This is a genomic window from Pseudomonas capeferrum, from assembly GCF_013523055.1.
GTDB lineage: Bacteria > Pseudomonadota > Gammaproteobacteria > Pseudomonadales > Pseudomonadaceae > Aquipseudomonas > Aquipseudomonas capeferrum_A.
This window is the reverse complement of sequence record NZ_JAAMQM010000004.1, coordinates 57,672-115,342: the sequence shown is the minus strand read 5'-3', so window position 1 is coordinate 115,342 and position 57,671 is coordinate 57,672. Positions and strand designations below refer to the sequence as shown.

51 protein-coding genes and 2 pseudogenes (2 of these 53 cut by a window edge) are annotated in these 57,671 nt (G+C 56.3%); 15 read left to right on the top strand and 38 right to left on the bottom strand.

The annotated features are described in order from the left end of the window. The 16 genes from dnaE to rpsB form a co-directional block, all read right to left on the bottom strand. A protein-coding gene (gene dnaE / locus G7009_RS06100; protein WP_181129017.1) for a DNA polymerase III subunit alpha crosses the window boundary here: on the bottom strand, positions 1-125 show its beginning. It extends 3,397 nt beyond the left edge of the window; the window shows 125 of its 3,522 coding nt (coding positions 1-125); its start codon is at positions 123-125; its stop codon lies beyond the left edge, outside the window. A 90-nt stretch (positions 126-215) separates the two neighbouring features. After that, positions 216-845 carry a ribonuclease HII gene (gene rnhB / locus G7009_RS06095; RefSeq protein WP_181129016.1) on the bottom strand — a complete coding sequence of 210 codons (630 nt, stop codon included), beginning with the start codon at positions 843-845 and terminating at the stop codon, positions 216-218. Beyond that, positions 846-1,973: a lipid-A-disaccharide synthase gene (gene lpxB / locus G7009_RS06090; protein WP_181129015.1), complete on the bottom strand. Its 1,128-nt coding sequence runs from the start codon at positions 1,971-1,973 to the stop codon at positions 846-848. A gap of 1 nt (position 1,974) precedes the next feature. Beyond that, positions 1,975-2,751, bottom strand: coding sequence for an acyl-ACP--UDP-N-acetylglucosamine O-acyltransferase (gene lpxA, locus G7009_RS06085; protein ID WP_181129014.1), 777 nt, complete (start codon positions 2,749-2,751; stop codon positions 1,975-1,977). After that, a complete protein-coding gene (gene fabZ / locus G7009_RS06080; protein WP_181129013.1) occupies positions 2,748-3,188 on the bottom strand; it encodes a 3-hydroxyacyl-ACP dehydratase FabZ in 441 nt (146 codons plus the stop codon). The genes lpxA and fabZ overlap by 4 nt, the downstream gene beginning before the upstream one ends. Before the next feature lie 113 nt (positions 3,189-3,301). Continuing rightward, entirely contained in the window at positions 3,302-4,357 is a 1,056-nt protein-coding gene (gene lpxD / locus G7009_RS06075) for a UDP-3-O-(3-hydroxymyristoyl)glucosamine N-acyltransferase (RefSeq protein ID WP_181129012.1), read from the bottom strand. A gap of 1 nt (position 4,358) precedes the next feature. Continuing rightward, the gene (locus G7009_RS06070; RefSeq protein WP_181129011.1) at positions 4,359-4,862 is read right to left on the bottom strand and encodes an OmpH family outer membrane protein; all 504 of its coding nucleotides are present in this window, start codon (positions 4,860-4,862) and stop codon (positions 4,359-4,361) included. A gap of 44 nt (positions 4,863-4,906) precedes the next feature. Continuing rightward, positions 4,907-7,270, bottom strand: coding sequence for an outer membrane protein assembly factor BamA (gene bamA / locus G7009_RS06065; protein WP_181129010.1), 2,364 nt, complete (start codon positions 7,268-7,270; stop codon positions 4,907-4,909). Positions 7,271-7,342: 72 nt separating this feature from the next. After that, the gene (gene rseP, locus G7009_RS06060) at positions 7,343-8,695 is read right to left on the bottom strand and encodes a sigma E protease regulator RseP (protein WP_181129009.1); all 1,353 of its coding nucleotides are present in this window, start codon (positions 8,693-8,695) and stop codon (positions 7,343-7,345) included. A gap of 48 nt (positions 8,696-8,743) precedes the next feature. Further along, positions 8,744-9,934 carry a 1-deoxy-D-xylulose-5-phosphate reductoisomerase gene (gene ispC / locus G7009_RS06055; protein WP_181129008.1) on the bottom strand — a complete coding sequence of 397 codons (1,191 nt, stop codon included), beginning with the start codon at positions 9,932-9,934 and terminating at the stop codon, positions 8,744-8,746. Then, the gene (locus tag G7009_RS06050; RefSeq protein ID WP_181129007.1) at positions 9,931-10,746 is read right to left on the bottom strand and encodes a phosphatidate cytidylyltransferase; all 816 of its coding nucleotides are present in this window, start codon (positions 10,744-10,746) and stop codon (positions 9,931-9,933) included. The genes ispC and G7009_RS06050 overlap by 4 nt, the downstream gene beginning before the upstream one ends. After that, positions 10,746-11,501 carry a polyprenyl diphosphate synthase gene (gene uppS / locus G7009_RS06045; RefSeq protein ID WP_181129006.1) on the bottom strand — a complete coding sequence of 252 codons (756 nt, stop codon included), beginning with the start codon at positions 11,499-11,501 and terminating at the stop codon, positions 10,746-10,748. Before uppS ends, G7009_RS06050 begins: the two co-directional genes overlap by 1 nt. 15 nt (positions 11,502-11,516) lie before the next feature. Then, on the bottom strand, positions 11,517-12,074 hold the full coding sequence (frr, locus tag G7009_RS06040; RefSeq protein WP_181129005.1) for a ribosome recycling factor: 558 nt from the start codon (positions 12,072-12,074) through the stop codon (positions 11,517-11,519). Further along, a complete protein-coding gene (pyrH, locus tag G7009_RS06035) occupies positions 12,071-12,814 on the bottom strand; it encodes a UMP kinase (protein ID WP_181129004.1) in 744 nt (247 codons plus the stop codon). Before pyrH ends, frr begins: the two co-directional genes overlap by 4 nt. Positions 12,815-12,994: 180 nt before the next feature. Beyond that, positions 12,995-13,858, bottom strand: a complete 864-nt coding sequence (gene tsf, locus G7009_RS06030; protein ID WP_181129003.1) for a translation elongation factor Ts — start codon at positions 13,856-13,858, stop codon at positions 12,995-12,997. Positions 13,859-14,042: 184 nt separating this feature from the next. After that, positions 14,043-14,780, bottom strand: coding sequence for a 30S ribosomal protein S2 (rpsB, locus tag G7009_RS06025; RefSeq protein ID WP_181129002.1), 738 nt, complete (start codon positions 14,778-14,780; stop codon positions 14,043-14,045). Between the two features lie 342 nt (positions 14,781-15,122). Between rpsB and map the strand changes: the two genes are divergently transcribed. The 4 genes from map to G7009_RS06005 all read left to right on the top strand — a co-directional run bounded on the left by map (position 15,123) and on the right by G7009_RS06005 (position 20,764). Beyond that, the gene (gene map, locus G7009_RS06020) at positions 15,123-15,905 is read left to right on the top strand and encodes a type I methionyl aminopeptidase (protein WP_181129001.1); all 783 of its coding nucleotides are present in this window, start codon (positions 15,123-15,125) and stop codon (positions 15,903-15,905) included. Between the two features lie 25 nt (positions 15,906-15,930). Further along, entirely contained in the window at positions 15,931-18,630 is a 2,700-nt protein-coding gene (locus tag G7009_RS06015; RefSeq protein WP_181129000.1) for a [protein-PII] uridylyltransferase, read from the top strand. Positions 18,631-18,652: 22 nt separating this feature from the next. Then, positions 18,653-19,846 carry a succinyldiaminopimelate transaminase gene (gene dapC, locus G7009_RS06010; RefSeq protein ID WP_181128999.1) on the top strand — a complete coding sequence of 398 codons (1,194 nt, stop codon included), beginning with the start codon at positions 18,653-18,655 and terminating at the stop codon, positions 19,844-19,846. 195 nt (positions 19,847-20,041) lie between these two features. Continuing rightward, the gene (locus tag G7009_RS06005) at positions 20,042-20,764 is read left to right on the top strand and encodes a peptidase M12 (protein ID WP_181128998.1); all 723 of its coding nucleotides are present in this window, start codon (positions 20,042-20,044) and stop codon (positions 20,762-20,764) included. A gap of 7 nt (positions 20,765-20,771) precedes the next feature. On the opposite strand, the pseudogene G7009_RS06000 reads toward G7009_RS06005, so the two are convergent. Further along, positions 20,772-21,584: pseudogene (locus G7009_RS06000) on the bottom strand (Na+/H+ antiporter); the annotation flags it as partial. 239 nt (positions 21,585-21,823) lie between these two features. Here G7009_RS06000 and G7009_RS05995 point away from each other — a divergent pair. The 5 genes from G7009_RS05995 (at position 21,824) to G7009_RS05975 (ending at position 29,573) form a co-directional block, all read left to right on the top strand. Further along, complete coding sequence (locus G7009_RS05995; protein WP_181128997.1) at positions 21,824-24,187, top strand: hypothetical protein; 2,364 nt, start codon at positions 21,824-21,826, stop codon at positions 24,185-24,187. Next, on the top strand, positions 24,187-26,241 hold the full coding sequence (locus G7009_RS05990; protein WP_181128996.1) for a tyrosine-type recombinase/integrase: 2,055 nt from the start codon (positions 24,187-24,189) through the stop codon (positions 26,239-26,241). Before G7009_RS05995 ends, G7009_RS05990 begins: the two co-directional genes overlap by 1 nt. 93 nt (positions 26,242-26,334) lie before the next feature. Further along, positions 26,335-27,231 (top strand): hypothetical protein, encoded by an 897-nt coding sequence (locus G7009_RS05985; RefSeq protein ID WP_181128995.1) that lies wholly within the window; start codon positions 26,335-26,337, stop codon positions 27,229-27,231. Positions 27,232-27,416: 185 nt separating this feature from the next. Beyond that, a complete protein-coding gene (locus G7009_RS05980; RefSeq protein WP_181128994.1) occupies positions 27,417-28,529 on the top strand; it encodes a tyrosine-type recombinase/integrase in 1,113 nt (370 codons plus the stop codon). Positions 28,530-28,748: 219 nt separating this feature from the next. Then, positions 28,749-29,573, top strand: coding sequence for an inositol monophosphatase family protein (locus G7009_RS05975; RefSeq protein WP_181128993.1), 825 nt, complete (start codon positions 28,749-28,751; stop codon positions 29,571-29,573). 559 nt (positions 29,574-30,132) lie between these two features. Here G7009_RS05975 and G7009_RS05970 read toward each other — a convergent pair. Beyond that, positions 30,133-30,351 (bottom strand): hypothetical protein, encoded by a 219-nt coding sequence (locus G7009_RS05970; RefSeq protein WP_086978699.1) that lies wholly within the window; start codon positions 30,349-30,351, stop codon positions 30,133-30,135. A 555-nt stretch (positions 30,352-30,906) separates the two neighbouring features. On the opposite strand from G7009_RS05970, the gene G7009_RS05965 reads away from it, so the two are divergent. Both G7009_RS05965 and G7009_RS05960 read left to right on the top strand, forming a co-directional pair. Beyond that, positions 30,907-31,188: a type II toxin-antitoxin system Phd/YefM family antitoxin gene (locus tag G7009_RS05965; protein ID WP_086978700.1), complete on the top strand. Its 282-nt coding sequence runs from the start codon at positions 30,907-30,909 to the stop codon at positions 31,186-31,188. After that, complete coding sequence (locus tag G7009_RS05960) at positions 31,185-31,508, top strand: DUF7693 family protein (protein ID WP_086978701.1); 324 nt, start codon at positions 31,185-31,187, stop codon at positions 31,506-31,508. Before G7009_RS05965 ends, G7009_RS05960 begins: the two co-directional genes overlap by 4 nt. Positions 31,509-31,637: 129 nt before the next feature. Here the strand turns inward: G7009_RS05960 and G7009_RS05955 are convergent, their stop codons facing one another. From G7009_RS05955 to G7009_RS05935, 5 genes are all read right to left on the bottom strand, one after another. Next, positions 31,638-31,871, bottom strand: a complete 234-nt coding sequence (locus G7009_RS05955) for a hypothetical protein (RefSeq protein WP_140388180.1) — start codon at positions 31,869-31,871, stop codon at positions 31,638-31,640. A 182-nt stretch (positions 31,872-32,053) separates the two neighbouring features. Further along, a complete protein-coding gene (locus G7009_RS05950) occupies positions 32,054-33,700 on the bottom strand; it encodes a Na+/H+ antiporter (RefSeq protein ID WP_086978703.1) in 1,647 nt (548 codons plus the stop codon). A gap of 190 nt (positions 33,701-33,890) precedes the next feature. Next, a complete protein-coding gene (locus G7009_RS05945) occupies positions 33,891-34,259 on the bottom strand; it encodes a hypothetical protein (RefSeq protein ID WP_086978704.1) in 369 nt (122 codons plus the stop codon). Positions 34,260-34,350: 91 nt separating this feature from the next. Further along, positions 34,351-35,340 (bottom strand): ATPase, encoded by a 990-nt coding sequence (locus G7009_RS05940; protein WP_181128992.1) that lies wholly within the window; start codon positions 35,338-35,340, stop codon positions 34,351-34,353. A 501-nt stretch (positions 35,341-35,841) separates the two neighbouring features. Next, positions 35,842-36,636, bottom strand: a complete 795-nt coding sequence (locus tag G7009_RS05935; protein WP_181128991.1) for a YfbU family protein — start codon at positions 36,634-36,636, stop codon at positions 35,842-35,844. A gap of 354 nt (positions 36,637-36,990) precedes the next feature. Between G7009_RS05935 and G7009_RS05930 the strand changes: the two genes are divergently transcribed. Together G7009_RS05930 and G7009_RS05925 are read left to right on the top strand one after the other, a co-directional pair. Then, on the top strand, positions 36,991-37,140 hold the full coding sequence (locus G7009_RS05930; protein WP_162597400.1) for a hypothetical protein: 150 nt from the start codon (positions 36,991-36,993) through the stop codon (positions 37,138-37,140). 16 nt (positions 37,141-37,156) lie between these two features. Beyond that, complete coding sequence (locus tag G7009_RS05925) at positions 37,157-37,813, top strand: hypothetical protein (protein ID WP_140388182.1); 657 nt, start codon at positions 37,157-37,159, stop codon at positions 37,811-37,813. A 274-nt stretch (positions 37,814-38,087) separates the two neighbouring features. On the opposite strand, the gene G7009_RS05920 is transcribed toward G7009_RS05925, so the two are convergent. The 5 genes and pseudogenes from G7009_RS05920 to G7009_RS05900 form a co-directional block, all read right to left on the bottom strand. Beyond that, entirely contained in the window at positions 38,088-39,119 is a 1,032-nt protein-coding gene (locus G7009_RS05920; RefSeq protein ID WP_086978708.1) for a serine/threonine-protein kinase, read from the bottom strand. Continuing rightward, positions 39,116-39,643, bottom strand: coding sequence for a hypothetical protein (locus G7009_RS05915; RefSeq protein WP_258197878.1), 528 nt, complete (start codon positions 39,641-39,643; stop codon positions 39,116-39,118). Before G7009_RS05915 ends, G7009_RS05920 begins: the two co-directional genes overlap by 4 nt. A 425-nt stretch (positions 39,644-40,068) precedes the next feature. Beyond that, entirely contained in the window at positions 40,069-40,668 is a 600-nt protein-coding gene (locus tag G7009_RS05910; protein ID WP_254912533.1) for a HEPN domain-containing protein, read from the bottom strand. 141 nt (positions 40,669-40,809) lie between these two features. Further along, complete coding sequence (locus G7009_RS05905) at positions 40,810-41,175, bottom strand: histone-like nucleoid-structuring protein, MvaT/MvaU family (RefSeq protein ID WP_086978709.1); 366 nt, start codon at positions 41,173-41,175, stop codon at positions 40,810-40,812. Between the two features lie 672 nt (positions 41,176-41,847). Next, positions 41,848-42,761 (bottom strand): annotated as a pseudogene (locus G7009_RS05900) (LysR substrate-binding domain-containing protein). A 128-nt stretch (positions 42,762-42,889) separates the two neighbouring features. Between G7009_RS05900 and G7009_RS05895 the strand changes: the two are divergent. Next, a complete protein-coding gene (locus G7009_RS05895; RefSeq protein WP_086978710.1) occupies positions 42,890-44,266 on the top strand; it encodes an L-serine ammonia-lyase in 1,377 nt (458 codons plus the stop codon). A gap of 247 nt (positions 44,267-44,513) precedes the next feature. Here G7009_RS05895 and G7009_RS05890 read toward each other — a convergent pair whose 3' ends face one another. The 10 genes from G7009_RS05890 to G7009_RS05845 all read right to left on the bottom strand — a co-directional run bounded on the left by G7009_RS05890 (position 44,514) and on the right by G7009_RS05845 (position 57,321). Next, positions 44,514-45,677 carry an MFS transporter gene (locus G7009_RS05890; protein WP_086978711.1) on the bottom strand — a complete coding sequence of 388 codons (1,164 nt, stop codon included), beginning with the start codon at positions 45,675-45,677 and terminating at the stop codon, positions 44,514-44,516. Positions 45,678-46,050: 373 nt separating this feature from the next. Beyond that, positions 46,051-47,124 (bottom strand): NAD/NADP octopine/nopaline dehydrogenase family protein, encoded by a 1,074-nt coding sequence (locus G7009_RS05885; protein ID WP_258197877.1) that lies wholly within the window; start codon positions 47,122-47,124, stop codon positions 46,051-46,053. Between the two features lie 110 nt (positions 47,125-47,234). After that, positions 47,235-49,085: an ABC transporter ATP-binding protein gene (locus G7009_RS05880; RefSeq protein ID WP_258197876.1), complete on the bottom strand. Its 1,851-nt coding sequence runs from the start codon at positions 49,083-49,085 to the stop codon at positions 47,235-47,237. 47 nt (positions 49,086-49,132) lie between these two features. Then, positions 49,133-50,005 carry an ABC transporter permease gene (locus G7009_RS05875; RefSeq protein WP_086978713.1) on the bottom strand — a complete coding sequence of 291 codons (873 nt, stop codon included), beginning with the start codon at positions 50,003-50,005 and terminating at the stop codon, positions 49,133-49,135. Then, positions 50,002-50,943, bottom strand: a complete 942-nt coding sequence (locus G7009_RS05870; protein ID WP_086978714.1) for an ABC transporter permease — start codon at positions 50,941-50,943, stop codon at positions 50,002-50,004. Before G7009_RS05870 ends, G7009_RS05875 begins: the two co-directional genes overlap by 4 nt. Positions 50,944-51,067: 124 nt before the next feature. Further along, on the bottom strand, positions 51,068-52,462 hold the full coding sequence (locus tag G7009_RS28010; RefSeq protein ID WP_086978715.1) for an NAD(P)/FAD-dependent oxidoreductase: 1,395 nt from the start codon (positions 52,460-52,462) through the stop codon (positions 51,068-51,070). Further along, a complete protein-coding gene (locus tag G7009_RS05860) occupies positions 52,459-52,767 on the bottom strand; it encodes a (2Fe-2S)-binding protein (protein ID WP_197686809.1) in 309 nt (102 codons plus the stop codon). The genes G7009_RS28010 and G7009_RS05860 overlap by 4 nt, the downstream gene beginning before the upstream one ends. Further along, positions 52,736-53,863, bottom strand: coding sequence for an NAD(P)/FAD-dependent oxidoreductase (locus G7009_RS05855; RefSeq protein WP_176393922.1), 1,128 nt, complete (start codon positions 53,861-53,863; stop codon positions 52,736-52,738). The genes G7009_RS05860 and G7009_RS05855 overlap by 32 nt, the downstream gene beginning before the upstream one ends. Next, on the bottom strand, positions 53,864-55,444 hold the full coding sequence (locus G7009_RS05850) for an ABC transporter substrate-binding protein (protein ID WP_181128989.1): 1,581 nt from the start codon (positions 55,442-55,444) through the stop codon (positions 53,864-53,866). It lies immediately after the preceding gene. Positions 55,445-56,301: 857 nt separating this feature from the next. Further along, positions 56,302-57,321 (bottom strand): IS30 family transposase, encoded by a 1,020-nt coding sequence (locus G7009_RS05845; protein WP_181128988.1) that lies wholly within the window; start codon positions 57,319-57,321, stop codon positions 56,302-56,304. A gap of 143 nt (positions 57,322-57,464) precedes the next feature. Between G7009_RS05845 and G7009_RS05840 the strand changes: the two genes are divergently transcribed. Further along, positions 57,465-57,671 carry the 5' end (the start) of a LysR substrate-binding domain-containing protein gene (locus G7009_RS05840; RefSeq protein WP_086978719.1) on the top strand. It continues 720 nt past the right edge of the window, so only the first 207 of its 927 coding nucleotides appear in the window; the start codon lies at positions 57,465-57,467; its stop codon lies beyond the right edge, outside the window.

Sequence of the window (57,671 nt, the reverse complement as noted above, 5' to 3'; positions counted from 1 at the left end):
TCGGTGATCGCCACCGCGGGCATGTTCATTCCCACCAACGCCTTGGCCAGCGGCTTGACACGCACCAGGCCGTCGACCAGGGAGAATTCGGAATGCACACGAAGGTGAACGAAGGAAACCGACATGGATGATCCTATAGCAGCACAAGACAACAAGGCCCGGATTGTACCGGGCCATGCAAAAAACAGCAGCCGCCGCAGGGCGGTATCGATCTATCAGAGTTCGAGCAGCGAACCCACGACGCCTTCGCGGGCTTCCAGCGCCGCGCGTACCGGCGCGAACGAGCGCCGATGGATGGGCGTGGGACCCAGGCGCGCCAAGGCCTCCAGGTGTACAGGCGTCGGGTAGCCCTTGTGGCCGCCCATGCCGTATCCAGGATAGATCAACTCGAACGCACTCATCTCCCGGTCCCGGGAAACCTTGGCGAGGATGGAGGCGGCGGCGATGGCCGGGACCTGACTATCCCCCTTGATCACTGGCGCGGCCGGCACCGAAAGGCGGGGGCAGCGATTGCCATCGATCAGGGCCAGCCTGGGCGTGACACACAGGCCTTCCACTGCTCGCTGCATGGCCAGCATGGTGGCCTGCAGAATGTTCAGGCGGTCGATTTCCTCGACCTCGGCGCGCGCGATGCAGAAGCTCAGGGCTTTCTCGCAGATCTCCTCGAACAGCAGCTCGCGCCTGGCTTCGGTGAGCTTCTTCGAATCGTTCAAGCCAAGGATCGGCCGCGACGGATCGAGGATCACTGCCGCGGTGACCACGGCGCCGCAGAGCGGGCCACGGCCCACTTCGTCGACGCCGGCCACGAGATCCTCGACGAGGTTGAAATCCAGTCCAATCTGCATCTATCGGGCTTCCAGCAAGGTCAGCACCGCTTCGGCAGCCTGGTTCGAGGCGTCGCGGCGCAAGGCGCGGTGGATCTGATCGAAGCTCTCGGTCTGTTGCGCCCCTTGAGTAACGAGGGGAGCCAGGGTACGCGCGAGCGCTTCGCTGGTGGCATCATCCTGCAACAGCTCGGGTACGAGCAAGCGTTGAGCCAACAGGTTGGGCAAGGACACATAGGGGCTCTTGACCATCCGTCGCAGGATCCAGAAGCTCAAGGGCGCCAGCCGATAGGCGACGACCATCGGCCGCTTGTACAGCAAGGCCTCGAGCGTGGCCGTGCCGGAAGCGATCAGCACCGCGTCGCAGGCCGCCAGCGCCTGGTGCGACTGCCCATCGAGCAAGGTCACCGGCAGGTCATGGCCTTCGAGCATCTGTTCCAACTGGCTCCGTCGCGCGGCGTTGGCACAGGGAGTCACGAATCGCACCCCCGGCACCAGCGTACGCAGTTGCTGGGCGGCATCCAGGAACAACGCGCCCAGCCTGCCGACTTCACCGCCCCGACTGCCCGGCATCAGCGCGACCACCGGCCCCTGGCCCAACCCCAAGGCACGGCGCGCAGCCTCGCGGTCCGCCTCCAGGGGAATGGTATCGGCCAGGGGATGCCCGACGAAGCGCACGGGTACGCCCTGCTCCTCGTAGAATCTAGCTTCGAAAGGGAACAGCGTGAGCATCAGGTCGCAACCTTCGCGAATCTTCAGCACACGTTTCTGTCGCCAGGCCCAGACCGAAGGGCTGACGTAATGAACCGTCTTGATCCCTGCCTGGCGCAAGCGCAATTCGATATTGAGGGTGAAGTCGGGCGCGTCGATCCCGATGAAGACGTCCGGCCGTTCGTCGATCAGGGTCTTGATCAGGTCCTTGCGGCGCTTGAGCAGTTCGCGCAGGCGGCCCAGGACTTCGACCAGCCCCATGACCGCCAGGCGCTCCATGGGGAAATAGGACTGCAGGCCTTCGGCCTCCATCAATGGCCCGCCGACCCCGATGAAGCGAATGTCCGGATGCCGTGTTTTCAATGCCCGCATCAGACCCGAGCCGAGAATATCGCCGCTGGCCTCGCCCGCGACCAGTGCCACGCAAAGCTGGGCCATGTCAGCGGGTGATGCCGCGAGCGGAAGTCTGGATCGACTGGCTGAACAGTTCGACTTCCGGGAATTTGCCCGCCAGTTCAGCGAGCTCGGCCAGCGCTTCCTCGACGGTCAGGCTCTGGCGGTAGACGATCTTGTAGGCACGACGCAAGGCATGGATCGCCTCGTCGCTGAAGCCCCGACGTCGCATGCCTTCATAGTTCATGCTGCGTGCTTCGGCAGGATTGCCGAAAACGGTGACGAAGGCCGGAACATCCTTGCCGATCGCGGTGCCCATGCCGGAGAAGCTGTGCGCGCCGATATGGCAGTACTGATGGACCAAAGTAAATCCGGAGAGGATCGCCCAGTCGCCGACATGCACATGGCCCGCCAGCGCCGTATTGTTGACCAGGATGCAATGGTTGCCGATGACGCTGTCGTGCCCGATATGGGCGTAGGCCATGATCAGGTTATGGTCGCCCAGCGTGGTCTCGGAGCGATCCTGGACAGTGCCGCGGTGAATGGTGACACCTTCGCGGATCACGTTATGGTCGCCGATGACCAGGCGTGTCGGTTCGCCCTTGTACTTGAGGTCGGGGGTATCTTCGCCAATCGAGGAAAACTGGTAGATACGATTATGTCGGCCGATCCGGGTCGGTCCCCGGACTACCACGTGCGGGCCGATAACCGTCCCCTCCCCGATCTCTACCCCGGGGCCAATGATCGACCATGGACCCACCTCGACACCTTCGGCCAGCCTGGCCGAAGGATCGATGATCGCCCGAGGGTCAATCGAACTCATAGTGCACGTTCCGCGCAGATGATCTGGGCCGAGCATACCTGCTTGCCGTCGACCGTGGCCTGGCACTCGAACTTCCAGATCTGGCGCTTGCGGCTCAGGAACTTGGCTTCGAGGATCAACTGGTCGCCCGGCAGTACCGGCTGACGAAAGCGCAGGTTGTCGGAACCGACGAAGTAATACAAGGTGCCGTCCGCCGGTTTGGCGTCGAGCATCTTGAAGCCAAGAATACCGGCCGCCTGGGCCATGGCCTCGATGACCAGCACGCCGGGCATGATCGGGTGCGCCGGGAAATGGCCGTTGAAGAATGGCTCGTTGATGCTGACATTCTTGTAGGCACGAATGCTCTGGGCCTCGAAGTCCAGCTCCGTGACCCGGTCCACCAGCAGGAACGGGTAACGGTGAGGCAGGTATTCGCGAATCTCGTTGATGTCCATCATTTCGGGGGGAAGCCTGTAGTAATAATAGGGAGCGCAGGTGCTGACCACACGCTCCTTTTGCAGTCCAAAGAGGAGCCAGCTAGCGACAATTCACTCTTGTCCGGAAAATGTTATCAGCCTTCTGATGGAGGCTGGCCGCCTGAGGTCACGGTCTCGACACGTTTTTCCAGTTGCTGGAGACGCTTGGCCATGTCATCGAGCTGGCGAATCCGCGCAGCGCTCTTGCGCCATTCGCCCAAAGGCTGCATGGCCGTGCCGGAGGAATAGGCACCCGGCTCGGTGATCGAACGCGTCACCATGGTCATTCCTGAGACGAACACGTTGTCGCAGACATCGATATGCCCGACCATGCCCACGCCACCGGCAATGGTGCAATGGCTGCCGATACGCGTGCTGCCGGAAATACCCACGCAAGCCGCCATGGCCGTATGGTCGCCGATCTGAACGTTGTGCGCGATCTGAATCTGGTTGTCGAGCTTGGCGCCATTACCGATGCGCGTATCCGACAGGGCGCCCCGGTCGATGGCGGTGTTGACGCCAATTTCGACATCATCACCGATGGTCACGCCGCCGATCTGCGCGATCTTGCGCCATACGCCCTTCTCGTTGGCAAAGCCGAAGCCCTCGCCACCGATCACCGCGCCGGACTGGATCACCACACGCTTGCCGATGGTGACGTCGTGGTACAGGGTGACACGCGGGGCCAACCAGCCGCCGTCGCCGATCACGCTACGGGCGCCCACCACACAGTGAGCGCCGATCGTCACGTCGGCTCCGATCCGCGCCGCGCTTTCGATCACGGCGAACGGGCCGATGCTGGCCGTCGCGTCCACCTGGGCATCTTCGGCTACCACGGCGCTGGGATGAATACCCGCCACAGCCTTGGGCTTGGGATCGAACAGGTGGGAAATGCGCGCATAAGCCAGGTAAGGGTCCGCAACGATGAGCGCATTCCCGGCGAAACCTTCGGCATCGCCAGCCTTGAGCAGCACGGCCGCGGCCTGGGTGCTGTCGAGGTACTTGCGATACTGCGGATTGGCAAGAAAGCTCAACTGCCCCGGCCCAGCCTCCTGCAAGGTGGCCAGGCCAGTGATCGGCAGCGTCTCGGAACCCTGGAGGGTGGCCCCGAGGGTCTCGGCCAATTGGCCGAGCGTCTTGGTCACGGTCATATCAACGGGCTTGGTTCATGCGCTCGATGACCTGGCGGGTGATGTCGTACTGAGGCTTGACATCGATGACCGCGCCACGCTCGAGAACCAGGTCGTAGCCACCCTTCTTGATCACTTCCTCGACAGCGCCGTCCAGCTTGGGCTTGAGCTGCTTGAGCATGTCGCGGTCAGCGACGGCCTTGGCTTCGTTCAGCTCCTTGGACTGGAACTGGAAGTCGCGGGCCTTCTGCTTGAAGTCGAGTTCCAGGCGCTCGCGCTCTTGCTGGACCATCTTGTCGCCGCCCTTCATGATGCGGTCCTGGATGCTCTTGGCGCTGCTTTCGAGGTTCTTCAGCTTGGTCAGCTGGGGGCCAAACTTCTTCTCGGCATCGACTGCGTAGCGCTTGGCCGCGTCCGACTCGAGCAGCGCCATCTGGTAGTTCAGCACGGCAATCTTCATTTCGGCGAAAGCCGGGGTGGCGGCCAGCGCCGTGGCCACGACGGCCAGTTTGATCAACTTACGCACGATGCACTCCTAGAGAATTCGTTGTCATTAACAAGGGGCAGACCTCAGAAGGTCTGGCCCAGGGAGAATTGGAAGACCTGGGTGTCGGCCTCGTCCGGCTTCTTGATCGGCATCGCCAGGCTGAAGCTCAGCGGGCCCAGGGCGGTGATCCAGGTCACGCCGAGACCGACCGAGCTGGCCATGTTGGAGAAGCCGACCTTCGTGCAATCAGGCTGGTCGCCGCAGTTGGTATCGAACACGTTACCCACGTCCCAGAAGACCGAGGTACGCAGCGAGCGCTGGTCCTTGACGAATGGCAGTGGGAACAGGAGTTCGACGCCACCCTGGACAAGGACGTTGCCGCCGAACGGCAGTGGATCCTGGTCCGGGTCTTCGATGGTGCCGGGCCTGTGATTAGGATTGCCTGGACCAGTACTAGGCGTACTGCGCGGCCCAAGGCTGCTGTCCTTGAAACCACGGACCGAGTTGAAGCCACCGGCGTAATAGTTCTCGTAGAACGGCAGACCCGACGTCGAACCGAAGCCGTCGCCATAACCCAATTCCGTGTGCAGACGCAGGGTGTAGTCGTTGCTGATCGGCTTGAACAGCTGGCCACGGTAGTCGAGCTTGAAGAACGACAGGTCGCTACCCGGAGTGGTCACTTCGGCGGTCAGGCTCTGGGAGTGACCACGGGTCGCCAGCACACCTTTGTTCAGAGTCGACTCGGACCAGCCGGCCGATGCCTTGAAGTTGAGGAAGCTGTCGCCTTCCTGATCGAGGAAGTCGAAGATCTCGTTGACCGTGTAACGACCGGTCTTGATTTCGTCCTGCTGCACGTTCAGGCCGAAGGTAAGGCGCGAAGTCTCGCTGATCGGGTAACCGGCGCTGATGCCGGCACCGAGGCTGTCCACCGCGTAGCTGGCCACGTCGACGTCGAGGTCGTCGTAGTCGGTGCTACGGTAGAAGGCGTTGTAGCCCAGGCTGACACCATCGGCGGTGTAGTAGGGGTCGACGAAGCCGAAGTTGTAGCGGGTCTGGTATTCGCTGCGAGTCAGGCCGATGGAGACCTTGTTACCGGTACCCAGGAAGTTGTTCTGGCTGATCGAACCACCGAGGATCAGACCGGCGCTCTGGGCGAAACCGACGCTGGCGGTGATCGAACCGGAAGCCTGCTCCTCGACGCTGTAGTTCACGTCGACCTGGTCATCGGTACCTGGCACCGGCGGCGTCTCGACGTTGGCTTCCTTGAAGAAGCCCAGACGCTCGAGACGGGTCTTGGACTGGTCGATCAGGTAGGTCGATGCCCAGCCACCTTCCATCTGGCGCATCTCGCGACGCAAGACTTCGTCTTCGGTCTTGGTGTTGCCACGGAAGTTGATACGGTTGACGTAGGCACGCTTGCCCGGATCCACCACGAAGGTGATATCGACGGTGTGATCTTCGTCGTTGGCCTGGGGCACGCCGTTGACGTTGGCGAAGGTGTAGCCTTCGTTGCCCAGGCGACGGGTGATCAGCTCGGAGGTGGTCGTCATCACCTTGCGCGAGAACACCTGGCCCGGCTGCACCAGCAGCAGCGACTTGACCTGGTCTTCCGGCACCTTGAGGTCGCCGGACAGTTTCACGTCGCCAATGGAGTACTTCTCGCCTTCGTTGACGTTGACGGTGATGTAGACGTGCTTCTTGTCCGGAGTGATCGACACCTGGGTAGAGGCGATGTCCATGTTGATGTAGCCGCGGTCCAGGTAATAGGAGCGCAGCCGCTCCAGGTCACCGGAGAGTTTCTCGCGGGCATACTTGTCGTCGTTCTTGAAGAACGAAAGCCAGTTGGTGGTCTTCAGCTCGAACAGGCTGGCCAGCTCGTCGTCGTCGAACACGGTGTTGCCGACCACGTTGATATGCTGGATCGCGGCAACGGTGCCTTCGTTGATGTTGATCTTCAGGCCGACCCGGTTGCGTGGCTGCGGGACGACTTCGGCATCGACCTCGGCGGAGTAGCGGCCCTGGGCCACGTATTGACGCTGCAGCTCGTTACGTACGCCTTCGAGCGTGGCGCGCTGGAAGATCTCGCCTTCGGCCAGACCCGATTGTTTCAGGCCCTTCATCAGGTCTTCGGTGCTGATCGCCTTGTTGCCTTCGATCTCGATGCTCGACACCGAAGGGCGCTCGACCACGTTGATGATCAGGACATTGCCATCGCGGTCCAGCTGGATGTCTTGGAAGAACCCGGTCTTGAACAGGGAACGGGTGGACTCCACCAGGCGCCGGTCATCGGCCTCGTCGCCGACGTTGAGCGGCAAGGCGCCGAACACGCTGCCGGCGGATACCCGCTGCAGGCCGTTGACACGAATATCGGAGATGGTGAAGGACTCGGCGTGAACTTCAGCGATCATCAGTGCGGAGAGGACCGCAGTTAGCAGCAGACGTTTCATGAAGTCCTTTTATTCCAACTGGCATTAAACAACCCACCGCGAAAGGGCGGCGGGTTCGCAATAAGCGAAGCGTTAAAGTCGACCCAGATCGTTGATCAGAGCAAGCAACATCACCCCGACGACCAAACTGATACCGATCTGGACCCCCCAACCTTGTACCCGATCCGAGAGCGGACGACCGCGCGCCCACTCGATCAGGTAAAACAGCAAATGCCCCCCATCCAGTACTGGAATGGGCAGCAGGTTAAGAACCCCCAGGCTTATGCTCAGGTAGGCCAGGAAATTCAGGAAATCCCCAACGCCCGACTGGGCTGAAGCGCCCGCCACTTTAGCAATGGTTATCGGTCCGCTCAAGTTTTTTACCGAGAGCTCGCCGAACAGCATTTTCTTGAGGGACTCGAGCGTGAGCACACTCATGTTCCAGGTTCGCGACAGCCCTTGGCCCACGGCTTCGAGCGGGCCATAGCTGACCTCGCGAAGCATCTCGGCAGGCCATTCGATACCTTGCACGCCCGCGCCCAGGTAGCCACCGGCCGCCTTGCCTTCGCCGCGATGCGCCAAGGTCACCGGGACTTCCATGACCTGACCTTCGCGCTCGATACGCAACTGGACCTTGCTGTCGGCCCGGCTGCGGACGCTATCGACCACCTGCTGCCAATCATTCAGGGCAACGCCGTCCAGGGCCAGCAGGCGATCACCAGAGCGCAAGCCCGCGGCGGCGGCCGGCCCCTTCGGATCGATCTGGGCCAACACTGGCGTGATGGCCGGTCGCCAGGGCCTCAGCCCCAGGGACTGAATCGGATCCGGCTCGTCGGCACCGCGCAACCACTGGTCGAGGACCAATTCATGCTGGCGTTCGACGCTGCCACCCTGATCACGGACATTGACCTGTAGGGTACCGCTCTCGCCAAGGCGACGAACGAGCTGCAGATTGACGGCTGACCAACCGTTGGTCGGCTCACCATCGACAGCGATGATCTCCTGGCCAGCCTGCAGGCCTGCCGTAGCGGCAAGACTGCCCGGCTCCACGGCACCGATCACCGGGCGTACCTGTTGCGTGCCCAACATGGCCAGTGCCCAGAAGAACACGATGGCGAGCAGGAAGTTGGCGATGGGGCCCGCGGCCACGATCGCGATACGCTGACCGACCGGCTTACGGTTGAACGATTGATGCGCCAGCGCCGGCGGGACGTCGCCTTCGCGCTCATCGAGCATTTTCACATAGCCGCCAAGCGGGATGGCCGCGACCACGAACTCGGTGCCCTGGCGGTCGTGCCAGCGAAGCAATGGCGTGCCGAAACCTACCGAGAAGCGCAGCACCTTGACGCCACAACGACGCGCCACCCAGAAGTGGCCGAATTCGTGGAAGGTGACCAGCACGCCCAGTGCCACCAGGGTACCGATAATCATGTAGAGCGCAGTCATGTGTTTCTCCGAATGACGTTCAACGGTGCTCGCCGCGGCCCGCCGACCTCAACGGTCGTGGCGGCTCAGCCATTGCCGTGACAGTTCCCGCGCCCGCTGATCGGCGGCGAACACCGCGTCGAGCGTGGCCACCGCCACCACAGGCTCCCGATCGAGCACCTGTTCGATCATACTCGCGATCTCCGGGAAGCGGATGCGCCGCTGGAGAAATGCCTCTACCGCCACCTCGTTGGCTGCATTGAGCACTGCCGGCGCGCTGTTGCCGGCCTCGGCCGCCTGGCGCGCCAGACGCAGGCAAGGGAAGCGTTGCTCGTCCGGCGCCTGGAAATCCAGGCGCGCAATAGCGAACAGGTCGAGAGGCGCCACGCCCGAATCGATTCGCTCGGGCCACGCCAGGGCGTTGGCGATCGGTGTACGCATGTCCGGGTTACCCAGCTGAGCCAGCACCGAACCGTCGACATAGTCGACCAGTGAGTGGATCACGCTTTGCGGGTGCACCACCACTTCCACCTTCGAGGGAGCGGCATCGAACAACCAGCAGGCCTCGATCAGCTCAAGACCCTTGTTCATCATGCTTGCCGAGTCGACGGAAATCTTGCGTCCCATGGACCAGTTGGGATGGGCGCACGCCTGCTCGGGCGTCACACTGTCCAGTGCCTCATGCGACGTTTCGCGGAAGGGACCACCCGAAGCGGTCAAAAGGATACGCCGCACGCCCACCGTGGCCAGACCCCTGGCGTAGTCGCCGGGCAGGCACTGGAAGATCGCGTTGTGCTCGCTGTCGATCGGCAACAGCACGGCGCCACTGCGCCGCACCGCCTGCATGAACAAGGCGCCGGACATTACCAGCGCCTCCTTGTTGGCCAGCAATACCTTCTTGCCCGCCTCGACGGCCGCCAGGGTCGGGCGCAGGCCCGCCGCGCCGACGATGGCAGCCATCACCGCATCGACTTCGGGCGCGGCCGCGATCTGGCACAGACCCGCCTCCCCTTCCAGGACCTCGGTGGCGCTACCGGCATGGCCGAGGCCTTGGCGCAGTTGCGCGGCAGCCCGGGAGTCGGGAACCACGGCGAATACCGGGCAATGGCGCAGGCACAGGGCCAACAGCTCATCGAGCCGCGAATAACCGCTCAGGGCGAAGACTTGGTAACGCTCGGGGTGACGACCGATCACGTCAAGCGTGCTCAAGCCAATGGAACCCGTTGCGCCCAGCACGGTGATCCGTTGCGGGCGACTCACATCACACCCCATTCGGCGGCCCATAGCAGAACGGCGAACAGCGGAATCGCCGCCGTCAGGCTGTCGATGCGATCGAGAACGCCACCATGGCCGGGCAGCAGATTGCTGCTGTCCTTGATCCCCGAACGACGCTTGAACATGCTTTCGGTGAGGTCACCGATGACCGAAGCCATGACCACTACCGCCGCCCCCATCAGGCCAAGCAAGATCTGGCCAATGCTCCAGTCGCGTGACAAAGCCACACCCAGGGTGATCAGCAGGCTCACCAGCAGCCCCCCATAGACCCCTTCCCAACTCTTGCCGGGACTGACCTGCGGCGCCAGCTTGCGCTTGCCGAAGGCACGACCGGAGAAATAGGCGCCGATGTCGGCGGCCCACACCAGCACCATGACGGCCAGGATCAGCCAGTTGCCCAAGGGCCAGTGCTTGAGCAGGACCAGACCCTGCCAGGCCGGCAGAAGGACCAACAAGCCGATCAGCAGGCGACACGCCGCGCTCGACCAGAGCTCGCTGCTGCGCGGATACGTCAGTACCAGCCAGGTCGCCAGCCCCCACCAGATCACGGAGGCGCCCAACACCCATGGCGCCAGGTCGGGCATGAGGTAGAGCAACATCAGCGCGCCAGCGACCACCGCGGCGTAGGCCATGCGCAGGCCCTGCGCCATCAAGCCGGCCAGGCGCGCCCACTCCCAGGCTCCCAGGGTCACGACGAAGCCGATGAACAGGGCGAAATCCCCCCCATTGAGCAGGAAGAACCCAGCCAGTGCGACCGGCAACAGGATCAGCGCGGTAATGATGCGTTGTTTAAGCATTAAGCACGAGCTCCAGCCTCGACCTGCTCGCTAGTCTTACCAAAGCGGCGCTGGCGCGAAGCGAAATCGGCCAGGGCATTGCGCATGGCCTCGTGTTTGAAATCCGGCCAGAAAAGGTCGGAGAAATACAGCTCGGCGTACGCCAGCTGCCACAGCAGGAAATTGCTGATGCGACGTTCGCCACCGGTGCGGATACACAGGTCCGGCAGCGGCAGATCGCCCGTGGACAGGCAGGTCTGCAGCAGACCCGGAGTGATGTCCTCCGGGCGCAGATGGCCTGCCTGCACCTCGCGCGCCAGGCGCTGGGCAGCCTGGGCGATATCCCACTGGCCACCGTAGTTGGCGGCGACCTGCAGGATGAAGCGATTGCTACCGGCAGTCAGGGCTTCGGCTTCGCGCATCGCAGCCTGGAGCTCGGGATGGAAGCGCGAGCGATCGCCGATGATGCGCAAGGAGATGTTGTTCTCGTTGAGCCGCCTGGCTTCGCGCCGCAGGGCGGAGAAGAACAATTCCATCAGGGCACCCACCTCGTCGGCGGGACGCTGCCAGTTCTCGCTGGAGAATGCGAACAGGGTGAGCACCTCGACCTTGGCCTCGGCGCACACCTCGATCACTGCTCGCACCGCATCCACGCCGGCCTTGTGCCCGGCAACGCCAGGCAGCAGGCGACGCTTGGCCCAGCGATTGTTGCCGTCCATGATGATCGCTACATGACGCGGCACCGAATTGGGTGCCGCCAGCTTGGTCTTTTCCATGAAAAAGCCCTGGCCTCAAACGGCCATGAGGTCTTTTTCCTTGGCTTTGACTGCAACTTCGATGTCGGCCACGAATTTGTCAGTCAGCTTCTGGATCTCGTCAGCGGCACGACGTTCTTCGTCTTCGCTGATTTCCTTTTCCTTGACCAGATCCTTGAGCTGGCTCAGTGCGTCGCGACGGATATTGCGCACGGCAATACGACCGTCTTCGGCAGCATCACGTGCCTGCTTGGTGAAGCCCTTGCGGGTTTCCTCGGTTAGCGCGGGCATGGTGATCAGCAGCATCTCACCCAGGTTGGTCGGGTTCAGGTTCAGGCCCGCGCTACCGATCGCCTTGTCGACGGCCGAAAGCATGTTGCGCTCGAAAGCAACGACCTGCAGGGTGCGCGAATCCTTGACGGTGATATTGGCCACTTGCTTGATAGGCGTGTCAGCGCCGTAGTAAGGCACCATCACACCCTCCAGAATGCTCGGGTGGGCAACACCGGTACGGATACGGCTGAACGCGTGCTGGAGCGACTCCAGCGACTTGGTCATGCGCTCAGCAGCATCTTTCTTGATTTCGTTGATCATGCTACGCCTTCCTCGATCAGGGTTCCTTCGGCGCCACCCACCACGATGTTCAGGAGGGCACCAGGCTTGTTCATGTTGAATACCCGCAATGGCATCTTGTGGTCGCGACACAGGCAGATTGCGGTCAGGTCCATCACGCCAAGTTTGCGATCCAGTACTTCATCGTACGTCAGGTGATCGAATTTCTCGGCATGCGGGTCCTTGAACGGATCGGCAGTGTACACACCATCGACCTTGGTCGCCTTCAACACCACGTCGGCATCGATCTCGATGGCGCGCAGGCAGGCAGCAGAATCGGTGGTGAAGAACGGGTTGCCGGTACCGGCGGAGAAAATTACCACATCCCCGGAGTTGAGGTGGCGAATTGCTTTGCGACGATCGTAATGATCGGTGACACCCACCATGGAGATAGCCGACATGACCAGTGCCGGGATGTTCGAGCGCTCCAGGGCGTCGCGCATGGCCAGGGCGTTCATCACGGTGGCCAGCATGCCCATATGATCGCCCGTGACACGATCCATGCCGGCTGCACTGAGCGCCGCACCACGGAACAGGTTGCCACCACCGATCACCAGGCCGACCTGGACCCCGATGCCTACCAGCTGGCCGACTTCCAAGGCCATGCGGTCCAATACTTTCGGGTCGATCCCGAACTCCTCCGAGCCCATCAGGGCCTCGCCGCTAAGTTTGAGCAAAATGCGTTTATAGCGAGGTTGGCGACCACTCACCTGCTGAGCCATTGCGAGTCTCTCCTGCGGCGTTGTAAAGAAAATTCTGCGCGGGCTGCATGCAGCCTGCTAACTGTAGCGTGGCGCTGCTTCAGCGCCAGCGGAGACTGGCCGGACAAACCAGTTTCCGGTTTGACAAAGAGGCTGCGCGCGTGAGCGGGCAGCCTCTTTGGGGCGACAGACAGGTCTGTCTTATTGCTTGGCAGCAGCCAGCTGTGCGGCAACTTCTTCAGCGAAGTTGTCGACTGGCTTCTCGATGCCTTCGCCTACCTTGAAGTAGGTGAAGGAAACGATTTCGGCGCCGGCTTTCTTGGCCAGGTCACCGACCTTGATTTCAGGGTTCTTGACGAACGCCTGCTCGACCAGGCTGGCTTCGGCCAGGAACTTGGAAATACGGCCCTTGACCATGTTTTCCACGATGTTCTCAGGCTTGCCCTTGATCTTTTCTTCGTTCAGGGACAGGAATACGCCCTTCTCGCGCTCGATAGCTTCGGCCGAAACTTCCGACGGCAGCAGGAACTCAGGGTTGCTGGCAGCCACGTGCATGGCGATATCCTTGGCCAGCTCGACGTCGCCACCTTTCAGAACAACGGCGACACCGATCTTGTTACCGTGCAGGTAGGTACCGACAACGTCACCCTCGACGCGCACCAGGCGACGGATGTTGACGTTCTCGCCAACCTTGGCAACCAGCGCTTCACGCGCGGCTTCACGGGAAGCGATCAGCGGCGCGGCGTCGGTCAGCTTGTCGTTGAAAGCCTGCTCGACGCTCTCGGCGACGAAATTCTTGAAGTCGTCTTGCAGAGCCAGGAAGTCGGTCTGCGAGTTGACTTCCAGCAGGACGGCGACCTTGTCGTCGGCCTTGATGGCGATCGCGCCTTCAGCGGCAACGTTGCCCGCTTTCTTGGCAGCCTTGATGGCGCCGGAAGCACGCATATCGTCGATGGCTTTCTCGATGTCGCCGCCAGCCTTGGTCAGGGCTTTCTTGCAGTCCATCATGCCTTCGCCGGTACGCTCGCGCAGTTCTTTGACCAGCGCTGCAGTAATCTCTGCCATTTCAAAATCCTCTTGGAAAGTTTTTCAACCATTCCACCCGCTCGTCACGGGCGTTCAATTCTGGAAACCTACTGTCTTCACGCCAGCGTAACGATCATGCGGCGCCATGCTGACAGGAGGATTTCAAGGTGGCAAAAAGGGGGCCTAGCCCCCTTTTTGCGTACTGAGTAGACGCAGGCGTCAATTACTCAGCAGCGGGCGCCGCCGCTTCTTCAGCGTAGACTTCGGTGCCGCCAGCAACGTTGTTGCGGCCGCGGATGATAGCGTCAGCCATCGAAGTCATGTACAGCTCGATGGCGCGAATGGCGTCGTCGTTACCTGGAATGACGTAGTCAACGCCTTCAGGGCTGCTGTTGGTATCGACAACACCGATCACTGGAATGCCCAACTTGTTGGCTTCGGTGATCGCGATACGCTCGTGATCGACGTCGATCACGAACAGAGCGTCTGGCAGACCGCCCATGTCCTTGATACCACCCAGGCTGCGATCAAGTTTCTCCAGATCGCGCGAACGCATCAGGGCTTCTTTCTTGGTCAGCTTGGTGAAGGTACCGTCTTCGGCCTGGGTTTCCAGATCGCGCAGACGCTTGATCGAGGCGCGGATGGTCTTGTAGTTGGTCAGCATGCCGCCCAACCAGCGGTGATCGACGTACGGCGAGTTGCAACGAGCAGCTTGCTCGGCAACGATCTTGCCGGCGGAACGCTTGGTGCCGACGAACATGATCTTGTTCTTGCCCTGGGCCAGGCGCTCGACGAACGTCAGAGCGTCGTTGAACATCGGCAGGGTTTTTTCCAGGTTGATAATGTGGATCTTGTTGCGCGCGCCGAAAATGTACTTGCCCATTTTCGGGTTCCAGTAACGGGTCTGGTGGCCGAAGTGCACACCGGCCTTCAGCATATCGCGCATGTTGACTTGGGACATGATAGTTCCTTGATAAGTCGGGTTGGGCCTCCACGCGTCCCAATGACCAACCCGCGAATCCGAGATCCGGGGCACCCAGGCCATCGTGCCGACACGTGTGTGGGTTTGTACTTGCGGGGTAGTCCCCGAAAGCGGCGCATTTTATACCACAGAGCGCCGGTAAACGGAACCCGCCCACGCATCGTCCGTCAGGGTCTTTTGCAGCGACTCGGCAAACGGGCCAGAATGGACCCGTCGGACTCGCCGGACAGGCGGCTTTCTCCCCCTGATGGCCACCCTGCTCTGCTAGAATCCGGCCTTTCCGTTTGTTCGCGCCGTCTGCGGCGCTGTAGAGAGCCTGTAATGACCGTAACCATCAAGACCGCAGAAGACATCGAGAAAATGCGCATCGCCGGCCGCCTGGCCGCTGAAGTTCTCGAAATGATCGAGGAACACGTCAAGCCCGGTGTCACCACCGAGGAACTGGACCGTCTGTGCCATGACCATATCGTCAACGTCCAGCAGGCCATCCCGGCACCGCTCAACTACAAGGGCTTCCCCAAGTCGATCTGCACCTCGATCAACCACGTGGTGTGCCATGGCATCCCGGGCGACAAGCCGCTCAAGGATGGCGACACGCTCAACATAGATATCACCGTGATCAAGGACGGCTACCACGGCGATACCAGCCGCATGTTCCATGTCGGCACCGTGGCGCCGTGGGCCGAGCGCCTGTCCCAGGTCACCCAGGAGTGCCTGTACAAGGCGATCGAACTGGTCAGGCCGGGTTGCCGCCTGGGCGACATCGGCGAAGTGATCCAGAAGCACGCCGAGAAGAACGGTTTCACCGTGGTCCGTGAATTCTGCGGCCATGGCATCGGCAAGGTGTTCCACGAAGAGCCGCAGATCCTCCACTACGGCAAGGCGGGTACCGGCATGGAACTCAAGGAGGGCATGACCTTCACCATCGAGCCGATGATCAACCAGGGCAAGGCCGACACCAAGGTCCTGGGCGACGGCTGGACGGCCATCACCAAGGATCGCAAGCTCTCTGCCCAGTGGGAGCACACCCTGGTGGTGACCGCCGATGGCTACGAGATCTTCACCCTGCGCAAGGACGACACCATCGCGCGCACGTCGGCCTGACGCACACTCTAGTAGGAACGCTTCGATGCCCCAGGTGGATCCCGATCTGTTCGACCGCGGCCAGTTCCAGGCGGAACTGGCGCTCAAGGCAAGCCCCATCGCCGCCTTCAAGAAGGCCATTCGCCAAGCGGGAGACGTGCTCGACCGGCGCTTTCGCGAGGGTCGTGACATCCGTCGGCTGATCGAGGACCGCGCCTGGTTCGTCGACAACATCCTGCAGCAGGCCTGGAACCAGTTCGACTGGCCCGACACGACGGGCATCGCCCTGGTCGCCGTGGGCGGTTATGGCCGCGGCGAGCTGCATCCGCATTCGGACATCGACCTGCTGATCCTCCTGGACAAGGCCGAGCACGAGCGGTATCGCGAGCGGATCGAGCGCCTCCTGACCCTGCTCTGGGACATCGGCCTGGAGGTCGGCCAGAGCGTGCGCAGCGTCGAGGAGTGCGCCGAACAGGCGCGCGCCGATCTGACGATCATCACCAACATGATGGAAAGCCGCACCATCGCAGGCCCGGAAAGCCTGCGCCAGCGCATGCTGGAAGTCACCGGCACGCAGCACATGTGGCCGAGCAAGGAATTCTTCCTGGCCAAGCGCGCCGAACTCAAGGCCCGCCATCACAAGTACAACGACACCGAGTACAACCTGGAACCCAACGTCAAGGGCTCCCCCGGCGGCCTGCGCGATATCCAGACGGTGCTGTGGGTCGCAAGGCGTCAATACGGCACCCTCAACCTGCATGCCCTGGCCGGCGAAGGCTTCCTGCTGGAAAGCGAGAACGAGCTGCTGGCCTCCTCCCAGGCGTTCCTGTGGAAAGTCCGTTATGCCTTGCACATGCTGGCGGGGCGCGCCGAGGATCGTCTGCTGTTCGATCATCAGCGCAGCATCGCCGGGCTGCTCGGCTTCACCGACGAGAACCCCAAGCGCGCCATCGAGCAGTTCATGCAGCAGTACTACCGGGTGGTGATGAGCATCAGCCAGTTGTGCGACCTGATCATCCAGCATTTCGAGGAAGTCATCCTCGCCGACGACAACGGCAGCACGCAGCCACTCAATGCGCGGTTCCGCCTGCATGACGGCTATATCGAGGCGGTCAGCCCGAACGTGTTCAAGCGCACGCCGTTCGCCATGCTGGAGATCTTCGTGCTGATGGCCCAGCACCCCGAGATCAAGGGCGTACGGGCCGATACGGTGCGACTGCTGCGCGAGCATCGCCACCTGATCGACGACAGCTTCCGTAACGATATCCGCAACACCAGCCTGTTCATCGAGCTGTTCAAGTGCGAGATCGGCATTCACCGCAATCTGCGGCGCATGAACCGCTACGGCATCCTCGGGCGCTACCTGCCGGAGTTCGGCCTGATCGTCGGGCAGATGCAGCACGACCTGTTCCATATCTATACGGTCGATGCGCACACCCTCAACCTCATCAAGCACCTGCGCAAGCTGCAATACACGCCGGTCTCGGAGAAATTCCCGCTGGCCAGCAAGCTCATGGGCCGCCTGCCCAAGCCCGAGCTGATATATCTCGCCGGCCTCTATCACGACATCGGCAAAGGTCGCCAGGGCGATCACTCGGAACTCGGCGCGGTGGATGCGCAGGCCTTCTGCAAGCGACACCAGTTGCCGACCTGGGACAGTCGCCTGATCGTCTGGCTGGTACAGAACCACCTGATGATGTCGACCACGGCGCAACGCAAGGACCTCTCCGATCCCCAGGTGATCAACGACTTCGCCCTGCTGGTCGGTGACGAGATCCGCCTGGACTACCTCTATGTGCTGACGGTGGCCGATATCAACGCTACCAACCCCAGCCTCTGGAACTCCTGGCGCGCGAGCCTGCTGCGCCAGCTCTACAGCGAGACCAAGCGGGCCTTGCGCCGCGGCCTGGAGAACCCGCTGGACCGCGAGGAGCAGATCCGCCAGACCCAGGTCGCGGCGCTGGACACCTTGATTCGCGAGGGCACCGACCCTGATGACGTCGAGCAGCTGTGGTCGCAGCTGGGCGATGACTACTTCCTGCGCCATACCGCCGCCGACGTCGCCTGGCACACCGATGCCATCCTCCAGCAGCCGGCCGACGGCGGCCCACTGGTGCTGATCAAGGAAACCACCCAGCGTGAATTCGAGGGCGGCACGCAGATCTTCATCTATGCGCCGGACCAGCACGACTTCTTCGCCGTGACCGTGGCCGCGATGTCGCAGCTCAACCTGAACATCCACGACGCCCGCATCATCACCTCGAGCAGCCAGTTCACCCTCGACACCTATATCGTCCTGGACAACGATGGCGGCTCCATCGGGGATAATCCGCAGCGCGTCAAGCAGATCCGCGACGGCCTGACCGACGCCTTGCGCAACCCCGAAGACTACCCGACCATCATCCAGCGCCGGGTGCCGCGCCAGCTCAAGCACTTCACCTTCGCGCCGCAAGTGACCATCCACAACGACGCCCAACGCCCGGTGACCATTCTCGAGCTGACCGCGCCTGACCGACCAGGCCTGCTGGCGCGGATCGGCAGGATCTTTCTCGAATTCGACCTGTCGCTGCAGAATGCCAAGATCGCCACCCTGGGCGAACGCGTGGAAGACGTGTTCTTCATCACCGACGCCGATAACCAGCCGCTGTCCGATCCGCAGTTGTGCACCCGCCTGCAGGAGACGATCGTCCAGCAGTTGCAGGCCGGCCAGGCCAGCGATGCCAGCCCTACCCGTGTGAACTTCTAATGATTGACGAGACCTCGCGCCGATGAACCATGCCTTGACCCAGCTGCAGCCCTACCCGTTCGAGAAACTCCGCGCCCTGCTGGGCAGCGTGAAGCCGGCGCCCGACAAACGTGCCATCGCCCTGTCGATCGGCGAGCCCAAGCATGAATCGCCCGCGTTCGTTGCCAAGGCCCTGGCCGACAACCTCGACAAGTTGGCCGTCTACCCTAGCACCCTGGGCCTGCCCGCCCTGCGCCAGACGATCGCCCAATGGTGCGAACAGCGCTTCGGCGTGCCGTCCGGGTGGCTGGACGCCGACCGTCATATCCTGCCGGTCAATGGCACCCGCGAGGCCTTGTTCGCGTTCACCCAGGCAGTGGTCAATCGCGCCGATGACGGCCTGGTGGTCAGCCCCAACCCCTTCTATCAGATCTACGAAGGCGCTGCCGTGCTCGCTGGCGCCACGCCGCATTATCTGCCCTGCCTGGAAAGCAACGGTTTCAATCCGGACTTCGAGGCGGTGCCGGTCGAGATCTGGAAACGCTGCCAGATCCTCTTCCTCTGCTCGCCGGGCAACCCGACCGGCGCCTTGGTGCCGCTGGATACCCTGAAGAAGCTGATCGCCCTGGCCGACGAACACGACTTCGTGATCGCCGCCGACGAGTGCTACAGCGAGCTGTACTTCGACGAGGATAACGCGCCGGCCGGGCTGCTCACCGCTTGCGCCGAACTGGACCGCAGCGACTTCAAGCGCTGCGTGGTCTTCCACAGCCTGTCCAAGCGCTCAAACCTGCCCGGCCTGCGCTCGGGGTTCGTGGCCGGCGATGCCGAGATCATCAAGCCGTTCCTGCTATACCGCACCTACCACGGTTGCGCCATGCCGGTGCAGACCCAGCTGGCCAGCATCGCCGCCTGGCAGGACGAGGCTCACGTGCGCGACAATCGCGACCAGTATCGCGCGAAGTTCGATGAAGTCCTGGCTATCCTCCAGCCGGTTCTCGATGTGCAGCGGCCAGATGGCAGCTTCTACCTCTGGGCCAAGGTGCCAGGTGACGACGCGGAGTTCACCCGCGGCCTGTTCGAGAGCGAGCATGTGACGGTGGTGCCCGGCTCGTACCTGTCGCGCGAGGTCGATGGCGTCAACCCGGGAGCCGGACGCGTGCGCATGGCGCTGGTCGCTCCGCTGTCGGAGTGCATCGAAGCAGCGCAGCGGATCCGCAACTACCTCGAAGGCTGATCAAGTCAGCGACGTTGGCCTGGCCAGGGGTCGTGCATGCTTCGAAAGCGGCACGAGGTCCTGGCAGCGGTTTCATGCGTCAGTGCCGATGGCCCGCCTGGGCGGCACGCCCAGGATCCACGTCAGCAATATGTAACGCCGCCCTCTTCACGCGTCGAATCACCCTCCTGGCTCAATCGAACAGGAGTGAAACGCATGCTCGACCTGATGATCTGCCATTGTCCCAGGACCATCGAACCCCGACTCGCCTATGAGATGGCCCTGCAGGAAAACCCGGCCAATGCCCCTCAGACGCCAGGTACTCGGCGCAAGCGTTCGGTGGCGTATTTCGACAAGTTCTGGGCGCCGGGGCGGACCCTGCGCATCTCGTTTACCAACGAACCGGAGCCATCTCTCAAGGACGCCGTCTTCAACGCTGCCTGCCAATGGCTGCCGTACGTCAACCTCGACTTCGTCCTGGTCGATGACGACTTCGACAGCGAGATCAAGATCCATACAGGCGGCAGCCCGCTCGTCAATTACTCGGTATTCGGCACGGATGCGCTGACGAGCGCGGGCGCTTCCATGGTACTGGGGGTGACTCCCGACATGGACGATTTCGAGCGAACGGTCATCCACGAGTTCGGCCATGCGCTCGGGGCAGAGCACGAGCACCAGCACCCCGCCGCCGATATTCCCTGGGACATTCCGAAGGTCTACGCCCACTATGCCGTCAAAGGGCACTCAAAGGAGGTGGTCGATGAGGCCGTGCTGTCCAAGGTCGTCGGTGCAAGCATCAGAAAGACTCCTTACGACCGTCATTCGATCATGCACTACCCCGTCCCGCAGGAATTGACCCTCGGCGACTGGGAAATCGGCGTCAACGACCGGATCAGCGACAAGGACAAGGCTTTCATGCGCCTGGCCTACCCGCGCTGACACCCTCTCATTTGCGCTGACCGAGATTCGCCTCGCTCATGTCCAGTTCCGCCAGCACCTGACGCACGACTTCATCACCGATCAGGTGCTGGCGATGCAGGTTGTACAATTCCAGCCGTTGGGCTCTCAGCGCGTGCAGGCGCAAGCGGCGCTCCAACTGGTCCATCTGCGCCGCCAGCGCTTGCGCTTCGGCGCTGCCGTCGTAGCTTTCCAGCTCGTCACGATACTCGGCCATCAGCCGCGCTTTCAGCTCGGTCGCCATGATCGCCTGAGTGGCGTCCTGCGGTGCCTTGGCATCGACCACCTCTTCGGCTTCCAGCGCATGGATCGCCGCTTCGGCGGTTTGCCGCCATGCATCCTTGATTTCCTGTTGCAGACGATCGTCCTGGCTGTTGTTGACGCCACGCAGAAGGAGCGGCAGCGATATGCACGCACTGATCAGTGAGAGCAGGATGACTCCTGCGGCGATGAAGATCAGCAGATCGCGCTCCGGGAACGCTTCGCCCGCGCCTATCAGCAGCGGTACCGACATGACGCCGGCCAGGGTCACCGCGCCGCGCACGCCACCCAGGGTCAGCAGCCAGCAGGACCGAGCGGTGGGCAGCAGCACCAGCGCCGGGCGACCGCGCCAGCGCCGGACCACACCGATCGCGCGCCAGATGCTTTGCACCCAGATGAAGCGCAGCAGTACCAGCGTCGCGAAGATGGCGACCACTTCCAGGCAACGCCAGGCCAAAGCCGGCCATAGCGTGGGTTCATGGCTGACCACCGCCTTGACGATGTCGGGCAGTTGCAACCCCAGCAGCAGGAAGATCAGCCCTTAGTTTTGTTTTCTAACTCTTGTAAACCCACTGAGATAGTTTAGCATCTGAGAAATGTAAACCTATGGGGAGTGAGCGGTGATGGATGTGATCGGGGGATCTTTGCGGGCTGCTAGCCCAGCGGCGTCTGGTGAAGCGGTAGCCGTCGACGGAACGATGCGTTCACTCCCGGCCAAAGGTGATGTGAAAAATTTGAGTAAGGGCCACCCCAATTGGCTGACCTACAGCGAGGCTCATTGTGATTGAGCCAAAAGGGCTTGCGCCGAAACCAGATGACGACCTGGGCACCTTCCTCGACACCTCCGCACCAACGGAACGCTCCAAATTGCCCCATGACGAGACCAGCGAACCTATTTCTTCCGTCCAAGCGGACGTCCGGGTGAATGAGTCTCCCCAGAACGAAGCAGACGTCGTAGCTCAACTGCCTATCCATGCGGTGAATACATCCACTGGTGTAGCTGTTGTTTGTAGCTATATGGATCATCCGAGCTGGGATCCGACTGCGAATATTTGCTTAAGCTTCCATTACATTATGGTGATGTGCGCCCCGACCCGGGTTTCTGCATGGGCATTCCAATTAAGATTGGCAATTGTCTATTTTCTAGACTTCATGTCCCTATACAACTCTAAACATGCCCCTTCGCTGCACATTCGCCACCTTAAGGATATTACTCCAAGCCTATTCAAGAGCTTCATCAAACATTTGAATAAGATCGGCAAGGGAGCGATTCATGCTTCTAAGCTGAAGTCATGCATTCAAATCGCTTCGAGAGAAACCGGGGTCATCCCAAATGTGGATTTGCCGAAAGTCAGGCTAGATCGTAGATCTGATACTGAACCACTGTCGGAAGACGGCGTGGCCACGCTAACCACGACCACTAAGACAATCGTCGATTCACTTCGAGAAATGATCGCACGAAGAGCTATTATCGACGAGGTCGCCCCGTATACGCTGGAAGAATTGCAGGATCAGTGGATTTGCCGGCTGTCTACACAAGATATATTCACCTGGTACAAATATCGACTACTAAATGATTTGCCTATTCCGAAGGCTCAGCTGATGGTGAGATTAGCCAAATGTTCAGATCCTGAAATAATAGTCATCTCGGAACAGCCAGATTTTCTTGAGCGCTTTACTGAACTCTATAAAACGGCAGGCACAGCAGTTACCATACCGCCGGATTACAATCCCCATCCGTCAAGTACTGCTGGATGGTGGAACACCAACCTTGAGCCCTACCGGGTAGTCAAGACATTTATCACATACGGCTACCCGCTTAACTTCAAACGGGAGAGCCTTGCCATCGAGTACAGCAGCGCCTATCTTTTCAATTATGACGATCTAACTGATCCTGTGAAAATGATAATTCACAAGTTAGCGTACGTTCGAAACAAATTTAACGATAAGTGGAGTAAAACTAAAGGTCAAATGCTGTCAGTGGATGAGCACATGGCGCTCTACTATCCTACCTCAGCGGACATTGCGGGACTTGTTTTATTCATGATGCTTCAGGCTGGCTGGAACAAGGAAACCGTCACTGACATCGACCAAAACAATTATCTGCACGGCCTTACTTCAAGTATCGAAGAGAACATAAAGTTAATCTTTTCAGAGAAGAATAGAGGCCAAGGCGGGGACTTACCATATCTTTCACCAAAACAGATCCTATCGACATCAGACAGCGAAAATCCGTACTCACTATACAATCTGATTTTGTTATCAAAAGACGTATCAGCTCCGCTTGCCGCCTACGTATCACACTTGATAGATCCCACCCGTAATCGGCCGGTCAATAATATGTTTGCATTCCTAAGGCCGCTAAATGCATGGGCACGAGCTGAAGGCCAAGCTGTGGGTGCAATTGATTACGGCGGTGACTTTCCTACCGCTGTGAATCAAATCCTGTCTAAACACATAGTTACCGATAACGGAGAGAGAATAACCAGTGCAAATAATTTAACAGGTCGGTTACGCTCGACATGGCTCTACTACAATGCTGAACATACGCCATACGCGTTTCTTTCTCAAATGATGGGGCACGAATCGCGCGATACTACAGATGAGTCATACGACAACTCTCCAGTCGCACGGGCCAAGCGCGCAAAACGTCTACGGTCAGCGCTTGAGCGAGTAGTTGAGCTACTCCGAGCGAGGAAGTTCCAAGGCTTGCTGTGCAAACAGGCAAGCGCTATAGCCAACGCCGATCTGAGCATTATCCACTTGCCTTACTTCGAGAGGGCTCTATGGGCATGCAGTGATCGCAGTAATCCAGATTGGCCAGGAGCAATAAAGTTGCAGCAGGGCATCAAATGCGAAGCGTTCGAGCATTGCATTTTTTGCAGCAAGCTACGTATTTTAGAGGACTCACTTCCGTTCCTGATCGAGCGGCTCTCTCACATCGATGAACTTCTGCGTGATCGTGCCTATGCCGAATTTGGGTCACAGCTTGAAGCTGAACAACAAGAGATTGAGCTCATCCTAGATAATTGGAATGATGAGGATGCAATTCAGGACGCTATACGGTACCGCGCCGCGAACTCTCCACTGTTGCCTCGCGAAATGCGCGACCTCAAACTTATTTTCAGGACTGGTGAGCTGTAATGACTAACGAAGAATACGCGCATTCACTTCTCGATGAGTTTGAGGCAGACGTGCGTGACTCAGCGGAGCAAGAGCTAGAAAGTCTGTTGTTGGACACTGCAGAAGATTTCAAGACGCACGGGAGTGAACTCCTCGAAAAGCTACATGCATCTGGTGGGGACTTTCCTGTTTCCCCTTCGTCATGCTACCTGGATAGGTTGTGGAAACTAGACACCCCTCGATTCGCGGACGTCGTCTCCATCCATTTCAATCATTCAGTTCCTGGCGCCAACGACCTAAAGCGAGCTCTTTCATTCTATTTGCTTCCTGAAAACTCTCTTTTGCAAGGAATCACCAGCAATAAATCCACACTCACCTACTGTAATGACTTTAGCTCCCTCGAGAAGCACTTGCTCTTGGACAATCACCTGGAGATCAACGCCCAAACACTTGATCTCATAAGTTCAAGGTTAATCACTGAAGCACTTGATAGAGCTAAAAGCACCAATATTCCATTTCAGTATTTTGGACTATACCGAATTGTAAAGCTATGGATAATTCTATCCGATAAAGAGCTTATCCCTGAAGGGCTTCGCATCAAAGTCCCCCTTGATAAAATTGATAGCCCTGAACGTAAGACAGACCTCATGAATACCATGAGGGGCACATACCAGACTTGGGTATCTTTCTCCGAGAGTGACTTGGCGCACCTTATGGAGTATGCGTTATTCTGGATTGAAAAAGCTGCGCCGAAACTCTCGCTTCTGGAACCACATATCAACGCAGTTCTAAAAGCAAACCAAAATGGCAAGATTACACGCTCAAAAATCGATGAAGATCTTGAGAATTCTTTTCGTGTTGTAGTAGACGGCCGCACCGTAATGGAGTTGAACAGGACAAAAACCAGTCATCAACGAGCTGGTAACAATTGGTCGTATACATGGAAAACAAACTGGTATACAGCACTGGATCACGTTAGGAATGCTATCTTTATAATGATTGCGCTGATTAGTGGCGCCCGGGCGTCCGAGCTAGCGCCTCTAAGTATTAATGACATTACCAACGACAACTCCGAAGGCACCGGTAACTTTTGGCTTCGTATCGTACGATATAAAACTGCGAATGACCCAAACTACAACGGGGAGATCGAATATTTGCCGCTACCCGGCTTTATTGCGCAGAGTGCTATCGCGTACAGTAATCTTCGCAACATAGGTCGTAAAAGCGAACGGCACTGGCTATTTCGCAGCAATGCGAGCACGAAGATGCCAAATGAGATTCAGCAGTTTACACCTCAAATCCTGAACCATATTGTCAAACAGCTCAGAGAGTTTCTACCCATAGAGCGATTGCATGTCCATCGCTTTCGCAAAACCATTGCAGAGATTTTGATCAACCAAGATGAGCGAAATATCGACCTCATCCGAGCCCTTTTTGGCCACAAAACCTTCAAAATGACGATGCAATATATCGCACGTAATCCCGCGATGGTAAGGACTGTGGCGTTGACCATCGAGACTTCTTTCACAGAAGAACTCAAGGAAATTATCGCTGCCATCCGTGAAGGCTCTTACTCAGGTCAAGCTGCAATTCGAATATCAGAACAAATGGCGGCGAAGCCCGATGACTTCGAAGGCCGGCGCATCCCCATTTCAATCTTTGATTACGTGTCAAATCTATTGGCGGGTGGAAAACCATTGTTCATCAAACGGACGGCCGTTGGAACGTACTGCGTAACTGCTGAGCAGTTTCGCTCTGACAACCTTCCACCATGCATCCAAGGGCGTGACTTCGGCGACGCTGCCCCCAAGCCAGACCCCTCCAATTGCCACTACGACTGCAGGAAAATTGTGGTAGTAGGCAAAGCGCGAACCGCCCTAACTGACAATATCAAGTTTTATCAAAGGATCCTTGACAACACCGCAGTGACCTTGCCCGCTCAAACAAGAGATGCGATTCTCAACAAAATCAAGTCCTATAAGTTTCACTTAGACAATCTAACACTTGGCAATTTTCACGTCCACAACTCCGACTTCGATGACACACAACAGATTATCGACACTTTGCAAGTTTAATTTGCCCAGCCGAGGTATGTTATGAGCTCAGAAACACGCAATAGAATAATTGAAATAATAATAGATCACCACTATTCATCTGGTGGTAAAAAAATGAAAGTAGAGAAAATTGCTAGTGAAGCGGCCATCAGCCGTCAATCATTAAAGAGATACTACCCTGACTTGGTCGAGTACATCAAGGGTAACAAAAACATTGATGAGCTGCTGCCTGGCCACGAACCTAGTTCCGTTGCCCAACTGCTGCTCAAATCGCAAGAACGTGTTAATCAGTTAGAACTGACCTTGCGACAGATGGAACATAAACATGAAGCAGACATCTCTGACATACGCGATCGCTATATTACATCGCTTATGCAGGGAGATCTCATAACATTTGACAACAGTAATATCAATTTAACTCTCGAGAAGCAGTCCAGTCTGATCGGTATTTATGTTGCTCAAATCGATCAGCTTAAAGCACAGTTAACCAGAGCCACGGCTCAACATGCCGAGGGAACCTTATCAGCTTTAAATGGTTCACGCATCGTCTATGATCTCAACATGAAAGCTGCGAATTCAGCTTATAAAACCAATAAAGACTACTTAGCGTACTCGAACACCAAACACGAAAAAATTCAAAACCAGCTTCAAAAACTCACCGAATTAACAAGTGAGAACATTCATCTTGTCATATTTATCGATAAGTATTTATGTGATCTTCCTTATCTACTAGACAAGCTACCTTCAAACTCTTCAGAGGAAATTGTCCTGCGACTTCCGATCTACGACACCGTAGCACTGAGAGGTTATATCAGAAAGATACCACCGACTATCAACGTATCTATTTATATCCCAGAATGCAGGTCGGTTGCGGATGCCACAGCACAAAGACGGTTTCGTGCGTCGACCGTCCCGCCGGAAGAGCTAGAGCAAGCAGAAAAGGCAGACCACGTCCACCTTTTTAAAGGTGTTGATCGCGTCGTTCACTTTAGCGTAGATGGTGGAAAATAATGATACGCATAACCAAAAAGTACGTATCGTACATCAATCCGGAATCCCACCAAGCGGTCGAACACTTCATATTAATCCACGAAGCCGAAGCCCAAAGCACCTTACTAAGCCATGCAAATTTATTTCTTCAATCCCAAACTAGGCAATCTAAAAAAACTTCCTCTCGGTATGCCAGCATAATATCAATGTTCTATCGCTATCTTTCATCTCAGGAGGAGTTCCGCAGCTTATCCCCTGGGGATTACCACCTTCATGCGCGCAATAAAAACGTGATGAGATGGCAAACCGCGAGAGAAATTAAGCGAAAGGTTAAAAACTCCGTCCGCCCCTCGTCTGAAACTATTTTCGAGGAGGCCAAGCTTTTGATGGGATATTTTCGCTGGTTGAGCGATCGGCAGTTTTTTACTGGCGTGAATGTTCAACTGAAAAATTGGATCCCACCATTCAAAAGCGCAAGATACCAGGAATATGTTTCTTATAAAGCCGTTCAAGTAATTGACTCAACAAGCATCAGTGTTTTGGATAAATTGAATCGCCAAGCATCATCCACGAGCAGCCAACTCATCACCCCTAGTGAGATCAAACAGCTGATGGAGAATTACTCCGACCCTGTTTATTCCGCCTTACTCCACTTCGCGCTGGATACCGCCATGCGCCCTATGGACTTATGTCGGTTTCCGTATTTCGGAAATGGTGAAAATTCTCATATTTTGCCGTTTTCATCAATGACATTTGAGCTTCCGACGGTTAGTTATGCCATCACCAACAGTAAAGGCAAAAAGTCACGGGATATTCTTATACACCGTGATGCCCTCGAGGCTCTTGAGAACAATTATATCAGACCGTACTACGCTGAGCGCGCAAAAAAATATCGCAACCATTATGGCAAGAAGCCAGCGCTGGATATATTGTTCCTTAACAAGGACGGCCACCCTGTTACACCCGATACTATTGCAAGCCGTACCGTGGCAGCCAAGAAAAAAGCACTGATCAAGAATCCTGACCTGAGGAAAAGCCTACGCTTTTATGATGCACGCGACTGGTGGCCTACTCAGTACATCATCAGGTCGTTCGGAGACGACTTGTTGAAATCGAATGAGATACTGTTCAACTACGCTGTTGCGCAGATATTAAGAAATCAAATGGGGCACACTATTATAAAAACCACATTTGACCACTACATTGGGATGGCACGTGTCATTCTGTCGATGCATCAAGGACGTAAAACGGAAATCTTCAGTCCGTCTAACTTCTCAGCCACAGCTTTCATGCAAGCATTCAAGGGGGTTGACGCTTGAGCATAAACGGAACCTTCACGCTGGGCGTCTTAGCCGAATCGTTTAGGACGACATATGAGCTGTAAACTGACAGTTCACGTTATAGACTTAGGATCTCCATTTTGGCAACAACAAAATACGGATGTCTGAAGCTGAGAAAGACTATGCCAGACAGATGGTAAAGCCTGATCATCTGTATCAAACTGCAGAGCAATATTACTTCACGGTTGAAGCCCACCCATGACTAATCGATCGCTACAGCACATCCTCAATCAAGTGATCGAGACCGTTGAGCGAGCGGGTGTCTTGTTGGCACAGGAATGCGCTCGTCTAGGTGGCCGTAGAGGATCAGGCGACAAAGCAGAAATTGATGTCGAAATCGAGGCTCTGCTGCGTGCCGAGCTGCTAGTGCTCTTGGATTGCGACTGGTGGGGGGAAGAGACCGGTCATGTTCTTACAGGTTCTCCTTTTTGCTGGGTCGTCGACCCGAACGACGGCACCACCGATTTCTTGAACGGCCGTGATGGGTCTGCCATATCTGTGGGATTGCTCCACGACGGTAAGCCTGTGCTTGGGGTAGTGCATGCACCAGTCACTGCTGAGAATGCCTCGGATTGTATCGCTTGGGCTGCAGGTATGAATCATTTGCTGAGAAACGGATCGCCTGTCTACGTAGATCTATCCAAGCAGCAGCTGTCCAAATCGAGCCTTGTAATGGTGAGCTCAGCTGCCAGCAACAAGCCGCAGATAAACCAAGAGCTATGTGAGCCTAGTGATTTTTACCCCATGCCGTCGATTGCGTACAGGCTGGCCAAGGTTGCTGCAGGAGACGGAGTATGCGGTATATCGCTTTACCCTGTTTCTGCCCACGATGTCGTGGCCGGTCATGCCTTGCTGATTGGCGCCAAAGGTGTGCTGGTTGACGAGGATGGAAATCCAATCAGGTACCAAACAGAGGCCGAAATGCTTCAGGTGTCTCAACGATGTTTTGGTGGCGCACCGACTGCGTGTACAGACCTGGTGGCTCGAGATTGGGGAAGAGTCTTTGCGAAGGACGCTGGCTAAAATCTAAGTCTAGGCGTGCCCTGGAGGGACGGCTGTCGTAAACCGAGCCCTAGGGGCTCGGCCCGTTGGGCTTTCATCCTCACGCCTTCGCCATCCCTGGCTGCGCGCTCCGCTTGCTTCGAAAAGCGTAAATCACCGCAACACCTGCTAACCCTTCCGGTCACAGACAGCTCTGTGGCGGTCAAGATGCGCCATTTCCTTCGGCCATTTTAAAATAAACTTCTGCCAGTCATGCAAATAAGCACCTTCGGCAACCCGAGTTGAGCCCACGCTTGCGCATAAGAAGCGCTCTCGCCACGGCTCCGGAATAGCGTCGTCCCGCACGATAGATGTCCCAATCGGATGAGACTCAGACACTATCTGATTCGCAACCTCTTCAACGGTGGTGACTCGACCAGGCCCCAGCCAAGCTTGTTCCACCTGGTCAATTTCGTCTAGCACCCTCAAAACACATAGTGCTCTTGGATCCCCAGGGTCTAGATGAGCGAGAACCCATAATGCCCTCCGCCGCCGGCATTCAAGTGCATGGAGCGAATCATAACTGGCCAAAGCGTTGCCCCTAGTGGAATTGGCGATCACGCCCGCCATCCCCAGCAAGCATGCGTTCGACGAACTCAATTGACATCTCCAACTCGCCTTCGGCTTCCTCCAATACGGAGTCGAGCGATGGGTGAGCACCGGAGGCGCGGAGCTTTGCAAACAGTTCAAGGAATTCTCGGCCCTTGGCTATGGGCATTTGGATGCTGCAGTACACCGAGTCCTTCGCGTCTCTGCTCATAGGTGCTCCAAAAATTTGTCGTGATCGGCCCCCCCTGGCGGGTCGGCTGTCGTTAAACGAGCAGCTCGGCAAGGTGGCGGTGTCTCTGCCCTACCGGCGTCTATCCTCGCGCCTGCGCGCTTCGGTTGCCGGCAGCGACTACGGCGAAACGTTCACACCATGTCACTAGCCTTCTCACTCTGCAGCCAATGCCATCGAGACCAGATTTCTTCGCAATCTTCCCTTCAGCACGTCCTGTGACGAGCAATATCAAAAATATTAAACCTCACAATTATTACCACCCCAACCAATATTGTCTAGCGCAACTAATGGTATGCTAACTGCATACTCTTAAGTTGACTCGACAGCGACATCAACGCTTGATAGCCTTCATCAATGCTTCTCAACAGTTGCAATATTTTGCCCCGCCAAAAGTTTAAAATCAGCACACTATGAATATGGACACGCCGCCCTAGATCACTCTCACAGAGTTCAACGACTCTATCCACTGCTACGCGAGCGGTGCAGTGCGCCTGGTAAGCAACTCAGCAACAGGGGGGGTGTACGCTCTCCCCTATGCTCGACGGCAACAGCCATGCGGGAGGAAAGCTCGTGCCCACAATCATCAGCCTCAGCCAGGCGCGACGACGCTTTCGACGACTCGCCGCGCTAGTGGTCAAAGGGCATTCATTCATCATCACCAGGCACGGGAAACCCTACCTGCTGATGGACGCGCCTGAGCACTGGAACACTCCTAAGTCTGGCTTTCTCCAAGAGGAGAACATTTGTACTCCCCTGCAAAACAAGCTTACCAGCTGCGCCACAGCCTTAAGCCGTGATCGAGGACGAAGGGCATGATCGAGGACGGAGTGAACTCACTCACAGCACGTGAGGTTTCTCAGGTTCTGCGGCAGGCGGTATTCGGTCGAAGCCAGATGCGAAAGGCCGGGCCGAAAACTTGGGAAGAGATGTTTGTCGGCCTTTTCGTGATCGACATCGAGGGGTGGCGCATCACCATTTTCAATGACTGTGATGAGCTGGACTACTGCGAGCGTTGCGAAAGTCCGGATGGGAGGATTTGGTGTTTCGACTCTGGAGATCGATACGGGACAGATCCGATTGCCCTGCTCAGCACTTGGGAGCATGGGATGCTGGAGAGCTTGCTGAGATCGCTCTGAGAGTGGCAACACCGTGCTTGGGCAGCAAGTGATAGCAGCACCTATGGCTTCCCTGTCAGAACTAAATCCAGTCTTCTTCGCGGTGGGTCATGAGCTCTCTCCGGTGTTGGGTTTCAGCTCCACATTAGCTCATGCTTCGCGTGCTTTCAATGAGTCCATCGTGGTCAACCTTCCTGCACGCAGCCGGAAGACGGCCAGCAGTCTTCCTTGCTTCATTGACCTCAAACCGAAGGCCGACCAATGACTAAAGAAACGAGCAAGGAAAACGAGAAGCAGGTCTCTGATGCTTACGACCATAAACAAACTCGAAAACGGCCCGCGTTCTTGAGACAGGAAACGCTTGATCGGATTGCCAATGATCATGCGAATGACCTCCGCGAGCTTGGTTCGAGTCATACAAAGCGTTGAGCTGGCTTTGCTGACCAACCCAGCAAGCCAGTCTGGGTTTAGGCTGGGCTGCCATCAAGGTTCGCTTTTGACATGCTGCCAGCGGCAGCCTCAACGCCCTTAAACCCAGGTGAGGCCGAGCCCTTCGGGCGCCGCGATTACCTCCCGTGCCCCAGATTCGCCTCGCTCATATCCAACTCACCCAAGACTTCGCGTACCACTTCATCACCGACCAGGTGCTTACGGTGCAGGTTGTAGAGCTCCAGGCGCTGGGCACGCAAAGCCTTCAGCCGCAAGCGGCGCTCTAGCTGATCCATCTGCTGTGCCAGCGCACGCGCTTCAGCGGTGTCGTTGTAGCTCTCCAGCTCCTCACGGTACTCGGCCATCAAGCGCCCCTTCAGCTCAGTAGCCATAGCGGCCTGAGCAGCATCCGGCGCCGTACCTGCCTCAACAACCTCCTCCGCCTCCAGCGCATGAATGGCTGCTTCGGCGGTGAGCTTCCGGGCCTCTTGGACTTCCTGCTGCAGGGTTTCATCTGGACTCTTGTCTACCCCGCGCAGCAATACAGGCAACGTGATACAGGCCGAAATCAGCGACAGAAGTATCACCCCAGCCGCGATGAAGATCAGCAGATCACGCTCCGGGAACGAGGCACCAGGCGCGATCAACAGTGGCACCGACATAACGCCAGCCAAGGTCACCGCCCCTCGCACACCGCCAAGTGTCAGCAGCCAACATGAGCGCGCGGTCGGTACGAGTAACAGTTCGGGCCTGCCCCGCCAGCGGCGAACCACCCCGATCCCACGCCAGATGCTCTGCACCCAAACGAAGCGCAGCATAATCAGCACCGCGAAGATCGCAAGTACGTCCAGGCAGCGGTATGCGAGTGTGGGCCACAAGGACGTTTCGTGACTGACGACAGCCTTGATGATATCGGGCAGCTGCAAGCCCAAGATTAGAAATATGAGTCCGTTGAAAGCAAATTCGAGGAGTGACCAGACACTACGATTGAGCAGACGAGTGCTGGTCTGTCGCGGCAACAGGTCGAGCCAGCTCTGCATCATGCCCGCAGCCACAGCCGACAGGATGCCCGACACGCCCAAGCGCTCGGCCAACACATAGGCAGCGAATGGCAGCAGTAGCATGAACACCACATGGGTCGCTGGGTCATCCCAGCCTCGGGCAATCATCCACATGCGCAGTCGGCCAAGCAGCCAGCTCAGAGCAACACCCACCGCAAGGCCGCCCAGCGCGACCAATAGGAACGTCACGCTCGCATCGGCCAATGAGAACACGCCCGTAATGGCTGCAGCCAGCGCGAACTTGAACGTCACCAGACCCGATGCATCATTGAGCAGCGCTTCGCCTTGCAGCATATTCATGAGGGGGGTTGGCAACCGTCCCTGTGCGATAGCTGATACCGCCACGGCATCCGTTGGCGAGAGTACTGCCGCCAGCGCGAAAGCGACCGGTAGTGGAATGCTCGGCAAAATCCAGTGAATGAAGTAGCCGGCGCCGACGACGGTGAACAACACCAACCCAACCGCCAGAGCCACAACCGGGCCTCGAATGCGCCATAGTTCGCGCTTCGGAATACGCCAACCGTCAGCGAACAGCAATGGCGGGAGGAACAGGAAGAGGAACAGCTCAGGGTTCAGCGCAACGTGAAAACCCAAGGTCGGCCAAGCCAACAGCGCACCAGCACCGATCTGCACGAGGGGCAGTGGAATGGGAAGCACCCTCCCGACCAACTTGGAGACGCTCACGAGCATCAGCAGGATTAGTACGGTATAAGCTGATTGCATACGACAGGGTTCCTTTGAATCCGAGTACAGCGCGGCGAGTTCGTACAGGAAGACATCGCCATTTGAAACAATATGTTAAGGCGAAATCGGGCAAGCTGACCTCTGCACCAAGGTCGCAGCAGGTCACGTGATGTGTAACCTTATATTGCGAACCCAGCCTTCCGTCCTCGATGTTCAACAGATACTAGAGTCACGACCGATTTAGCTTCAACGTACCTGTCAGCGCTGGCGGCTCCTCTCCGAAGTACACCCGAATTAACGGACTGCCGATTTTGTACTCAGCGCGGGGCACATCCCCAGGCCAGAGTATGGAGTAGGGTTCCTGGGCCGGTTGGAGTGCCCATTTGTACAGGCCACCGTCCAGGCTCGATACATGCTGGGGGCTCCACCGACACCAGTCGGGTAGCTGAATCGTGATGGGGTGGCGATCCTTCCCTAGCACTCCTTGAAAACCTACGATGATGCGCTGCCCCGGTTCTTTGCCTTCAAAAAGCAGGACGATGGCACCTTCTGCCGACGAGATCGGGGGGATGATTTCCTCGAAAAACAGTTGGTTCATTCCTAGATTCCTTCTGGTTTAGAAAGCTAGCTATTGAGATCGTCGATATATCGGTCAGCCTAGCGAAGCCGAGTATCTTCCTGGCGCGAGTTCATGCGTCGGTTTCATCACGAGTCCGCGAGTCAAACCCAGGCGTTGGCTGCTGTTTCTTCGCTGCAAAAATTGTCAGGTGATTGAGGTCTTCGACTTCAAGCCTGTAGCTTTTGCCGGTATCGGAGAGCACCAGGCGCCCCAAGCCGAACACTCGAAAATAGTCAGCGTCCTCCTGAGCGAGAGTGTCGTTGAAGAAGCCTCGAAAACGGTAATTATCCATCTCCTCGCTGGTCACTCGAAGGTAGACACCTTTGCCCTCGACACGACCGATGAACCACATCATGAACCCTCTACCCTTGCGCGGTTCCAGCCTAGCCCCTCCCTGGATCACTCGGGGAGGCAGATCTGGATTGGCTTTCGACACGTTGGGGAAGTAGGACGTGAGCGGCATCTCGCCTTCACCGGCAACCTTCAGACGGAGAGCGAAAAACTCGCTCGTGCTGAGATCCTTGTATGCATTGCGATAGTATTCGACCAGTCGTACGAAACTGCTCGTGCGGTTTCTATTGGTAAAGGAATTACCCTTTGCAACGCCTCGGCAACCCTGCCCTTGGCGTGTAGCAGCCTCGGTACCGGCATCCACCGCGACGCCGGATTCCGCCTTCGGTTTGACAGATGTTCCGTCAAACTCATCAATGAAATCATGAAGTTTTCGTTTGGCCTCTCGATCCTTGGCGGAAGCCTCGCCATCCTGATCACCATCGCCTGCAGCAGGCTCGTCATCTTGCCAAGGGCAACCCTCAACATGACCCACACCACGGTCACGAAAATGCGCTGCCCTGTACGTATCCTCCGGGAGGCTTGCGTAATTTACCCCGGTAATCGTGGGTGGCTTCTTCAGAGCCAGGCATTCGGCGTACGAGCACTGGAAGGTGAAGCGGGCCCTTGGTGCGGGCAGTGAGAAGTACGCTCTGCGCGCTTCTGAAATGGAAACGATGTCCTCAAGCTCCACACAATACGCTTCGGAGATTATGATTTTTGCGGCCATTCCCTGACGTCCCTTTCTCGTGGCTGGAGCCTCGCTGCGTCCCAGGTTACCCAGAAAGCAAAGCCTCACTGACAGAGCGTTATAGTTGGGAAAGAAGCAGCCTGTAAATGCTCAATCTGAAGCGCTCTGGGCTCAAGGGGTTGCCCCAATCGCTCGTATCTGCGGCAAGCGTCATGACATAGTCCATCCTAACGCCAAGATTGAAGGGACGAGCCGATTGACCTCACGGTGGAAGAGGTTCGTGAGGCCATGTGCGTCGTTAGAGCTTTTGCTGACGACCTTAAGCGCAGGATCAACAATGCACTTGATGATGGATCTGCACAGATCTAGGACAGGCACTACCCTATACCGATAGGGCTTGCCATTTGATGCTCCGAGCCGGTAGTAGTCGAAAAAGGGATCACCACCCTTGTCCACCCGCTACGTCGCCCTTCCTAAGGAGCCCTTTCTCGCGGCTCTGTCTCCTCAAGAAGAAGACAGAGTCAGAAGAGGGCTGCAAGATCAACCCAGGCTTCGATCCAACATAATATCTTGAAGAGTGTCGAGAGTAAGCCTAGAGTCACGTTTCATGTGCTCTCGATAAACTGTCAGAAGCCGCGTATACACTTCCGTGTCATGCCTGTTGTTCCACATCGTACTAGGGGAGCGTTTTCTATCATCTGCGTTTAGCCACAAGGCCACTGCAGCCATTTCATTTAGCTGCCCAGATGACTCTTCAAAGCCCGAAAAACTCAGCGGTACACTATTACGCTTACTAAGCTTCTGGATAACGTCAGTCGAATCTCCACCGCTATCGCCATCCATGCACCTGTCAATGGATCTGAACATTTCCAACAAATCAGCGACGTAATTCAAATTTTTAACTGTCTGTGCATTCGGGGCTTTATTTATCAACGCAAGCACGTGGTCACTCTGAAGTTCACCGCTGAGTTTTCTGAGGGCATTTGCATCGAGTTCAAAAAACCAGAAAAACTGCCGCAGATATATTGTTTTAACTATGTCGCCTTGTCTGATTCTGTTGGCTCGATCACTTGACGAACCTCGAGGCGGTTCATTCTGGAACATCTCATACTGAGAGATCTGAAAAAATAGGCTAAGACGCTCGCCCAGAGGAAGCGACTCTGGTGATTCATCACCTCCGCGCTTAAATCTCTCGATTCCGTTTGAGATGAAGGTGCGGGCCACGTCTGAGCGACTAGGGATGTAGGACGAGTCGAGTGAATGGCGAATCTCATCAAGGTCGTCGAGTTGTTGCTGAGATACGCGCATTTCGAGCCGTTGATCTTTGATGTCCATTGAGACTCCCAAGCATGCAAGGTACGCCACACCCAACGTACGGCGATTTACGTACAATGTACGGCGTCAACCGTACAAAACGCAACCCCTGCACGCATGCCTCTCGCTCAAGCTAATGGCTCAAGCTACTGATTAGCGCGCTACAGCCTTGCACGCACACAAGCGCAACTTAACCAACTAAAAGGCTGGTGTTAGCGAGTGAAACGCCGGCTTCGCCTTAATACGCACCGACCCGAGGCTATCCAAACCCCTATAAACCTTGACACTGCTTCCGTCGCTGATCAAAAATGATCAACGGAAGGCTCTAGATAGCTTTCACGACGGGAAGTAGCCATTCTGGATCAGGAGGTCTAGATGCCAAACGTATCGATCGCGCTCATCAAGCAGAGCAACAGAATGCTCGCATCTGGTGCCACAAAAGCCGTGACCGCGCGTTCTTCCAAGCTGTCCCAGGACACGATCAATGGCCTGATGAAAAAGGCATTCGGGCGCCTAGCGCGCTGACTTCGGCTGAAAGACCTTGTCAGCACCGTCTTCCAGCAAGATCACCGACATCTCGCAACCTGCGTCCAATCAAGAAACCGACTCCGGCACCTCGCATTCTCAGGCGGGTGTGAAGGATTCGGTTTTTGCGCAAAGCACTGATTCGCTAGACGTTTTTAGTCAGCTCGTTGAAACGCCTGATGACTTCCTGGGGATGCTGGCCTACTCGCTGTACAAGCGCCACAAGATCGAGTGGCTCCAGGCCCACCCGCAGGACAATCATCAAGCCTTCAAAAAGGTGGCGTGCACCCCACAACAGATAGGGATGTATCGCAGCCAAGCTGAACAGATGGCCAAGAACTTCATCGATATTACGCTTGAGGCGCTTGGAGAGGAGATGCGGGGCACCATCATGACCAACGAAGTCATGACTCGCATGAACCAGATCGAGCCTAACCTCTCAGGCAAAATCGATCAGCTCAAGCCCCCCTTCTATAAGGTCATCGGCAACCACTTTCTCGGCGGTGTTTGCTCAGCAATCGTAGCGGTGACCATCTTCGGTTTCTTCACCCTCTACTCGAAATTCCAGAATGATGGCGGCCTTGAAGGCATGTTCAAGGGCGACAACCAACAAACTGCTTCGGTAGAAACTGAGCCTCGGCCAGCCGTCCCGCCCCTGGAGGCCAAAAAATAACGACTCTGCCCATCGGAAGTCCCTTCGGGGAGAAACGATCAAGCAAGGGCGAGTTATGGCGATGGGATGGACGTAGGAGAGAGGCCCGCAGGTGATAAACACGCGGGCCTTGGTGAGCTATCGACGGTGATAGATGACTCGGGACTCGCCCAGCAGGTCATCCACATCTACCAGCGGAACAGACGATCGAACGCGTCCAGAGCTTGTCTGGCTGCGTCCTGTGGAAATCTGGGATCTGGTCAGGTAACCATCCCCATCTTTCCTGCCTGCCGGCTTACCACTCTGATGACATGAGGATTTCATGAATCCGCTCCGGGGTTACGTTGTCTCCGCAAAGACCAGGTTTCCTGCGATAAGCGCCGGAAACAGTCTTTTTCTGGGACGTACATTGACCATTATCGGCCACCTCTACCAAAAGACCTGTGCCATCCGACGAAATGCTTTCCCAACGTCGGACGTTACCATCGGTGGAGAAGCGCCAATCCAGGCCCAAATCCTCGATGGACGACAGGTCATTCAGTAGATCCATTACTGATTGATAGCGCGAGTCAGGCTCGTACCTCAAGCACTTCTTGATGATGCTCTTGAGTTTTTTTGGCACATGACGAGGAATTTGTGCCAAATCCGGATAGGTTTCCAGGCGCTGAGCCCGCGCCAATTCTGCACCGGTCGTGAAAGCGCCTAGCTGCTGCTGCAGAGAGTCCAGCCCCACCAGCAAACGGTATAGGGTCAAGCCTACCTGGTAGATGTCTGCGCTGTTGTTGAAATCACGGGTCAGCGCGCTTTCGGGAGGTAGATGGAAGCGATATGTAGCTTCAGGGGTGGCATATCCATCGATGTCCATATTCTTGGCGAAGCCAAAATCTGACAGCAGTGCCTCATCGGTGTCGGAAATCAAGATGTTGTCTGGCTTGATGTCGAAATGAAGCAGCCCCTTGGAGTGAATGTTGTTGAGACCACTCAGGAACTGGATGGCGTAGCGTATTAGCTGCCTACAGGTCAGGCCTTCTTCCTCAGCAACCTGGTGCAGCGATCCCCTGCTGTAGTACGGCATGGCGATGTAGATGTGCTGGGTGTCTTTGCAGGCGTACAGCACCTGCACAACGTAGGGGTGGATGCTCTTGTACAGCAGCTGGGCCTCAAGCAAGAAACGCTCTTCGTTGAAGCCATCGGTCTTCACCTGCTTGATCACGAGCTCGGCATCCAAGTGTTCGTCATGGACGACATACACCTCAGAGTTCTCACCGTTTTCGCCGATGCGCTGCTGCTTCCTGAACGACACCTGAGCCGCTTGATAAGGAATCATCGGGAGGCTCCTACAGCAACAAGGATGGCCTCACGAACTGCCGCAGCCTTTCCAGGCGGCCAACCTTCGACGTCCTCAAGCTGGGTCTCACATTTTACGATCGAGGCGAATTCTGTCGCGGTGATCCCCAGGCGTGCGCCAATGCTGGTTTTGCGCCCGACAAAGTAGCTTTTGATGCTGCTGCTTGCGAACGACTCCATGAACACGGCCTCTAGGTAGAGCCGGTCAGCATCTTGGTTTTGAGAGTTGCCCTCTGCCACCCGGATGCCAGCTACGTCGACATGGTACTCCCGTAGGATGTCGAGAATGCTGTGACGAGCAAATTTGAGCTGCTCTGGCTTGTTCAGGATCTGGGGGATGATCAAAGATTCGACGTTCAAGATTTGCTTCGCTTCATCGTCGTAGATGACGAACGTCGCCTTTTTAGGCTCAGCGCGGATACCGAGTGATCGCATGGCTTTCCCTGCATGAAGAGGTGTCGGTTGGGGCTTGAACACTAGCATCAGATCGCCGGCAGCGACCATACGTCGATGGTACCCTCCCAGACGATGATAGGCGGCCTCTTCGAGCCCGAAGCAGCGACCTGCTCATCTCCAAGGGAGCGCGATTGATCACGTAGCCTCGGTCAGCCACCCGCATCACTTGGAATCGCTCCAAGGCTATTATCAGTCCACGACATGCCGAATCACTGCAGAGCTTTGGAGAATGCATAGAAAGGCTTCTAGTTGACTTTTTACATTGACAGACGGCCTAATAGTACAGATGATCGGGGTCACACTGAATTTCCGCTCTACAGGAGGCCGGGCAGAGCCCGGCCTCCTGTAGAGCATTTACTACACCAATCTTTCGCCTCACTGACTAATTCACATCAATGTTTCCCAGAGTAATTTTGGCGCTCGGGAAAGTTGCAAATCCCATACTACAGACAGACAATAATCCCACTGAAAAGTCAGCTGCCGAATTTGTGATCGAACAATTCTGCGTACTTCAACCAAAGCGAATCGTATTTTCCCCAGTCAGTAGCCCCGCTTGCCTCAACAAAAGATAAACCATCCATTTTTTTGGGCTTAGTGAGCACATTACTTGAAAGCTTCCAAAAGTCCCGGATCATTTTGTCGTTAGCTTTCTTCGGAATTGGGTATCGCCCCGCCCACCATACAGACTCTTCATAAAACGCCAATAATCTCTTTTCTTCTTTCGAGCGATTAACCCCCAAAAGATCAGCGAGGTCATTCAGACTGTGTGTTTGAGGAGGGCTCTGGTCACGACTAACCAAAGCCGCCTTCATGACCACCTCTAAGGATTGACCACACAACATATGGTAAACCGACCCACAGGCGATGCTCATGCTGAATCCATGGCCTAAACCTAAATCCTGGGCGACCTTGGCATCATTATCGGCATTCATTGCATACCAGATTGCTCCCGCTGCTGCGTGTAAGTCTCGAGCGCGGTTGAACCAATAATTCTGGTGATTACGCTCTTCAGTCAACGTTGGACGGCGCTCACGCCACTCTAGAAACAGCGAGGCACGGAATGTGACCGTCAACTAAAAGACCGCCAGCCAGCGGTCTTTTTGAAGGTGTAGCTCGGATCCCCGACCTCAGCAACTAGCCGTGAGATTTTAGCGCCGCGCACTTACAAAATGGGGATCCCTTTTGAGGGCCATCATCTCGTCAAGATGCTGCGCTTACTGACGCCAGGATTCTACGACCTCGGCGCCATGCTCCGCTTTCCAGGCCTTCAGGACTGCGTGGTTGCCACCCTTGGTCTGCACCAATTCGCCATTATGTGGGTTCTTATAGACCTTCACTTCTCTTGGCTTGCGGGAAGATTTTTCTGAGCTTGCGGGAGCACGCTGACGGCCACGAGCTTGTGGATCCAGAATGCTGATCACTTCGCGTAGGCTGTAGCCGTACTCACCAAGCAGAGCACGGAGTTTTTTTTCAAAGTCCATTTCAGCCTGGATAGCGCCATCACTTTTCATGGCTTCCAGCTCTGCGAGCTGCTGAGCGAGCTGCTGCTCAAGGCGACGGTATTCTGCGAGGCGCGACATTTGATAGCTTCCTAAATGGTTGATCGGCTAAGAGTACATTCTGTCTTCAGCCAGTCGCTACACCAAAGTGAAAGAAAATAATAATGGGTATGCCCCGCTCCCGCGCTCACACCCTTTGCTGCGGAGAGATGCTGGTTACAAATGCCCCCGGAATTGTCGGGCTCAGCTTTCACCTTATTTTCACGCCGGCTAGAGCAGTCTTGAGTTACCCCTACGTGTGATAGACCTTGCCCGCCTAGCAGCGGGCTTTCTTTTACCCGCAATTTCGCATCGGCCAGGGCCATTCGTCCGCCGAACTGCATGCTTCTCCAAGATTAAGTCGGCCACGATGCACTTGAGTCCATCGACCATGCTGACCCTTACCTTGAGCGAGCAGACCGGTAGACCTGCAGCCGATCTCATTGACAGCCTGCGCTGCGAAATCGAGCACCTACAAAGTGATGGAGGGATACCAGGGTTGGAGGGCGCTACCAGACGATGGCCGCTCTCCTTTCAGACTTCAGCCATCCCTCGCGGCGAGCACGAAGTAAACTGAGATTCGCTCCCCTGCCCTATAACCTACACGACAGTGCGAATGTGTCAGGGACAGTTGCGGCCTATGGTCAATTAACCTTCTTCGATTGCTCCTGTTTACGCTGGGTCGTATCAGCTCCTGAGAATGGGCCATGATCTTCATACGTTGCTAGCCTGGGCCACCAACCAATCGTGCACCGCTCTTCGAGAAGGGGTATTCAATGCACCCTCTCGGTAAGCCAGCACATACTTTTTCCTTGCTGCAATCGGATGCCCAAAAGGGACGATCAATGACCCCTGTTCCAGCTCATCGGTGATGAGCGCTTTCCGTGCAATCGCTACGCCCATTCCCATCCTTGCAGCCTCAATCGTCAGATGATTTCGGTTGAAGGTGTGGCCTCGTCGGACATCGATTCCAGACGCTCCTATAGCTGACAGATAAAACTCCCACTCCGCATGTTCATAGCTACCTCGCCAAGCCGTTATGTCGTGCAGCAACGGGTAGTGCACCAGTTGTGAGGGCGAGTCCAAGGGTGGCTTTCCTATCAACAACGCAGGGGAGCAAACTGGAAACAACTCCTCCTCCAGCAACGGAGTCGTAAGCAATCCGGGTAGCTGCCGTCATTAAGGTCGATAGCCAAATCGAAGTCATCGTCGCGCAGGGATCCACTGCTGTCCTCGGCGACAACTCGCAGTTCCATGTCGGGATAGTCAGCTTGCAGCTCTGGCAAACGAGGCATTAGCCATTTGCTGAGGAATGAGGGGATGCACCTAAGCTTGAAGACACCACCAATCCGCCCCGAATGCAGGATCCTCAGCTCCTCGTTGATCCGACTGTGTACCTCATTGGCAACAGATGCCAGACGCTGACCTTCAGCCGTCAACTCCAAACCTCTCCCGACTCTGTGAAACAACGCAAAGCCCAGGCGCTCTTCCAAGTGTCGGATCTGCTGGCTGATTGCCCCAGGCGTCACATGCAGTTCATCCGCACACCGCGTGAACGACAAATGTCGCGCCGCGCAAGCAAACACCTGAAGTGAGGCATGCATTTGAGCGTTTACGATTCGGCTCATTGAGGAGTCCTGCTAATGCATTGGGTAGGAAGGATCGTTTGTCCCCAGCTCCCTGACAGCCAAAGATAACCATCAAGCAAAGGGGAAAACTGATATCCCCTCGATGAAATTTTCGGAGGTGATTTGCTATGGCGATCAGTGTGTTCGACATGTTCAAAATTGGTATTGGCCCTTCCAGCTCTCACACGGTTGGCCCGATGCGCGCAGGTGCGTTGTTCATAGACGAATTGCGTGCTTCGCAGATTTTGGACAGGACTGAACGGGTTGAGGTGCGCCTTTATGGCTCGCTCTCGGCAACCGGCATTGGCCATGCGAGTGATCGTGCGACCGTGATGGGTCTGATGGGCGAATGGCCTGATCAAATTGATCCCTCCCAAATCGGCGCGCGCATAGATGCTCTTCGTAACACCTCGATCCTCAGCTTGGGGGATCAGCAGCCCGTCGAATTCATATGGGAGCGAGACATGCTTATGCTCGATGAAAGCCTTCCCTACCACCCCAACGGCATGACCCTGTGCGCGTATGGCGCGAACGGGAAGCTTTTTGAGCAGACCTACTACTCCGTAGGTGGCGGGTTCGTAGTCGACGCCAACCAAGCGGCGAGCGGCGTGCTCGACGCCGATCAAACCGTTTTGCCGTATGACTTCTCCAGCGGTGCACAACTGCTCAGGCTTTGTAAGGAGCATGGGCTAAGCGTCTCGCAACTGATGATGGAAAACGAGAAAGCCTGGCGTACAGAAGCTCAGATCAGAGCTGAGATTCTTAAGATCTGGGCCGCTATGGAGGCGTGCGTTGAAAAGGGGTTGGAGGAACAAGGCATTTTGCCTGGAGGGCTGCAAGTCCGCCGACGGGCTCGTCGGCTCCATCAAAGCCTGTTGGCCCTTGAGAAGCCCAACGTCATCGTCTCCACCATGAGCGCGATGGAGTGGGTGAACCTGTTTGCAATGGCGGTGAATGAAGAGAATGCCGCTGGCGGGAGGATGGTGACGGCGCCTACAAACGGGGCAGCAGGAATTGTCCCGGCGGTGCTGCATTACTACATGAAATTCAACCCTGAGGCGTGCGACGACGACGTCATTCGCTACTTCTTGAGCTGCGCCGCTGTCGGGATCTTGTGCAAGAAAAACGCGTCTATTTCGGGTGCAGAGGTCGGCTGCCAAGGCGAAGTCGGCTCGGCCTGTGCAATGGCCGCTGCAGGCCTTTCCGAGATCTTGGGGGCAACCCCTGAGCAGGTTGAAAATGCTGCAGAGATTGGCCTTGAGCACAATCTGGGGCTGACATGTGATCCGGTGGGAGGCCTTGTCCAGGTTCCGTGCATCGAGCGCAATGCCATCGCGGCAGTTAAAGCGATCAACGCGGCGCAGATGGCGCTTCGCGGAGACGGTGAGCATTTTATCTCCCTCGATCATGTGATTCGGACAATGCGAGACACTGGTGCTGACATGCACGACAAGTACAAGGAGACATCGCGGGGCGGGTTAGCAGTCAATCTGATCGAGTGCTGATCCACGCTGATTGAAGGTGGCTCCTCGAAACTGTCGATGGAGCCACCTGGAGCAAATCGCATTTGACGATGACCAAGCGATCAACGATTACTCCTCCATCCCCCTCAAAACAGACAAGGCATGTGCCATAACAGCTGCCTGTCTATCCCGCAGTGGGAAACCGAAGGCGAGCGTTATCGAACTACTTTGCCAACCATCGAGCTCCAGGTCAGTCGGGATACAGCGCTGTCGCGACTCACATCAGAACTCAACGAATCTGAATATTGCGAATCTTGGGAATTCCCAGGATCATCAGAGCCGATACCATCCAGAAAACACTGCTCAAGCCGACCAACCCGCTAAACGAACCGGCGACTATTGGCACAAGAAAGTTTGATGCGTTAAGTGCCGTAAGCCTGATTCCAAATGCCTCACCCTGACGATGCAATGGAGTTACTTGAACTAACATCGTCAATATCATAGGTTGAACACATCCTAATGCTGCGCCCAGTACAGTAGAGCACGCAAACATTATCAGCGGGGTGTGTGCAAATGGGTAAAGCGAGAAGACAATGACTGCCACTATGCACGAGCAAGCAATTATTTGTTTTTCTGAAAAACGCTTACTCAGAATTGGCAAGACCAACCTAATCGCCGCTGCCGCAAGAGCAAAACCGCCCAATATGATCCCTATGGTTGAAGCGCTGTAGCCGGCCTTAAAACCTATAACAGGCACAATAAAAGAATGCACATCCCAAACCGTAGATTGAAGCCAGTTTACAAACAAAATACCCCTGAAATTTGCAGACTTCAAAAGATTCCAGGCAGGCGCTTTAGGCTCACTTGGTATGCTTACACTGCGCGTCGCGATTACCTTACGGGTGAATAACCAAGATGAACATGATAAAAGTGCCAAAAATGCAAAACAATACTGGAAAGCGACATAATCGCCTTTGGCTGGAGCCAGTAAATCTATGATGAGCCCGGCAGCCAATGGGCCCAAGGAACTTGATAAAGCGGGCGATATCGCAAGCCAGCCAAAATAGTTCCGACGGGATTCATCGCTTAGATCAGCCCGCCCGACGTGACGCTGCATGACAATCAAAGTGACGCAGTTTGCAGCTCCCAACGCAACGGCAACCACTGAAATTATCACTATTTCCGGATGCAAGCCCCCCAAGAATAGCATTCCACCGGATCCCACTGCAGCATAAGCCATTGGAGCGTGCAGCCCCTTTTTGTCGGCATAACGTCCAATTGGGATGGCAAGAAATATCTGGCTTGCGGCGAACAGTGCCACAAGCGCCCCTACCGCTCCGTCACTCACGCCTATCGAAAGCGCGTACAGAGGCGCTGCTAGTTTCAACCCTTGAAATGCCGCTAGCATGAGGGTTTGAGCACAGAGTACCAAGAGCAACTGGGAGCGTGACATGTTATGCACTCACTACGGCAGTGTAACGTACATTAACTTTTTCTCGAAAACGAAAAAAATCCTTGAGCCGCGTGGGGCTCAAGGAAAAGTACAAAGGATTAAATCATCTTGCCCCTGTATCTAAGGGTGAGAACGAGAGCAAGAGGCGACAATGATGTGAGCATCATGTGACCGCACCGCATCACAGGTCTCAATTCTGGCATTATCCACCGACGGAATAAAATAAAAATGTGCACGCACCCTATAAGCTAATCTGATGGATCCACCGCTGAGCGGGGAAAATATCAGTGGCGATTCCATGCCATAAATATCTGCCATGGACATCAGCCACTCCCCGCTCAGACTATCGCCCTGCATTACGTCAGGTATCAGCTTACGCTGCAGCTACACGAGCCAATAGACCTTCCAGGGACTCGGACTCAAGCTTCAGTCCTTCAACCAGGTCGTTTTCGTTAGAGAAGCCATCTGGCAGCAGTAGGGCCGACATTGCAACAATGCTCTGGGTGACCGGCATCGGTACATTGGCTATACGCCCCAACGCCAAAGTGAATTCCAAACCGTATGGCACGTCTTCGGAGATGTATCGGGTGTTTACTTCAATAGGCCCGGGCGGCCCACCCCTCTTCTGGTGGAGTTCTTCCGCAATTTCTTTCAAATCTTCGGCCTGGATACCGAATGACTGTTTCAGCTTCTGCCCCAAAGTCTTAAGCTGCCATCCGAAAGTAGAAGCCAAATTCAATCGTTCAGCGTCAAGCTGCGCAATGACTTTGCACACATATGATGTCATGTAATGGTATTGAGGCCAGCTTTCTTTTCGTTCGATGCGCGTCCAGTTAAGGATAGCAAGCGGAGCGTGGAAAACGGCATTGGTATTATTCAATGTCGACATCAGTGGGTTTTCATCCACTACAAAATCACTACCGAATAAATCACTACATACACGCTGCGCATCTTCAATTTTTGAAGCTGGCAAGCAGGATACGCCCAGCGATGGGCGGCGCACCATGATATTGACTTTGTCCTCCGAAACCCTTCGCGCGGTAAGTGCTGTTGTGCCAAAACTGGCGACGACAAGATCTACACCCATGTCTCGCGCGCGCTCCCGAAGATAAAGCGCCGACAACGAGCCCATTGAACTTACGATAACAGTCTGGCCGTTTCTCAAGCTTGGGAGCGCAGCATCAATTGCCTGTCGGTGCGCATTCACAGGCAAGCAGATAATTACCACGTCAGCCGCTGAAACCGTGTCCTCAGGGTTGTTGACTCTATCAACGTCCACACTTCCTTCGAACACACCCGTTGCATGCAACTTGAGGCGTCCCAACGAAGGCTGATCCGAGGAGCGCCCATTCCAAATCGTGACGCCGTTACCACGATTTGCAGTCCATGCCGCGTAAGCAAGGCCAATGCCACCAGCTCCGATAATACCTACTTTGTATGACTGCATTTCCAAATCCCAGGTGAAGCAGTGCCGTCCCGGCTCTCAAAACAAACACCGTGAAACAGCACTGCATTTCGTTACTTGATGATGATAAGACCTGAACCGCTAGCTCAGACTCAGCACCATTCGCCTTCGGGCTCCATGTAAAAGTGACCTTCCCCGGCTTGGTGATACACCCGTGCCGGAGGAATGAAATCATGCGCTTTATACGGAGTTCTCAAAGTACCGGCAGACACTCGCTGCACCTGCTTTCGTGCAGGGTCAGGAATAGGTACTGCGTCAATCAAACGGCGTGTGTAGGGATGTTTAGGATCGTTAAAGATTGCAGCCCGAGGCCCAATCTCGACTATTTCCCCCATGTACATCACCGCCACTCGGTGGCTCACACGCTCAACTACTGCCATGTCATGGCTAATGAATATGAAGCCCAAGCCAAGCTCCTGTTGCAATTCGAGCAACAGATTCACAATTTGGACTTTTACCGATACATCCAAGGCCGAAACCGCCTCGTCAGCGACAATCGTGCCTGGTCTCAACGCCAGAGCCCGAGCGATGCACACACGTTGACGCTGCCCGCCAGAGAACTCGTGCGGCAAGCGCCAAGCAGCATCGGCGGGCAGCCCCACTTTTACGAGCAACTCAATGGCGACCTCTTCACATCGCTTGGTATCGTAAAGCCCATGCACTCTGAGCGGCTCAATGATCGATTGAGCTACAGTCTGTCGTGGATTCAGGCTCGAATAAGGATCCTGGAAGACCATCTGGATCTTCCTGGCACGCTCCATTGGCGTGATAGACCCGAGCTCGACACCCTCCAACTTGACTGACCCATGGGTTGGATCAAGGAGCCCCGTGATGAGTCGTCCAGTCGTCGATTTACCGCACCCGGACTCGCCAACAATCGCAAGCGTTTCACCTTGGCTAAGATTGAAACTGACGTTTTCGACCGCATGCACTCGGCCAGTGACTCGCTTGAAAAACCCAGACCGCACATCAAACCGAGTTGTCAGGCCAGACACCTCCAAGAGGTAAGGCTTTGTATTACGCACACTGTCTTTCATATTGGGTGCAGGGACGTTTTTCCCGGCGGCCATGTCATAGATCGGAAATGGCTTAGGCGCTGGTTCAGCTGCCATTGATCCGAGCTCGGGCACCGCAGACAACAACGCTTTTGTATACGGCTTCTGTGGAGCCGAAAAAATCTCCGATGTAGAGGCCGTTTCTACTAGGTCGCCGCGATACATGACCAATGTACGATCTGCTATCTGGGCAACCACGCCCATATCATGAGTGATGAACACCACCGCCATGTGCTCTTGCGCCTGCAATTCCTTGATCAACTCCAGGATTTGCGCCTGGATGGTCACATCAAGGGCTGTGGTCGGCTCGTCGGCGATTAACACTGCAGGATTGCAAGCCAACGCCATCGCGATCATGACGCGCTGACGCATTCCTCCCGAGAACTGATGCGGGTAGTCGTCGTAACGCTCCTGGGCAGCGGGGATGCGAACCCGCTCCATCAGTTTCAGCGCTTCTTCTTTTGCCTGGGTCGCATCAAGCCCTCGGTGTAACCGCAGTGGCTCAGCGATCTGTTCACCGATGGTAATGACCGGATTCAGCGAAGTCATTGGTTCCTGGAAGATCATCGCAATCCGATTTCCACGGATATCCGCCATCTCCTGCTCAGGCAGGCTTAGCAATTCCTGGCCCTGCAGCCGGATGCTTCCGGTCACCTGCGACGTATTAGCTGGAAGCAGTCCCAAGATGGACATAGCTGAAACACTTTTCCCAGAGCCTGATTCACCCACGATCGCCAGCGTCTCGCCTCGCGCCACACGAAAGCTGAGGTCTTTGACGACTGGAGACCAGCCACCGCCTCGCCGGAATGCGACGTTCAGCCCTGTAACTTCCAGAACAGTTTCTTGGTTCAACGGAAGCGATCCGTTCATAGATGAGGCCTCACTCATGCTTGCTCCGGGCTTATCACGGTTTGCCTGAACTGCACTAAGAGTATTCATGAGCGCTCCGAACGAGTCTTAGGATCGTTTGCATCACGCAATGCGTCACCCAGCAGGCTCAACGCAAGCACGGTCAGCAGAATTGCGAGGCTTGGGAATACCGTAAGCCACCACGCGTCCAAGATGTTCTCAAAACCTTCCCTGATCATGCTCCCCCACGTCGGGGCGGGTGGTGGGACACCCAAGCCGATGAAGCTCAGCGAAGCTTCTGTGCGAATGGCCGTCGCCATCCACAGAGCACCGAGTACGAGAACTTCCGAGATCATGTTGGGCAAGATATGCACAGTCATCAGTCGACCAGGGCCATACCCCAACGAACGTCCAGCCTCGACGAAATCGCGTTGTTTGAGTGCGATGGTCGGAGCCCGGGCGATACGAACAAAAGGTGCGATCTCGGTGATGGCGATAGCAATGATGAGGTTTTCAAGACTCGCGCCGAGCATGGCGGCAACCATGAGCCCAAGCAGGAGCGTCGGAAACGACAGCAGCACATCAACAAAGCCGGTGATGAGGCGGTCTGTCATGCCCCCGACATACCCGGCGATCACCCCGAGCGCAGAGCCAACAACCATCGCAATCATTACGGCAACAAAACCAACGAGCAGCGACACACGTGTTCCGTAAATCAGGCGAGACAGCACATCCCGACCGTAGGTGTCTGTGCCCAGCCAAAACTCCGCAGATGGCGGTTCCAACCGATAAGCGATGTTTTGCTGCAGTGGGTCATATGGCGCAATGAGTGGTGCGAACAATGCGACCAGAACGATCATCACCAGAAGGCCAATCCCAATCCAGGAAAGACGATTCTGAAACAAGGCGTGCCAAAGTGTCGTGGGCTTGGCTACGAGTGGTGCAGTGAGAGTAGTCATTTGATTTTCACCCGAGGATCAACCAACCCATAAACGATGTCGGTGATGATGTTTACGACGATCACACACAGTGCGAAGACGACCATCAGCCCTTGGAGCAGGGTGTAATCTCGGGTGTTGAGCGCACCCAGAATCAATTTCCCCAGACCAGGGCGGTTAAACACGATTTCGGTTAGGACGGAGTTGCCGATGAGCGTCCCAAAATACAGGCCTACTACGGTGACAATCGGGATCAGTGCATTACGCAGCCCATGCCTCAACACCAATCGCATAGGACGAACACCTTTGGCTTTGGCCGTGCGGATGTAGTCCTCACCGAGCACGCTGATCATCGAGGAGCGCGTAACGCGCATTACATACGCCGTCATGATCAGACCCAGGTTCAATGCAGGCAGCGTCAGGGCGTGGAGTTGGGAGACAAAACCTCCGTCTACCAGGCTTCCGATCACTGGGAACCACCGGAAATGGATGGCGAAAACCAAGAGCATCAACATGGCAGAGACAAACGCGGGGAACGACAACCCAGTCAGCGACAGAATGCGGCCAACGTAGTCTGGCCAAGCGTTGCGACGAAGCGCCGCCCAAACCCCAAGGGGCAGACCAAACACGAGGCCAATCAGAACGGATGCAAACGTCAATTGCAGCGTCCACGGCAGAACCAGGGACACCTCCTGCAGCACCGTTTTGCCGCTGGTCATGGAGGCCCCGAAATTCCCCGTGAGCATGTCGCCGAGGAAGTGGATGTACTGCATGGCGATTGGTTGATTTAGGCCCAGTTGCTCGCGCATAGCTGCCAAAGATTCTGCACTCGCCTGGTCACCTAGCATGACAGCAGCCGGATCACCCGGTACCAGACGAACGAGTACAAAGACAGCGGTCAACATCGCCAGCAAAGTCGGGATAGCGAGCATCAGTCGCTTAATCGCAAACTGAATCATGACTGCTCTCCCAAGATGGTCAGCTCAGACGTTGACGCCGTGTCGATTGTATTCAGTCGTATAGGTGCCAGTGGCATGCCTGTACGCGGCGGCCTCATCAGGTTTTTTAAGTTATGAATCATGGCTATTTTTCCTCCACATCAAGTGAGGCCAGTTCCCCAAGTGTTATTGGTTTAAGGGGGGGGCGGATCCGGTAGAAACCAACATCCTCAACTGCTTTTTGTTGCTCGGCTGCAACGATGCTCGCAATGGTGTAGCCGCATTGCCGTCCTTGGCAGGGGCCCATGCCCGCACGCGTAAACGCCTTAAGCTGATTGACGCCTGGCTGGGCTATTGCGCAGGCTTTACGAATATCCCCCGCCGTCAACTCCTCACAACGACAGACCACTGTTTCGTCGGACGGGGTGTAGATGCTCTCGCGAGGGGGATACATCGAGTCCAGCATTGGCCGCAGACGTAGCAAAGTCTGGAGGCGACGGTTCAACGCATCTGTGTGCTTCGACACTGCGTCTGCGGCCATACGACCGGCGCGTTTAGCCATGCCGATTGCTGCCAGCTCACCCCTGACACACGCAGCCTTGGCACCGCCGATTCCAGCGCCGTCACCCGCAACGAAAATGCCCGGTTGATCGGTCTCGCCCCATTCATCAAGATCTGGGACGAGGCATCTTTGCTGTGCACTCCAGCTGTGTTTGCAGCCCAGCGATTGGGTAATGTGGATAGAAGGTATTACCCCTTCGTGGGACAGGAGAACGCTCGCCGGCACTGTGCAGAGTTCCCCACTTTTGAGCCTGAATTGGAGCTGCTCAAGCCTGCCATCACCCAGGGCTCGCAGCTCTTTCACGCCTTTGATTCGACGGGCTCCCGAGCGACGGATTTCATGCAGCCATGCAAGGCCCTTACTGACTTCCTTGAACTCAGCGACCATCGAGCTCGCCCATGGAAGCGCGCGTCGCCAACCGCCTGGAGGCGTTGTATCAAGCCAGCCTGCGACCTTGCCTCCCGCTCGAATAAGTTGTGCCATGTACAGCAGGGGTAACGGCCCACTGCCAACGACCCAAACAGGCTCTGCAGGAATCTGGCGAGACGTTTTCAGAAGGATCTGAGCGGCACCTACCGTGAGGACACCTGGCAACGTCCATCCTGGAAATGGCGCTGGGCGCTCCTGGGCACCGGTAGCGAGTAACACCTGACGGGCACCAACGGCCTCAGCTACACCATTACTCTTGATGAACACTGTCCAGCCAGGCTCAATTTTCCACATCTGAGTGTTGGGTTCGTACTTTGCACCGCATGCACGGAACCGCTGTACCAGCTCTGCACCGGATTTGTACTCGGCACCCAAGATGTCGCCGGTGGCAGTGTGCGCGATGGTTTCAACAGCACGCCAGATTTGCCCACCTGGTGCGGGCTGCTCATCCACCACGAGCACCTGGAGGCCATGCTCGCTAAGAACAACGGCAGCACTCATGCCGGCAGGCCCAGCACCGACGATAATCACATCAAACGTTCGGCTCACGACACTACACTCCGGCGGCCATACTGCCGCTCAACGCGCATTCCATCTTTGACTGTCACTAAACAAGTTTGGGTTGAGGCATTCCCATCCACTACTGCAAGACAGTCGAAGCAGACACCCATCATGCAATAGGGCGCGCGCGGGCTTCCTTTCACTGGGGAGGTTCGGTTAACTGCAGTGCTTTGCCTCAGCAACACCGCCGCTACCGTTTCACCTTGCTCAGCCATCACTGGTACGCCATCCACATAAATCGTGATCGTTATGGCGTGCAGTTCAGGAAGTTTTTTGAAGATCGAAACGTCCATAATGGAAAATCTCTAAATCAGCGGGGATCGATTTTGCGTCGAATGCTTTCGCGTACTCATTGGCGTGAAAGGACGCCAAGGTCACACCCGAGTGGCATGTGGCGATCTCTGCACCGGGGTGGGTCAACGACCTCGCATACACAGGATTTCCATCGGGCGTCATAATCCGGAGACAAGACCATTGGCGAACTAATTTGGCCTGTGCAAGATCCGGAAGAATCTTCAACGCCTTGCGAGTAATCCGCGCAGCGCCTTCGGTAGTGGTCGCGAGGTCAAACCCTACCTCTTCCTGCGTAACGCCAATCATCACCGTGCCTTCCGCTGTTTGCCGCAATCCGCTCCCGGGGACTGGAAGTAGCGGCGCAAGGCGCTCAGTAACCAGGAGCTGGCCCCGCTGCGGGCGGATAGGCACGTTCAGACCCACCATTGGCCCAAGTGCTGCGCACCCCAACCCAGCCGCAATGACGATTCGCTCACACTGCGCGCGGTACTCGCCTGACTGAACCTCAAAGCCCCCGCCAGATAGGCGTCGTATGTTCGTGACTGGGCGATTGTTCTGGAGCTGCCCGCCACGGGCCATGAAGGCCTTTTGCATTGCGGCAAGCAACCGAAGCGGATTCGCATGGCCATCGAACTCGCCGAAACTCGCACCGACAACGGCCTTGCCAATCTTCATTGTTGGAAATCGACGCAGCAGTTCAGCTCGATCTATCATGTGGGCTGAAGGAGCGAGTTCTGGTGTTTGCCTATTCCAGGCATCCATCGCCTTCGCCCGAGCATCGAACTCATCGTCACTGAGGCAGAAGTTCAAGCCCCCCTTCTGCTCGTAGTCCAGTGAGATGCCGCTTTCTTCCTCAAGCTGCGAGGCGAAACTGGGCCACGCCTTAGCTGCGTTAAGTGAGAGGCGCTGATAGCCTGGGTCTCGCATCCCTTTGCCATGAGCCCACACCAGACCAAAATTAGCCTTGGCGGCGCGGTAATCGGTGTCAGCTCCGTCCAGCATCAGAATACGGCGCTTACCACCTGCGAGACCGTAGCCAATCGCGGCCCCAACCATGCCCCCGCCAATGATGATCACATCAAATTGGGCAGTCATTTACTGCTCATCCCGTTTGACCGTAGTGAGCTCGGTGACTGGCGGCTGCAAATTTAGAGCACCGTGGAGGACATACCCATAATCCACGCTGGCAGCTTTAGCCCAGACCTGTTTCAGACCAAACAAAGGGATGGCGCATACGTCGTCGTGAATCTGAACCTGCGCCTTTTTCCACAATTCGAGTTGAGTCTGCGGATCAGCCTCGACCCTGGCTTTGCGGATGGCATCGTCAGCTACTGAGCAATGTCCGAAATTCGACATTGCAGCGGGTGCGCCGATGGCAGACGCCGAATCGTAAAACTCTGTCAGCCAGTAGTCGGCGCCCGGGTATCGAGCAGCACCGTAAAACACGATCGCGCTCTGGTCTTGACGGCTTTTGGCCTGGTAAGTCGCGTGATCCACCACTTCCATTTCCAAGGTGACACCTGCCTTGGCCAGCTGTGCTTGGATAATCTCCATGATCGGCAATTGCGGGGCTGCGTTGGAAACAACCGATTTGAGTTTTAACCCGTTGGGATAACCCGCGCTGGCCAACAAGGCTTTCGCGTGCGCAGGATCGTAAGCGTATGGCCCGACACTGCAATCAAGCCCCTGGTAGCCATTGGGTATGATGGAGCATCCGCCATCGGCTACATCTTTACCCGCGTAGCGAATGATCTCATTGATGTTGACCGACGCAGCGATAGCTTGCCGAACCTTGACGTCGTCTAATGGCTTGATATTTCGGTTAAGAAAGAGAGTACGGAATTCGGCAGGCTCAAAAACGTCTACGGTCACACCACGAGCCCTGCTGCGCTCGACCCAGCGCTGCTCGCGCTTGCCGAGCATCAGATCAAGCTCATCGGAGGCAAAAGCCAACTCGCGAGCGCTATCAGAAGGGATCATCCTGTAAACAATCGCGCCAAGCTTTGGCTTCCCGCGAAAATACTGGTCGTTGGCCACCAATTTCACATACTGCTGGGTGATGTGCTCCGAGAAAGCGAATGGGCCAGTTCCGATTGGCGCTTGGCCATAACGCTCACCCAGCTTCTCCGCTGCGGCCTTACTGACGATCTGACCGCCGTGGTAGTTCGATACCCGGCCAAGGAATGCAGTATCCGGATATTTAAGGGTTACCTTGACCGTGTAGTCGTCCAGTGCCTCAACTTTCTCCAGAGCAGTAAAGTTGGCTGAAAAGCTGGAGCGCTTCGGGTCTGCTGCCCTTTGCAGGGAGTAAACCACGTCGGCAGCCTTTAGCTCGCCATAACCACCATGGAACATCACCCCTTTGCGGAGGAAGAAAGTCCAAACCTTTTTGTCATCAGACGATTCCCAGCGCTCAGCGAGATCCGCTTCCAGCGCGGCTGGATCTGAACTGCCTGGGGGGAACCGTACCAACGCATTGAACATCTCGGCGACGATGCCTTTATCACCGATCAGTGAGGCACGATGCGGGTCGAGACTGGTGATATCAGCAATACCTGGACTGACTGAGATCGTTGCGCGTTCGCTATCTTGAGCCGATGCCCAAGGACTGACTCCCGACAACGTTATCAACGCGGCAACGGCGCTCATTCGGAGGGTCAAACCTATTGCTTTCATTTTTCACGACTCCGGGGATAAAGGTGCTGATTTCAACCAGTCAGTTCGTTCAGCTTGGCTGGGCGGTGGGGGGCTTGGTGCAAATCCCTGACCTGTATGCTTTTTAGCAATGGCCAGGCCAACTCAAACTATCTAACTGATTTAAAAGGATTTTATTTTTAGAATATGCTTAGTCCATAGCAACTAAAACATTAGCCAATGCCTTTTTCCTATGGAAAATAAGAACCTTTCCATACAAGTGCCCCACCGTCGGGCGCGCTTGGCTCTGGAGCGCTCCAAAATGAAACGTTGTAGTTACATCCGCTACCTTCCGTAACATTGCGAGCGTAAACTCGAAACCACAGAAAATGCGGATACGACGCAGTTGCGATAACTGGGCGCACATAAGATAGCTTTAGTGAGTTCCAGGAGGGCAAATCCTTTCAAGTAGCCATCGGGTTGAGCGAGCCTCGGCGAGAAGATTCACGAAACACATCGTTAGCGATGTCTCTTTGGAATAGATTTGACTGCTCCAGAAGGGCGGTCTCAAGGAGCAAGTGCAACAGTCAGTTAACTTTTCTGCACTTGCTAAGCGAACGCAATCCCGCTTCCAAAACATCATCATCAATGGACGTCTGACCGAACCGAGCCGATCTGCTTGCACACGATTTTCACTGCCGAAAGCTTACCCCATGACAAGCTCTTCCGTCGCTGAGACAGCGGCTATACACAACCCCCCTTTCATCGCTTAAACAATGGCTATACACAACCCCCCCTCTATCGGCGATTTGACGGCCTGCAATGCCACGACAGAAACACCCATCAGACGCCTCCACCAGGTAACTGGTTGGAGCTCAAGCGGGCCTTGCTCGTCACGATCAGTTTATCGTTTCGAGCTTGTTGGTCGCGCTGAGCTGAAGATAATCCACCAGCACCTCAACCGGAAATTTCCAGCCCAATGTCTGGCGAGGACGGGTGTTGAGCAAATCGGCTATTTCGTCCAGCCGTGCCTGCGTCACCAGCGAGAGGTCTGTGCCTTTGGGAAGGTATTGGCGTAACAACCCGTTCGTATTTTCATTGCTGCCACGCTGCCAAAGCGAGTGTGGATCGGCGAAGTAAATCTTCATCCCCGTGCGTGCGGTGATTTCGGCATGACGGGCCATTTCGCTGCCTTGATCATGCGTCATGGTTTTTAATAGCGATGGCGCCATCCGCGACATTTCCCTAACAATGGCTTCCGTCGCCGCCTCTGCGGTGGGGGCTTCGAGCTTGGCGAGAATTACATAACGGCTCGTACGCTCGACCATGGTGGCAACCGCTGAGCGATTATTGGCGCCCATGATCAGGTCGCTCTCCCAATGGCCAGGTACCAGACGATCTGTAACCTCAGGGGGGCGTAGGTGAATACTCAGCTGTGCCGGGTAGCGTTCTCGACGCACATTGCTCTGGGTTCGCTTACGACGTTTGCCGTTACCCTGACGCAAATAACTGACCAGCTGACGTTTCAGTTCGCCGCGTGGGTAGGCATAGATGGTGAGGTAAATAGTTTCGTGACTCACATGTCGCTCGGGTTGGCCGGGCCAGATACTGCGTAGTCTGCGGGCAATTTGTTGCGGTGACCAGCCAATGCGGAGCATTTCGACAACCACCTGAAACAGCTCTGAATCTGGAGACAAACGCCGCTGGCGGCGGGGTACCTGCCGAAGCTGTTGAGCCCTGCTGGCAGCCTGGGCGGCGTCATAGTGATGCTGGTGGGGGTTACGTCTGATCTCACGACTAATGGTGCTAGGGTGACGGCCCAGCAAAGCGGCGATAGCTCGCAGTGGTTGCCGTTGAAATAGCATCACCATAATGGTGACGCGCTCCTGGGTACTCAGGTGGTTGTATTGGGTAGACATGGCAACACCTTACATCAGGCGTTGCACTTGCTCCTTGAGACCGCCAAGCCCTTTACCAGCAAGTCGAAAAGCTTTTGATTAGTCGATGACGCTACCGTAAGCTAAAAAGATCATGTCTTTATGCTATCGACAGGTGGAGTGCTATGGAGAACAGGATCACCCTTCGTCACTTGGAAGCGTTCCGGGCGATCATGGTGCGAAAGTCGGTGACCGGTGCCGCAGAGATGCTTGAAGTGACCCAACCGGTAGTCACGAGATTGATCGCCGACCTAGAAGAACGGATAGCCCTGACACTGTTTACAAGAACTAAGGGGCGCTTGGTACCGACCCCTGAAGCGGCTCTACTCGTC

Coding starts and splice junctions, on each gene's coding strand:
- rnhB (WP_181129016.1), bottom strand. CDS start 845: ATGCAGATTGGACTGGATTTCAACCTCGTCGAGGATCTCGTGGCCGGC.
- lpxB (WP_181129015.1), bottom strand. CDS start 1,973: ATGGCCCAGCTTTGCGTGGCACTGGTCGCGGGCGAGGCCAGCGGCGAT.
- lpxA (WP_181129014.1), bottom strand. CDS start 2,751: ATGAGTTCGATTGACCCTCGGGCGATCATCGATCCTTCGGCCAGGCTG.
- fabZ (WP_181129013.1), bottom strand. CDS start 3,188: ATGATGGACATCAACGAGATTCGCGAATACCTGCCTCACCGTTACCCG.
- lpxD (WP_181129012.1), bottom strand. CDS start 4,357: ATGACCGTGACCAAGACGCTCGGCCAATTGGCCGAGACCCTCGGGGCC.
- bamA (WP_181129010.1), bottom strand. CDS start 7,270: ATGAAACGTCTGCTGCTAACTGCGGTCCTCTCCGCACTGATGATCGCT.
- rseP (WP_181129009.1), bottom strand. CDS start 8,695: ATGACTGCGCTCTACATGATTATCGGTACCCTGGTGGCACTGGGCGTG.
- G7009_RS06050 (WP_181129007.1), bottom strand. CDS start 10,746: ATGCTTAAACAACGCATCATTACCGCGCTGATCCTGTTGCCGGTCGCA.
- uppS (WP_181129006.1), bottom strand. CDS start 11,501: ATGGAAAAGACCAAGCTGGCGGCACCCAATTCGGTGCCGCGTCATGTA.
- frr (WP_181129005.1), bottom strand. CDS start 12,074: ATGATCAACGAAATCAAGAAAGATGCTGCTGAGCGCATGACCAAGTCG.
- pyrH (WP_181129004.1), bottom strand. CDS start 12,814: ATGGCTCAGCAGGTGAGTGGTCGCCAACCTCGCTATAAACGCATTTTG.
- tsf (WP_181129003.1), bottom strand. CDS start 13,858: ATGGCAGAGATTACTGCAGCGCTGGTCAAAGAACTGCGCGAGCGTACC.
- rpsB (WP_181129002.1), bottom strand. CDS start 14,780: ATGTCCCAAGTCAACATGCGCGATATGCTGAAGGCCGGTGTGCACTTC.
- map (WP_181129001.1), top strand. CDS start 15,123: ATGACCGTAACCATCAAGACCGCAGAAGACATCGAGAAAATGCGCATC.
- G7009_RS06015 (WP_181129000.1), top strand. CDS start 15,931: ATGCCCCAGGTGGATCCCGATCTGTTCGACCGCGGCCAGTTCCAGGCG.
- dapC (WP_181128999.1), top strand. CDS start 18,653: ATGAACCATGCCTTGACCCAGCTGCAGCCCTACCCGTTCGAGAAACTC.
- G7009_RS06005 (WP_181128998.1), top strand. CDS start 20,042: ATGCTCGACCTGATGATCTGCCATTGTCCCAGGACCATCGAACCCCGA.
- G7009_RS05990 (WP_181128996.1), top strand. CDS start 24,187: ATGACTAACGAAGAATACGCGCATTCACTTCTCGATGAGTTTGAGGCA.
- G7009_RS05985 (WP_181128995.1), top strand. CDS start 26,335: ATGAAAGTAGAGAAAATTGCTAGTGAAGCGGCCATCAGCCGTCAATCA.
- G7009_RS05980 (WP_181128994.1), top strand. CDS start 27,417: ATGTTCTATCGCTATCTTTCATCTCAGGAGGAGTTCCGCAGCTTATCC.
- G7009_RS05975 (WP_181128993.1), top strand. CDS start 28,749: ATGACTAATCGATCGCTACAGCACATCCTCAATCAAGTGATCGAGACC.
- G7009_RS05970 (WP_086978699.1), bottom strand. CDS start 30,351: ATGAGCAGAGACGCGAAGGACTCGGTGTACTGCAGCATCCAAATGCCC.
- G7009_RS05965 (WP_086978700.1), top strand. CDS start 30,907: ATGCTCGACGGCAACAGCCATGCGGGAGGAAAGCTCGTGCCCACAATC.
- G7009_RS05960 (WP_086978701.1), top strand. CDS start 31,185: ATGATCGAGGACGGAGTGAACTCACTCACAGCACGTGAGGTTTCTCAG.
- G7009_RS05955 (WP_140388180.1), bottom strand. CDS start 31,871: ATGATCATTGGCAATCCGATCAAGCGTTTCCTGTCTCAAGAACGCGGG.
- G7009_RS05950 (WP_086978703.1), bottom strand. CDS start 33,700: ATGCAATCAGCTTATACCGTACTAATCCTGCTGATGCTCGTGAGCGTC.
- G7009_RS05945 (WP_086978704.1), bottom strand. CDS start 34,259: ATGAACCAACTGTTTTTCGAGGAAATCATCCCCCCGATCTCGTCGGCA.
- G7009_RS05940 (WP_181128992.1), bottom strand. CDS start 35,340: ATGGCCGCAAAAATCATAATCTCCGAAGCGTATTGTGTGGAGCTTGAG.
- G7009_RS05935 (WP_181128991.1), bottom strand. CDS start 36,636: ATGGACATCAAAGATCAACGGCTCGAAATGCGCGTATCTCAGCAACAA.
- G7009_RS05930 (WP_162597400.1), top strand. CDS start 36,991: ATGCCAAACGTATCGATCGCGCTCATCAAGCAGAGCAACAGAATGCTC.
- G7009_RS05920 (WP_086978708.1), bottom strand. CDS start 39,119: ATGATTCCTTATCAAGCGGCTCAGGTGTCGTTCAGGAAGCAGCAGCGC.
- G7009_RS05915 (WP_258197878.1), bottom strand. CDS start 39,643: ATGGTCGCTGCCGGCGATCTGATGCTAGTGTTCAAGCCCCAACCGACA.
- G7009_RS05905 (WP_086978709.1), bottom strand. CDS start 41,175: ATGTCGCGCCTCGCAGAATACCGTCGCCTTGAGCAGCAGCTCGCTCAG.
- G7009_RS05895 (WP_086978710.1), top strand. CDS start 42,890: ATGGCGATCAGTGTGTTCGACATGTTCAAAATTGGTATTGGCCCTTCC.
- G7009_RS05890 (WP_086978711.1), bottom strand. CDS start 45,677: ATGTCACGCTCCCAGTTGCTCTTGGTACTCTGTGCTCAAACCCTCATG.
- G7009_RS05885 (WP_258197877.1), bottom strand. CDS start 47,124: ATGCAGTCATACAAAGTAGGTATTATCGGAGCTGGTGGCATTGGCCTT.
- G7009_RS05880 (WP_258197876.1), bottom strand. CDS start 49,085: ATGAGTGAGGCCTCATCTATGAACGGATCGCTTCCGTTGAACCAAGAA.
- G7009_RS05875 (WP_086978713.1), bottom strand. CDS start 50,005: ATGACTACTCTCACTGCACCACTCGTAGCCAAGCCCACGACACTTTGG.
- G7009_RS05870 (WP_086978714.1), bottom strand. CDS start 50,943: ATGATTCAGTTTGCGATTAAGCGACTGATGCTCGCTATCCCGACTTTG.
- G7009_RS05860 (WP_197686809.1), bottom strand. CDS start 52,767: ATGGACGTTTCGATCTTCAAAAAACTTCCTGAACTGCACGCCATAACG.
- G7009_RS05855 (WP_176393922.1), bottom strand. CDS start 53,863: ATGACTGCCCAATTTGATGTGATCATCATTGGCGGGGGCATGGTTGGG.
- G7009_RS05850 (WP_181128989.1), bottom strand. CDS start 55,444: ATGAAAGCAATAGGTTTGACCCTCCGAATGAGCGCCGTTGCCGCGTTG.
- G7009_RS05845 (WP_181128988.1), bottom strand. CDS start 57,321: ATGTCTACCCAATACAACCACCTGAGTACCCAGGAGCGCGTCACCATT.